The sequence below is a fragment of the Cytobacillus praedii genome, from assembly GCF_001439605.1.
Taxonomy (GTDB): Bacteria; Bacillota; Bacilli; order Bacillales; family Cytobacillaceae; genus Cytobacillus; species Cytobacillus praedii.
This window is the reverse complement of the sequence record NZ_LMBX01000002.1, coordinates 284,509-326,014: the sequence shown is the minus strand read 5'-3', so window position 1 is coordinate 326,014 and position 41,506 is coordinate 284,509. Positions and strand designations below refer to the sequence as shown.

Here is a 41,506-nt window from a genome sequence, read left to right as displayed (position 1 = left end):
AAAGAGAAGCAATGATGCCCGTAAACGAGGAAAAAGGTGTTTAGCGGTCCACAAAGGGGAGCAATGATGCCCGTAAAAGAGAAAAAAAGTGTTTCGCGGTCATCAAAGAGAAGCAATGATGCCCGTAAACGGGGAAAAAAGTGTTTCACGGTAACGAAAGAGAAGCAATGATGCCCATAAAAGAGGAAAAAGTGTTTCACGGTCATCAAAGAAGAAGCAATGATGCCCCTAAAAGGGAAAAACAGAATTTCGCGGTTACCAAAGGGCAAAAAAGATTCCTTTCAACAAGGATTTTTGCTTTTACGGTCATCTATGACTCTGTAAACATTGCCTGCTTTCAAAAATGAGATTCACTGCTTTTTTTATATTCCATCAGCCAGCAATCCCTATATTCTCCTTCATGCAGCTCATGTTTTGGCAACATTTTAATCTTGGAAAATCCGCACTTTTCATAGCAGTGGATAGCTCTTTCATTTTTTATTTGCGGGTCCATTACAACCATATCGGCTTGTTTTTGTTCAATTAAAAAATTTACCATCGATTGAACAAGCAGTGACCCTATTCCTTTATTCCAATAGTTAGGTTCACCAATAAATTGATCGATCCCATAGATAGTTTCTCTGTTTCCTTCATAACCATATTCATGTCTTGTTTCCTGGCCTAACCGATAATATTGGATGTATCCAATTTTCAATTTCGTTGTATTCAATGATGCAGCCGTTACTTCGTTTTTTCGGTTGAAAAATTTTTGATTGACCTTTTCTAGATCAAACGGGTTATCTCTGCCCTCGTAATATTCCAGAACAGTTGGATCAGAAAGCCATTTGGCGGTGGCTATCTTTTAATTCAAGGTTCCTTACGAGTAGGTGATTATTCGTAAATAACATATTTTAACACTCCTATAAAATGATTACATAGATTTATTATGGCTTAAAGGCTTTTTTAGCAGCGGGAATTATTTTACTTGTTCGCTTTATGCACGTTTATTTCTACTACATACAAGCTATTGGGTAAATATAATATTTCCAGGGGCTTATTTTTAAAATATGTATCATAGTCTTTCCTAGTAATTTGAAGATGATGGACATACAGGGTTTTATCTTTAAAGACTAATTCAAATAACCATTCTGGTCCAGAATCAGGGTTATCATATTCAACCTTTAATGGTACACCAACCTTTGTTTCATATTGTTTATTTTCATAAGCGATCCGGTCTTTGTAAAGGAGATGCGATGATTGATAAAAATCAGATCCTACACTTATAAATATAATGATTGCAAAAGCCGATGCAATTTTTCCGAAAATGTTCTTTGTTCCAATTAGAATCGAGCAGAATGTAAAGGCAAAGCAGAGCATGAAGGTAAGCCCGCAGTAATTACCCAACATTTCTGACAGAATAAAATGCTTCTTTACTATTGCTGAAATTGCCCATAGTAAAAATGAAAGAATCAAAAAAAGAAGACTTAAGCCAGTACTTAGAATAAATGGATACGCTTTATATTTGGGCATGTCCAATTGCTTCATAATCTCAAATTTTCTCTTCGCCATTCATTTTCCTCCTATAAAAATGCTATTACTTTATAAGTACGTATAAAAACTAACTAAGTTTTCAAAATTTATAAGGAAAAATAGAATTGAAAACTAAAAAGCTGCCCTGTTGGACAGCTTTTTATATATTTAGGCCGAGTCTCTTAACAATTTCGGATGCCGGTGCATTGATGCTAATAGAATTACACCGCTAAGAATAAGGAGAACGCTTGTCGAAATGAATACAGCGGTAAAACCAAAGTAACCAGAAAGAAGTCCTCCCATGACTGGTCCAATGATATTACCAAAGAAACGCAAGCTTGTATTATAGCCAAGAACCTCTCCTTGCATTGCAATAGGAGCCTCCTGCCGAATATAGGCGATACGGACTGGAATAATTCCTCCGATCGTCACACCAAGGGCAAATCGAACAAGTACTAGCTGCCACAAGTTCGTTACGAATCCACCTGGGAAGTAGAAGATACCAGCCATGAATAATAAAATAACGAGGATCTTAACATAGCCATACCGGTCTGCAATTTTCCCCCATTGTCTAGCCATCAATAAATTACCAAGTCCTGCAGCAGAAAAAGCAATTCCTGCGAAAAATGCAAGATTTTCAGGCCCATGCAATTCACTGACGTATAAGGATAAAATCGGCTGTATACTAAAATGGGCCACCTGGATGAGTGATGAAATAAGCAGGACAGTAAGGAGAACGGGATTGCGGATAATGTGAAGGATGACTTCTTTACTTGTGTAACTTGTTTTTGTACCTTCCTTATTTGTTAACTTTTTCTCAACTGTAAAAAAGACAAGAAATGCAGAGATAAATATTGTAATAGAAGTCCATTTAAAAGTGTCTGCATAGCCAAATGTGTCGGCGAGAATCCCCCCGAGCAATGGTCCCATTAAAGATCCCGTTATACTCCCAGTTTGAAGGGTACCCATGACTCTTCCGGCAATTTCTTTTGGTGTTTGTGTAGAGATAAAGGCTTGGGACATCCCAACAAACCCAGTAAAAATCCCCATGAACAGTCTGAGAATAAAAAGCTGCCATACAGATGTAACAGATCCCATCAGAAAAATGGATATCCCCATCCCTATACCGGAGGCGATAAGAATTTTTTTTCGACCGAATAAATCACCGATTCTCCCCCATATCGGTGAAAAAATAAATGCGGTTACGAATGTAATCGCGAAGGTCCAGCCTGACCAATGCTGTACATATGATGGTGTGAAGTTTCCGAACGTTTCGATATAAAGCGAGATAAATGGCAAAACCATCGTCATGCTGCCGGCAATAAAGAAATTAGCGAACCACATGATGACTAAGTTACGACTTGAATTTTGTTTCATCAGTATTCCACACTTCTTTCTTATTGACTATTTCGTTTCCCTAAATAGTATAACGCACTTTTAGGGGAAATTGAAGTGACATGATCAAATGGTTAGAAAATGGGGAATAAAAATAATTTTTAAAAAATAATATTGTATTAATACAGTTATGCGTTTATAATATTTCAATATAACAGTTGAGCTGTATTTTAGAATTATACAAGCAGTTAAAAATAATGATTGTATTATTTTATTACCTGTTTTATAATTCTCAATAGGTAAAAGATTCAGAATATACAAAAAAGAGGAGGATTTTTTTGGAGGCTTTTGTTAATGGCTTAAATGGCATTCTATGGAGTACACCAGTTATTTACATCTGTCTAGCTGTAGGATTATTATTTTCCATCTTAACTCGTTTCTTACAGGTCAGGCATATTAAAGACATGATTATGCTTATGTTTCAAGGGAAAAGTTCTGAAGCGGGTGTTTCATCTTTCCAGGCCTTATCTATTGCTCTTTCCGGCCGCGTAGGAACTGGTAATATCGCTGGTACTGCAACTGCTATTGCAATGGGGGGACCTGGTGCTGTTTTCTGGATGTGGGCGATGGCCTTCATCGGTGCAGCAACGGCCTATGTAGAATCAACATTAGCTCAAATCTACAAAGTGAAAATTGATGGGCAATATCGCGGGGGTCCTGCATTTTACATTGAAAAAGGAATGGGAGTTAAATGGTTTGCTGTCCTTTTCGCAATTACGGCAGTACTTGCCTTAGCCATATTGATGCCCGGTATTCAATCGAACTCTATTGCTTTAGGAATGGAAAATGCATTTAATATTCCAACATGGGCAACAGGATTGGTTGTTGTCGCATTATTAGGCTTAATTATTTTCGGTGGGGTTAGACGTATTGCTAATGTAGCTCAATTAGTTGTTCCATTTATGGCTCTTGGTTATATTTTGGTTGCACTTATTATCATGGTTATGAATATTGGTGAAGTTGGAAGTGTTTTTGCCTTAATTTTCAAAAGTGCCTTTGGTGCTGAAGAGATGTTTGGTGGACTTGTTGGTAGTGCCATTGCTTGGGGAGTTAAACGTGGAATTTACTCGAATGAAGCTGGTCAGGGAACTGGTCCTCATGCCGCAGCTGCTGCAGAGGTATCGCATCCGGCTAAACAAGGTTTAGTTCAAGCGTTCTCTGTGTATGTTGATACATTATTAGTTTGTTCTGCAACAGCCTTTATGATTTTATTTACAGGAATGTTTAATACAGTTGGGCCTGATGGAGAAACGATGGTCGTAAACAATCTACCGGGTGTTGAAGCTGGCCCTGGCTATACGCAGGCTGCTGTTGAAACCGCTTTCCCGGGCTTTGGAGCTGGATTCGTTGCCATTTCACTATTCTTCTTCGCCTTTACAACGTTAATGGCATATTACTATATGTCTGAAACAAATGTTGCTTACTTATTTAAAAATAGTAAGTGGCCAATGTTTATTCTAAAATTCGTTATACTTATTTCTGCCTTCTATGGTGCTGTAAAGACAGCAGGTCTTGCATGGGCTCTTGGAGATGTCGGATTAGGTTTAATGGTATGGCTGAATGTCATCGCCATCCTCATACTGATGAAGCCTGCAATAGTTGCATTGAAGGACTATGAGAAACAAAAGAAACAAGGTCTTGACCCTGTATTTAATTCGACAAAACTAGGTATCAAAAATGCGGATTATTGGGCAGACGGTTATCAAGTGGAAAAAGAAAAAGTCTCCTAATTTAGGGGAAGGGATGCTCGGCTTGGCCGAGCATCTTTTTTTAATGATGAAATAATAAAGTGAATAAGATTGCCTCAGGAACTTTTCTATCAACTGTAAAAAAATATGTGCTATTTTCATCATCATATATTAAAATAAAAGGCTCATCTTCCTCAGGGTAAAAAATAACCAATTCATCCACTAATGTATTTACCCATTGATTTGCCACATGTATAGCTGGATCCAATGGGATTTTCACTAGCAATCCTTTTTCCGGAAGTGGGTTAAACTTCTTATATATACCACCAATTTCTTGAAGTACTTTATCCGAATCTTTTTGAATAAAGGGGTTTACCGTTATTGTTTTTATCACAGCCTCCTGTTCGATATTATATATTTCAATCATTTTGTTTATTTGAGCAGGCGCATGTTCAGGGTTAATAAGAAAAGTGATTAAAACGGCAAGAGTAAACTTTTTAATGAAAACACCACCTCATTCATAATATAGCCAAAATGACTTTCATTATGAGAGGGGGGAGAAGATTAAAGCTACTAGACATCCTTTCGTGCATAAGATAGTATCAATAACGAAACTCATTTTTGAGGATACTACTAATAATTACATAGATGCATTTCTCTATAACTTAGATGAAAAAAAGGAGATACTAATGACACATTCATTAATTTGCCAACTGCAGCCATTTATTCAAGTGGTTTGGGAAAAGTCTGAATTTACACAGCCAACTACTATTCAGACAAGAGCAATTCCAGCCGCAATAGAAGGAAAGGACCTTATTGCTGAGTCACCAACTGGTACAGGAAAGACACTTGCTTATTTGCTTCCCTTATTAGAAAAAATTGATGTGGAGAAAAGAGCTGTTCAAGCTGTTATCATCGCGCCTTCACAAGAGCTAGTGATGCAAATCCTGCAGGAGATCCAGAAATGGGGAGAGGGCAGCGGGATCAGGGCTGCTTCCTTTATTGGCGGAGCAAACGTAAAGAGACAGCTGGAGAAATTAAAAAAACATCCTCATATAGCATTAGGTACACCAGGCCGAATGTTTGAGCTAATCAAACAAAAAAAGCTAAAAATGCATGAGGTAAAAACAGTCATCCTTGATGAAGGAGATCAGCTGCTAGTTCCAGAACATATAGAAACAATTAGAAATATTGTTAAATCAACATTAAGTGAGCGGCAAGTTGTTCTCTTCTCAGCCACGCTGCCAAAGGAAACGGAAAAGATTGCGAGGGAATTGACAAATAATCCTGAAGTTATTCGGGTTGAAAAAGATGAGACAATTAATGCAGCAACAGTTGACCACATCTACTTTGCTGCTGACCAAAGAGACAAAATTAAGCTCCTTGAGAAGATTTCAAGACTTGCAGATATAAAAGCACTTGTGTTTGTTAAAGATATCGGAAATCTGACGGTTATTTCTGAAAAACTAGATTATAACAATATTGTATCTAGCTCTTTACATAGTGACTTGGATAAAATGGAACGTCAGAAATCCTTGAAGGACTTCCGTACAGGAAAAACGAATATGCTGCTTGCAACTGATGTAGCCGCACGTGGGCTAGATATTCAAGGTGTAACACATGTTGTACATATGGATTTCCCAAGAGATCTTAAGCAATATGTTCACCGCTCTGGAAGAACTGGCAGATTTGGTGCAAAAGGAACGGTTATTTCGATGGTTACTGAGAGGGAAGAAAGAGACCTGAAAAAATTTACGAATGAGATGGGGATTCAAGCCGCAAAAAAAGTCATGCGTGGCGGAAATATTGTTGATCCAGGACAAAGATAATAGCAAACCCGCATGAATAAGGAGTCTTTTTGTCGCTCATACTACCTTTGATAAAGAAAGGAGAGGTACAATGGGCAGACAAAAACAAGGCAATGCTAATGCCGAACGCAATAAAAATGTGAAAAAAGGCAATCGAACAAGCTCGGAATTAGTGGAGTTTACAACCGGCAGCGATGATAAACAAAAAAATCGACGTCAAGACTAATATTTATCAAGTAGAAAAATCCTCTGTTTTTAATAAGAGGATTTTTCTAGTTAATAATATGATCGTATCAGGATTTATAACCTTGGATTTAGAGGATTGTCTAGCTTCGGCGGTTAGGGGCTGGAGGTCATAAGCCAATCTGGCTAGAAGGTTAAAGACCAACCTTCCATCCAGCTCGTCTTATGCTTGTCGCCCCTAGGCAAGCCGCCTCTGCTTTTCGGATTGTCTAGCTTCGGCGGCTAGGGGCTGGAGGTCATAAGCCAATCTGGCTAGAAGGTTAAAGACCAACCTTCCATCCAGTTCGTCTTATGCTTTTCGCCCCTGGGCAAGCCGCCTCCGCTTTTCGGATTGTCTAGCTCCGGCGCGGCTATCGCCTATCAAACTTCAGGTTCCCTCCCTACGATAAGTCGACATCAATTCGCTATCAATTGTGTCTCCTTTAGCGAAAGAACCGGCCCTTCCAGTTTGTACGGCAATGACCAAGGCGCTTCCGCTTTTCGGATTGTCTAGCTCCAGCGCCTATCGCCTACCAAACTTCAGGTCCCCTCCCTACGATAAGTCGATATCAATTCGCTGTCGCTCATTGTGTCTCCTTTATCTCAGTCGCGGCCCCTCCAGTTTGTACGGCGATGACCAAGGCGCTTCCGCTTTTCTTATTCTAAATCAATCTTTTTTAATGGCTTTTTTGCTGGCCCGTTAAACACTTCGCCATCATATGAGAAACGTGAACCATGGCAAGGGCAGTCCCATGTCCTCTCTGCAGCATTCCATTCGGTTTCACAGCCCATATGTGTGCATGTTGTATCAATCAAATGAAGCTTGCCCTCCGTATCTTTATAAGCACCTGCACGTTTTCCATTTATCATAACAGCTGAGCCTTCATCGTTTTCTAACTCGCTTGGTTTTTTTGATACAGTTTCAAGCTTGCCTTTTATTAAATGCTTGGCAACATCAGTATTTATGGAAATAACCTTTTTTAAACTTGGGTCTGCTTGAAATCTTGCTGGGTCAAATAGCTCTTTGTACGGGTTTTCAGCTCCGATAATCACATCCCTCAATAGCAATGCAGCTGTCGTTCCATTCGTCATTCCCCATTTCTTGAATCCAGTCGCGACATAGATGCCAGACTTTTGCTTTGTAATGGGACCGATATAGGGGAGTTTGTCTAAGGTAATTAAATCCTGAGTTGACCACCGGTATGGAAAATCAGTGATGCCAAGTGTCTTTTCAGTAAAAGCTTCGAGTGCCTCATAGTGCTTCATCATGTTAATTCCTTGTCCGGTTTTATGGCTTTCTCCGCCAACAAGTATTAACTTCTCATCTTTGTATGGTGTATATCTAAGTGAACGTGTTGGGCTATCCGCACTTATATACATACCTCCTGGAAATTCCTTTTGGGCTCTAACACCAATAACATACGAACGTTCTTGATACATACGAGCAAAATAAAAGCCCATCATATCAACAAAAGGGAAATGAGAGGCAGCAATAATGTTTTTACATTTTACTCGTTGCCCATCTCGTGTAATGACAACGGGATGATCTCCTTCACCAATATCTGTGGCTGTTGTACCCTCGTATATTATCCCGCCTGCTTTTACGAAATCCTGTACTAAACGCTCTAAATATTTAAGCGGATGAAATTGAGCCTGATCCCTCATGCTTAATGTGGCTTTTGTATTAATATTAAAAGGAATCCCGTCTACTAAGCCTCCGTTAATGCCAATGGTTTCATATGCTTCTAATTCTGCTTCTATTTTTTGTGCATACTCTTCAGATGTAGCATAAATAAATGCATCCTCCTGGCTGAAATCACAGTCAATTTGTTTTTCTTGCACCGTATTTCGGATAAATTCTAAAGCTTCATTAGCGGAGCTATAGTATAAAGAAGCCTTTTCCTGCCCAAAATGATTGATTAATTCGTCATAAATCAAGCCATGCTGTGCGGTGATTTTTGCTGTTGTATGACCTGTTGTCCCGCTAAGAATACTTCCTGCTTCTAAAATAGCAACCTTGAAACCCTCATTAATCAGTAAATAGCCTGCAGTTATTCCGGTAATCCCCCCGCCGATAATGGCGATGTCAACAGATGTATGTTCTGATAGCTTTTCAAATGAAGGCAGATTAATTTCTCTCCAATAAGACTCTGGATATTGAGGCATTTCGTGAGTAGACGTCATATTTTTCCTCCTGTACTAAAAGCTTTTTATACTTAATTTTCCCTATCAAAAGGGTTTGTATACAAATACAAGGGGGATAAGGAAATCTAATTGAACGTTTCCTTTTCACTTTGTATTTCTTCATAAGGGATTCTTTTGGTACTAGGAACTGGACGTGGCTCATAATCAATCTCATCTGAGGAAAAGATTTGAATGATCATTTGTCCTCCTAAGACTTTTGAGCGGATAAGAATAGGCAAGCTATATTTATTAATAAAACTAAAATCGGGACCGTACCAGCTGACAGTGGCATCTCTTCCCGGCGGTACATAAGGGACAACTTTCGAATGTGAGTAACGTTCAACCATTTTCAATCCTGCTCGATCAGCCGCATTGAAAAGAGTAGAGGACACTTGGCAAATCCCCCCTCCAATGTCTTCTGATAATTCCCCTCTAACAATTACAGGTGCCCGCATATACCCTCGTTCCTTCGTTCTTTTTCCAACTACTTGATTGAAAGAAAATTTTTCACCCGGAAAGATCACATAATTATTAATGGCTTCAGATGCAAGGGTGATATTATGGCTGCGTGCTGCATTTTTGCGGTTGAAATAGGTCACATATTGACCGATTTGTTTTACATTTATCCGCAATAATAGATCTCGGTCTATCTTTGGGTAAATGGGAAGCATGGGAACTTCAACTCTTGAAGCGTTCGTTTTATAAAAATAAGTATAGAATAAATCATTAAAAGCCTTTCGATATAATCTTCTTCCCGGTTCACCCTCAATTACTTTTCCAAAATCATTAATATAAGCATTTACTGGCGGCTTGTACGTTTGTTCATCTAACTCCTTGATAAACACACTGTATTTTTCTAAATCAATTAATGGTATACCCGGAAAAGACATGGTGTAGTCAAGCCGGTTTATGCTTGTAATCATTTCACCCTGATTCTCAATCATTAAATTTTCAGAAGGATTGATAGGCTGAATGATTAAAAGTAACCCGAAAAACCAAGCTGGATTCATATTTTCTTACACCTCCAAAGTTAGTATGGATTGAGTCAACTGTTTTCATGTGGTAGAAAATGAATCCTTTCCGTTCAATAAGAAAGTTAGTCTTACTTATGATACGTCTCAGGTCCTAGATGAAAATAAAGCTCTGGCTCGTTATAAGGAGATAGGAATCAAGGTAAGATGAAATCAAGAAAGGAGGAAACGAAAATGAAAAAATTCGGATTACTAATTGCAGGAGGAATTGCAGCAATCGTGCTGTTGTCAAATTTAGGCCCGATGATTGCGCTAGCGATCAGCATAGCAATCCTATATCTTGTGTTCAAACAGTTTATTAAAGAGAAGTCAACTTTAGGTAAATTTGGCTGGGGAATCATCGGACTTTGTGCACTGATGGCATCCGCTTCAAATATCCCAGCAATTCTTGGGATTGCAGCTGCATACGTACTTTACCTTGTATATAAAAAATGGAATACCTCTAAATCAGTCGTTGTTGAAGAGAAGGATCCATTTGTCAACTTTGAAAAGCAATGGGCAGATATGAACAAATACTAATAAACTCAGTAAGGGGAGAAAAAGAATGGCAAACTTATTTACACGCATTAAAAATACGGTATTAGCAGATATCAACGAAGTATTAGATCAAAAGGAGAAAAAGAATCCAATAACATTATTAAACCAATACTTACGTGAATGTGAAGCAGAAACAGAAAAGGTACGAAAGTTATTAGAACGCCAATATCAGCTTAAAGAGGAATTTACTCGTGAATACAATCATGCACAAGAGGTAGCAAGCAAACGAAAGCGTCAAGCTGAAATTGCGACAAAGGCAGGAGAGACTGAATTATATGTCTTCGCTGCTAATGAGCAAGCACAGTATGATGAGCGAGCTTCTCGTCTAAAAGCAACATTAGATCAAACTGTGCAACAGCTTGCTGAGCTTGAAAGAAAATATGAAGAAATGAAACATAAATTGAAGGATATGCATATCCGCAGGATGGAATTAATGGGCCGGGAAAATGTAACCCGTGCGAACAATAGAATGAATAAGGTACTTGATAATCATGCATATTCAAATGAATCGTACTCTCGCTTTCAGGAAATTGAGTCTTATCTTGACAGACTTGAGCATCAAGTAAACAGTTCCTATTATCGGAATACAATCGATGCACGTATCGCTCAATTAGAAAAAGAGATGAAAAAGGAAGAAACTCATTCTATTTCATAAGGAAAGCGAAAGCGACTTGATCATCGCCGTACAAACGCAGAAGGAACGGTTTTTTCGATAAAGGAAACACGGTGAGCGTGAGCGAACCGATGTTGACTTATCGCAGGGAGGGGACCTGAAGTTTGATAGGCGATAGGCGCTGGAGTTAGACAAATCTCTAACTCCATAGTAATACATTCTGACTTTATAAGGAAAACATGGTATTCTAAAAAGGCGTAGGACAGCTGCGCCTTTTTGGCATAAAGTAAAGGTTTTCACAGAAGGGAGGAAGTCCGATGTTAAACAAAGTAAAAAGTGAGTATGTTAGTTGGATTGTATTGTTAGGGATTATCGTTTTGCTTTTGGAATTTTTCTTTTTTAATCGGGGCTTGATTTTCTCCCTTCTCGTGTCTATCGGTATGATTTACATAGGGAGAAAATGGATGCCAAAAACATCTGGAAAGCTCCTGTTTTGGTTCGGACTTATCTTTTTAATTATTAATATTTTTAACATGATGACATTAAAGTTTTTCCTGTTGGCTATTTTATTGCATTTCTTCATTCAATTTGTGCAATCAAAACGGAGCCCCGCTCATTTGAAGCCTATAATCAAAGAGTCCAGCCCATCTATTGAAAAAGAAACAGTAATTAAAAAGGAATCACTTTTTTCCAATCAATTGTTCGGGCAGCGAAAAACTCCTGAGCATAGCTATGAATGGAGTGATATAAATATTCAAGCTGGTATTGGGGATACAATTATCGACTTTAGCTATACTGTGCTGCCAAAAGGTGAAACAGTCATATTTATTCGTAACTTTGTCGGAAATGTTCATATTCTTGTCCCATATGATGTGGAAGTCAGTGTCAACCATTCTGTTGTTGCAGGTGCAACAGAAATTTTTGAATATCAAGAAACAAAAATATTTAATCAATCTGTTCATATCCAAACCCCTGGTTTTAGTCAGGCTGAACAGCGAATCAAAATTTTCACCTCATTGCTTGTTGGTGATTTAGAGGTGAAGAGGGTATGAGTACAGTTCAGCGGCAAATGGTTTGGGGAGCGGGACTTGCTATCTTGATTTGTGTGTCGTTTACCATTTTCTTTTTTATTCGATTTCCACTCGCTGACTGGCGGTCATTATGGGAAACGGATGTTATGGATATTCCGTTTATCATATTTATTCCAAGTTTAAGCATCGTTATTGGCATTCTCTTTGGATTAACATCAGGTATTCGCTGGAAAAATCAAATTCAATCAATCGACAGCTGGCTTCATCAGATCGAAGAAGGAAGGCAGCTTGAGGTTAGTGAAATAAATGCAGGATCAGAAATTCAAACGATTGCGACAAGAGTAGAAAAAATTCAAAAACAAATAGCCGAGCAAGCAAAGCTTTCTCAGAAGTTAGCAACGGAAAAAGCTGAGGACATAGAGAGTCGAATGCAGGAGATCATTTCTCAAGAAAGAAATCGCCTAGCACGTGAGCTTCATGATTCTGTCAGCCAGCAGCTTTTTGCCGCATCAATGATGATGTCAGCGATCAACGAAGCAAAGACGAAAACTGATGACAGAGAAACGAAGCAGCTAAAAATGGTGGAGGAAATGATCCATCAATCGCAGCTGGAAATGCGGGCACTTCTGCTTCATTTAAGACCAGTAGCTTTAAAGGGAAAGACCATACAAGAAGGCATTGAAGAGTTATTAATTGAATTATCTCAAAAAGTTACGATGGAAATAAAATGGAAGATTGAAGATTTCCCATTAGATAAAGGAATTGAGGATCATCTCTTTCGAATCCTTCAAGAATCAGTATCGAATACACTTCGACATGCTAAATCAACTACCCTTGAAGTTCTGCTCATAAAGAGAGATGAGTTTGTCATTTTACGAGTGGTGGATGATGGCATAGGCTTCGATGTAGATGAAGCAAAAGCAGGTTCATATGGAATGCAGAATATGTATGAACGAGCTGTTGAAGTTGGCGGTACGCTGAAGATTATCAGTTTGAAAAATAACGGAACACGTCTTGAAGTGAAGGTACCGATTATTTAGGAATGAGTGTCTAAGCAAGACATAATTGTAGAGGGTGAGGCAAAGTGATTAAAGTATTATTTGTTGATGATCATGAAATGGTGAGGATTGGTGTTTCTTCTTATTTATCTGCGCAGCCGGACATTGAAGTTATCGGGGAAGCAGATAATGGGAGAACGGCTATAGAAATGGCCCTTGAATTACGTCCGGATATTATACTGATGGATTTAGTCATGAAAGAAATGGATGGGATCGAGTCAACAAGAAATATTATTGAGCAGTGGCCAGAGGCGAAAATCATTATTGTCACAAGCTTTTTAGATGACGAAAAGGTCTATCCTGCTCTTGAGGCTGGAGCAACAAGCTATATGCTAAAGACATCGAAAGCAAGTGAGATAGCGGATGCAGTCCGCTCTACTTATCATGGTCAATCTGTTCTTGAGCCCGAGGTAACGGGAAAAATGATGGTGAAAATGAGACAGAAAACACAGCAGCTTCCTCATGAAGAACTGACAGGCAGGGAGATGGAAATCCTCTTATTAATGACAGAAGGAAAAACAAATCAAGAAATAGCGGATGAGCTTTTTATTGCGTTAAAAACTGTGAAAACGCATGTTAGTAACATTCTTAGCAAGCTGCAGGTACAAGATCGTACGCAGGCTGTTATTTATGCATTTAAGCATTCACTGGCTGAATAAGGAAAAGTAAATAAATGAAGGTGAAAAGGGCTAAATTATATAATAGCTCTTTTTTTATTTAGGGAATACTTAATGAGTGCTTTTTTTTATTCATACATATAAAGGGCATAATCTAGATAAATAGTATAAGGCAGGTGACGATATGTCATTTATTAGCTTATTAAAAAAGGGCAATAAATCTTCAGGAATTGCCGCATTAGGGAATACGGTTCTTGCTATAGTTAAAGGGATTGCAGCAGGAATCAGCGGAAGCGGCGCGATGCTTGCCACGACTCTTCACTCGTTGGCAGATGCATTGAATCAGGGGTTTGTCTTTTTTGGCAGTGCTCTCGCAGAAAAAGCTCCGACAAAAAAATTCCCTACAGGCTTTGGAAGGGTTATTAATCTGTTTGTGTTGATTGCTGTCATTGTTATTTCGATTATGGCCTATGAGACGATTCATAAAGGCTGGGAATTGATCAAGCATCCGAAGGAGTCAACTGATATTTGGCTTAATGTAGCTGTTATGTTATTTGCTGTACTTATTGATGGCTTCATTTTATTTAAAGCGATGAAAGAAATTGCCCATGAATCAAGGAGTTCTGCAAAAGGGTTTGGCGTTGTTGCTGTAGCGGTGAAGAATGTCCGACTTGCTTCTCCGCCAACCCGATTGGTGTTTTATGAAGATATCATTGCCACATTTGGTGCCTTGTTAGCCTTAATATCAATTGTTATCGCATATTTTACGGGATTGTATATACTTGATGGAATTGGGACGCTATTAATTGGTTTGCTCTTAGTAGGAATAGCGATAAAAATTGGTTATGAAAACACATTAGGTTTAATCGGAGTTGCCGCTCCAAAAGAAGTGGAAGATCGGGTGGCAGCCATTATTTTATCTGATGAAAATGTGGTTGATATTCAAAACTTAAGAATTCTTCAAGAAGGCAGAAAGTATCATGTTGAAAGCTATATTGAATTAACTGAAGGTTTAGCGCTTGCCGATGCAGATGATATTAAATTTAGAGTAAGAGATAAATTGCTGGAAGATATTGATATAGGCGATGTCACCTTAGGAATATTAGAAACAGATCAAATACAGACTTGGAAATAAAAACATCCACGGACAGTGCCTGACACGGTCCGTGGATGTTTTTGTAAGTCAGGTTGTGTGAAAAAGATTTTTATAAATATGAAAGATTCCATTCCTTTCTAGCCATCTTTCAAGATTTTGAATATCTTTATTTATCAAATTTAACCTACCTGTAGAAAATATGAACAGTTAGCATTAAAAATTTTAATTCAGTGATAAATGGAAATTTGTTGATTTTGAATTGCAGAAATATTAAAATATACATAACTAATTTGAAATGGAGGTGGAGAAAGGATGAATCAAGCTGTTTTTGCACGTGGAGAAATGAAACATTTATATCTTTGCCGTGCAATTTTTCATGATGCTGCTTTTAACGGGATACGTATGCCCTTTTTTAGCAATTGCATATTGAAAACAAAACGGTGAGAACATCTCTTTACCCACTTATGTTGTACAAGAGGAAGGAATACCTTCCTTTATGACAATTTTAATACAAGGAAGGTAAAAGGAGGGCTTCTTTATGCTCTCCTTTTCTTTTCCTTTGGGGCCATAGGATGATGCATTCCTATGGTCTTTTTTTGATTAAATAATATGAGAATAAATGGAGGAATTAAAAATGATTGCATGCAGTGGACAGCAGCTTGGAAAAATGTACGGCGGTAATTCTGTGTTTGAGAATCTTTCTTTTGAAATACATGAAAAGGATATCGTTGGTTTAGTTGGCAGAAATGGCAGCGGGAAAACAACGCTGTTTAAGTTGTTAGCAGGGATTGAATCACCCGATACGGGTCAGGTTCATTGGCGAAGAGGGTGTGAAATTGGATTTCTAGAACAAATTCCAAGTTATCCGCATGGGATGATGACGATAGAAGTATTAAAAATGTCCTTCGTCCATTTATTGGAGATGGAAGAAGCCATGAAAAAGATAGAGAAAGAGATGGGAGAAGAAACCAGCCCTGAAAAATTGAACAGACTGGTCAATAAATATGGAGAACTTCAAGAGCAGTTTACTTTACAAAATGGATATGAAATAGATGCTTCTATTGATCGAATCAGCAATGGGTTAAATATTGCTGATTTATTAGATAAGGATTTTTACTCATTAAGCGGCGGAGAGAAAACAAAGATTTGTCTGGGGCAAATGCTGCTCAAAAGTCCGAATTTTCTCTTGTTAGATGAGCCGACCAATCATTTAGATATAAAGGCTGTTGAATGGTTAGCAAGGTTTTTGAAAGATTATGATGGTACGGTAGTGATTATCTCACACGACCGGTATTTTTTAGACGAGACAGCAAACAAAATCCTTGATCTTGAGGATGGTGAATTGACGATCTACCATACCAATTACTCAGGATTTGTTAAAGAAAAGGAGGAAAGGCTGTTAAGAGAATTTCAGCAGTACGAAGAACAGCAGAAAAAGATTAAAAAGATGAAAGAAACGATTAAGCGGTTAAAGGAGTGGGCCAATCAGGCAAATCCGCCGAATGCAGGGCTTCATCGGCGGGCAAGGAGTATGGAGAAAGCGCTTGAACGGATGGAGAAATTAAACCGCCCGGTCGTTACCCGTAGGATGAACATGGATTTAGATTCAACTGACCGAAGCGGGAAAGATGTTGTCTATATGAAGGCGGTTTCTAAGTCCTTTGGAAATCAGAATTTATTTGATGAAGTAGATATACATGTTCAATTTCAAGACAGAATCGCTATTGTTGGCGATAATGGGACTGGAAAATCAACATTGATAAAAATGATTCTGGGTGAGATTGTGGCTGATAAAGGTGAAGTGCGAAGAGGAAGCAATGTGAAGGTAGGCTATCTTTCCCAGCATGTTTTTGCTGAAGCAAAGGATCAATCCATTATCGAAACGTTTCGTGATGAAATATCGGTAACTGAAGGGGAAGCTCGTCATATTCTTGCACGTTTCTTATTCTATGGACATGCGGTTTTTAGAAAGGTTTCACAATTAAGCGGCGGGGAAAAAATGAGGCTCCGCTTGGCACAGTTAATGTATCAGGATATTAACTTTCTTATTTTGGATGAGCCAACGAATCATTTAGATATTGAATCAAGAGAGGTGTTGGAGGAAGCGCTTGAGGATTATCAAGGAACGATCCTAGCTGTTTCTCATGATAGATACTTTATCAACAAAATTTTTCAGAAGATTTATTGGATCGATGATAAAAAAGTTCACTTCTTCGCCGGAGATTATAATTGGGCTAAGAAAAAATTAGATGAACAACGAAAAGAAATCGTGCCAGAAAGGTCTCTTAAAAAAGAGCGTATCCAAAAAGAACCGGTAGTAAAACAAAGAAGTAATATGGAGAAAATGACGGAATTAGAGCATTTAATAGAAGAAGTAGAGGCGGATCTCATGCTTATTGAAGCAGAAATGGCATGTGAGGAAGCATTAGTAGATCTGCAGAATTTGTTTGTGAGAAAAGAAGATCTGGAAAAAAGACGAGAAGCACTGTATCAACAATTGGAAAAATGGCTGTAATTATATTTTTTTGAATAATCCCACATTGTTTATGTTAAAATTTTAGATAATTCAACTTTAAAGAGAAGCAGGTGGGTCAAATGGAAAAGAATAAAATATTGTCTATTTTAGAAAAAGAGTTAGTCGTTGCACTAGGCTGTACGGAGCCAGTTGCAATAGCCCTTGCGGCTGCAACTGCGAAAGGACAGATAGATGGGACCATAGATAAAATCTGTGTAAAGGCTAGCGGGAATATTATAAAGAATGCTAAATCTGTTGGCATCCCGGGAATGACAGGAAAAGGTTTAGATTTTGCGGCTGCACTTGGGGCAGTTGCAGGTGACCCATCGAAAAATCTTGAAGTGTTAGATGGACTTACGAATGAAGATGAGCAGCGTGCCATCCAGCTAATTGAAGAGGGAAAGGTAACTGCCGGGCAAGCGGAAACGCCAAAAAGGCTTTATATAGAAGTTATTGTCGAGACTGACAAGCATATTAGTAAGGTGGTTATTTCTGATAACCATAGCAATATTACTTTAATTGAAGTAGATGGAAAAGCGGTCTTCCTTGGTGGATGTGAAAATATTGGGATCCAAACGGATGAAGAAGAACTTGACGAGCTTGCGATTGATGAAATTTATGAGTGGGTTCTTGATACAGATATAAATGATTTAGCACTTGTGAAAAAGAGCATTGAATTAAATCAAGCGATTGGGATGGAAGGTCTCTCCGGCAATTATGGTTTAAATGTCGGGAAAACGATTCAGGATAATGTGAAAAAAGGCATCTTGTCTGATGATTTGGCAACAGCAGCCATGTCTCTAGCTGCAGCAGGTTCTGATGCAAGAATGGCGGGCTCTACCCTTCCAGTAATGGCAAATACGGGAAGTGGAAATCAAGGAATCGCTGTAACATTGCCGGTTGTTGCAGCTGCAATAAAGCTCCAAGTATCAGAAGAAAAAATGATTCGTGCAGTTGCACTGAGCCATTTAATCACGATACACATTAAATCAAAATTTGGGCGTTTGTCTGCTTTATGCGGTGTAACTGCTGCTGGAATGGGAGCAAGTGCCGCGATTGTTTATTTACTTGATGGGGGAATTCAGCAAGTGAAGGCAGCTGTTCAAAATACAATTGGAAATGTGTCTGGCATGATTTGTGATGGGGCAAAGGCAGGCTGTGCCATGAAGGTTTCAACTTGTTCGAATGTAGCCGTTCAATCAGCATTGCTAGCATTGAATCACCAAGAAATCAGCTCAACAGATGGATTCATTCATGATGATGTTGAAAAAAGCATTGAAAGCTTTTGTAAGCTCGGAAATGAAGGAACAAGGCAAACAGATGAAATGATTTTGAAATTGATGTTAGAGAAATAAAAACAGGTTGGTGGCCGGCATACTTGTCGGCCATTTTCTTTTCAATATAAACTCTTTAAAAGTAAAACAATAAAATAATTAGACAACTTGTCTCATATCTTATATAGAATGCGTACCGGAAAGCGAAACCGGTCAAACGAGTCAGATGTATAAGGGGAGACAGGATGAATACATTTTTTAAAGGAACATTATTGCTGGCGGTCGCTGCTTTTGCTGGTGAATGCATTGAGTTTTTAGTAAATATGGTATTGGCTAGAGAGTTAGGGGAAAATGGGCTTGGTATGTATATGTCTATTCTGCCAACGATTTTTCTAGTCGTTCTTCTCGCAAGCTTTGAATTGCCCATTTCTATTTCTAAATTTATTGCCGAAAAGGATAAAAAGTACCATCAAAGTATGCTGAACCATGTGATTAAATTGACGGTGATTTTTACTGCTGTTCTACTGCCGATTGCGATACTTGTTATGCCATTTTTAACCGTTTTTGACCAGTACCATCCATATCTTAGATGGGTCGTCATTGCGTTTATTCCGATTGTATCTTTCTCTTCGATCACGAGAGGATTTTTCATGGGGAAGAATCAGATGGGGAAAATTGCTACGTATAATTTCTTGCGGAAGCTTGTTCAGCTTTTATTTCTTGTCTTTCTATACCAGTTTTTTCAGTTTGACACGAAGACTTCCGTGTTTATTGCCTTTTGTACGCTGATTGGCAGTGAGGTTGTTGTCTTTTTATATTTGCTTCATATGTTTATTATTCAGTTTCAGCAAGTTAAAAAGGAGCCTAGTAAAGAGATGAGCGGAAAGACGGTGCGACGCAGTTTAATGGCTGTATCGATTCCAACGACCGCGATGAGAGTATTTCATGCATTGACACATGCGATCGAACCTTTCTTAATCAAGGCAGCCCTTTTACAAGCAGGGGTGAGCGGTGTTGTCGCAACTGAGCACTTTGGCATGCTTGCGGGAATCGCGATGACGATTGGCTTTTTCCCGGCATTCATAGCGCATTCTTTTTTAATTATGTTAATTCCGACTGTTTCAAAAGCGTATGCAGATAAAGATAATCAAAAATTACAAAGCCTTCTTCAGCAAGTGTTTAAAGTGACAATTTTGTATGGGATTCCCGCTGTTACGCTTTTCTATTTTTTTGCAGAGCCGATTACGAAAACATTCTTTCATTCACCAGATGCAGCAGTATATTTACAAATGCTTTGGCCATTTTTCCTGCTGCATTATTTCATTATTCCGATGCAAGCCTTTTTAATCGGTATTGGTCTAATGAAAGAAGCTCTTTACCATTTTGTTTGGTCGACGGTCGTTTCATTTTCTGTCATTTATCTCCTCGGATCGATGCATACCTTTCAGATGGACGGGGTAATTATAGGGATGAATGCAGGAGCAGTCGTCTTATATTTGATGCATTACTTGACCATTTGTAAAAAAATTGGTGTAACGATTTTACTTGCTCCTTTAAAAAGATTTCATTAATAGATTAGAAGATTTATTTTTAAAAAGTGTAGGGATTCAGCCAGAAATATTCGTCTATTAAGTGAGTAATGAAATTTTAAGGAGAACTATAAAATGAAAACCTGTAAATATAAACAATCAATGGAGCAATATTTTGAAACTTGTATTATAGAGCATGGAAAATCCCTGTTTAATTATATTTATTCATTAGTAAGACATAAGGAGCTGGCTGAGGATTTATATCAGGAAGTGCTAATTTCGGCATACCTTGCATTGCCATCCTTTGAAGAAAGAGCGAAGGTGAAAAATTGGCTATTTAAGATAGCGGTGAACAAGTGCCGAGATTATTGGCGAAAGGAGAAATCAGCTAATCGTTTTTGGGAAGAAAAGGTTTACCTGTATGCAGATGATACGAATGTGATGGATCAGCCAGAGGAATCAATTCTCAACAAATGCAGTCAGGAGGAGATGATTGATACACTTCAAGATCTTCCGAAAATGTATAGGGAGCCTTTACTTTTATTCTATTATCATAACCAAACTTTAATGGAAATTAGCGATTTGACAAGTTTGCCAATATCTACAGTGAAAACTCGAATGAGACGTGCGAAGGATCGATTGCGGCCAAAAGTAAAGGAACTAGCGGCAAACGGATAGAGCAGCCCAATGGCTGCTCTTTAAGATTCCTATTCAGGTTGCTTGATCCCGTATTTTTTTGCCCTATATTCGCTGTCTTTTCTTCTGTTTTTCCGGATGTCTGCACGTTCTTTTGCGGAATCATACAAACTTTTTTCTTCTTCTGTTTCTGGGATGACGGAAGGTACGGGTGTGGGCTTTCCATTTTCATCAATGGCCACCATTGTCAGGAAGGACATGGCACAAATATTTCTTTCTCCAGATAGTAAATCCTCTGCAATGACTTTCACAAATATCTCCATAGATGATCGCCCTGTATAGGTCACAAATGCCTCTAAACAAACGGAGTTCCCTTGATGAATTGGGTGCAGGAAATCCACTGAATCAGTAGAAGCAGTAACCACATTTTTTCTTGCATGCCGCATAGCAGAAATTCCGGCTACATCATCGATATATGCCATCAGTTTACCGCCAAATAATGTACCGTAAGCATTTGTATCTGGAGGCAAAACAATACTTGTTTTTACCACAAAGGATTCTTTGCATTTTTTTGATTCGTTCATCGTAATCCTCCTAATTTAAAAGCGTAAGCGCTATGCTCAGCCCCGACAAGCATAAGACAAGCCTCGCAGAAAGGTGATCTTTACCTTTTTGGGAGGATTGGCTTATGACCTCGAGGGGCTAGGCGCTGAAGCTAGATATTGTATCGGAAAAATGATTTATTTCTCGTCAATATAACATATCAGAGATTTAGAGGGAAATTTACTTTGAAAAATTTACAAAAACAATAAAATACTCATACTTTTGCAATAGATGTAGTAGGAAGTTATTATCAAAAATAGTTTTTAAAGGATAATGAGACATAACCATTTTTTCTCTCTCATAAGGTAGATGAGAACAAGTCTACATAAGGAGGAATAAAATGAGTAGAAAGATAAGAGCGATTGCAGCAGTTTTATTTAGTATTCTACTGATCGCAGGAACCTTGCCTTTAAGCAGTCAAGCTAAGGGGAAAAATGTAATCGATAAGGAGTACAGTCAGGTTGATGTAGGAAAGGATGGGATGGTAGCTACAGCTCATTCATTAGCATCCGAGATTGGTGCAGAAGTATTAAGTAAGGGTGGAAATGCGATTGATGCAGCAATAGCCATTCAATTTGCCTTAAATGTCGTTGAGCCAATGATGTCAGGTATTGGCGGGGGCGGATTTATGATGGTTTATGATGGGAAGACAAAAGAAACAACCATCATCAACAGCCGTGAACGTGCCCCTGCAGGAGCGAGCCCTGACATGTTTTTGGATAAAAACGGTAAGCCTATTCCGTTTGCTGAACGTGCAACTGGAGGAAAGGCAGTAGGAGTACCCGGTACTTTAAAAGGCCTGGAAACAGCATTGGAAAAGTGGGGAACACGTCCGATGCAGCAGCTGATCGAACCGGCTATTAAGCTTGCAGATAAAGGGTTCCCAATTGATTCGGTATTAGCTGACGCAATAGCTGATAATAAGGAGGTCCTTTCACACACAGCTGCTAAGGATGTCTTCCTGCCAAACGGAAAACCTTTGCTTGAAGGGGAAACGCTAGTCCAAAAAGATCTGGCGAAAACATTTAAGCTCATTCGCTCGAAAGGTTCGGACGGTTTTTATAATGGTCCTGCAGCTAACGCAATTGCAAACACTGTGCAAGCCTTCGGTGGTTCGATGACGCCTGGAGATTTGAAAAAATATCATGTAACAATCGACAAGCCGATTTGGGGTGACTATCAAGGCTACAAGATTGCAAGTATGCCGCCCCCAAGCTCTGGCGGAGTGTTTCTCCTGCAAATGCTAAAAATTTTGGATGACTTTAATCTTCAACAATATGATGTTAAGTCATGGGAAAAATATCATCTGCTCTCTGAGGCGATGCATCTAGCATATGCGGACCGTGCAGCATATGCAGGTGATCCTGAGTTTGTTAATGTACCTTTAAAAGGACTTTTACACCCGGAATACATTAAAGAACGTCAAAAGCAGATTAGTTTAAATAAGGTGAATAACAATCCAGTAGCTGGTGACCCTTGGAAGTTTGAATCGAAAGTAGCAAATTACGATCAAACACAGCAGCCAAATGATCGTAAATATGGGGAGACAACTCATTTCTCCGTAACCGACAGATGGGGGAATGTCGTATCCTATACGACGACCATTGAGCAATTATTCGGAACAGGAATTATGGTTCCAGGCTATGGGTTTATGCTAAATAATGAGCTGACTGATTTCGATGCAATACCTGGCGGTGCTAATGAGGTACAGCCGAATAAACGACCATTAAGCAGTATGACGCCGACCATTGTCTTTAAAGATGAGAAGCCAGTCTTAACGGTCGGTTCACCTGGTGGAGCGACCATTATCACTTCCGTACTTCAAACCATTATTCATGCAATTGAATATGATATGGAGTTGAAAGCTGCAGTTGAGGAACCAAGAATCTATACGAATAACTTGGATTCTTACCGATATGAGGAAGGGATATCTAAAGAAGTCATTAATCGGCTGAATCAAATGGGACATAAATTTGGCAAGACCCCAGTCACGATCGGGAATGTTCAAAGTATATTAATTGATCATAAGAATGGTACGTTTAAAGGTGTCGCTGACTCGAGCAGGAACGGAGCAGCTATTGGGATCGATTTAAAGGGAGGTAAAAAATAAAATTTTTATCGCAGATTAACGGGCTGTAAGACTCCTACTGCAAGAAGTTGAGGCAACGAAAAATTCTAAGAAGGGGATCTAACAGCCCGTAAATGCCCGATTGGTTCAGCTAACAATCAGTGGGGGATGAAGGCCAACTAAGGGCACCACATTCTGTGGCAACGTCTGAGTATTTTGTACGTTGGAAAACCCCCACTGTTTATGTTTCACTTTATATACTGGCACCCTCCAAGAGAGAGTGCTTTATTATATGAAGAATAATGAGTGAATATTCATTCAAAAAGAGGAGTTGGTGCCTCTACCGTTGAATTTATTAAAAAAGAAAAGGATAAACGAAAGCTGAGGAGGAAATGAATATGTCAGTCATTACGGAACTTAAGGATTTAGCGAAAAAAATGAATGCTAATCCCGTACATATTGAGAATGAAAAGGATCGTGTTTTTCAGGTGAATTTAGATGATGCAGGCATACAGCAAATTATTCTGAAGGATGGACGAATCGAAATGGCAGAAGGGACGCCATATGAACCAGAAGTAACGCTAATCCTTTCTGATAAAAACTTTTCAAAGCTCTTAAAGGACGAGCTAAATACAACGATGGCATTTATGACCGGCGCCTTAAAGGTGGATGGGAAAATCGGCCTTGCTTTGAAGCTGCAAGAGATTGTAAAGAGGTATCAATAGGGGAGAAGAAGATTCTATGAGACAAAAACTGAAGATAAAGAAAGCAAACTGTCTCATAGAATGGCTCTGTGAGACAAAAGCTAAATTTAAAGAAAGCAAACTGTCTCATAGAATGGCTCTCTGAGACAAAAGCTGAAGATAAAGAAAGCGAACTGTCTCATAGAATGACTCTATAAAACAAAAAGCCGAAGATAAAGAAAGCAGATTGTCCCATAGAATGGCTCTCTGAGACAAAAGCTGAAGATAAAGAAAGCGAACTGTCCTATAGAATGGTTCTCTGAGACAAAAGCTGAAGATAAAGAAAGCAGATTGTCCCATAGAATGGTCTCTGAGACAAAAGCTAAATTTAAAGAAAGCAGAGTGTCCCATAGAATGACTCTCTGAGACAAAAGCTGAAGATAAAGAAAGCGGATTGTCCCATAGAATGGCTCTCTGAGACAAAAGCTGAAGATAAAGAAAGCGAACTGTCTCATAGAATGGCTCTGTGAGACAAAAGCCGAAGATAAAGAAAGCAAATTGTCCCATAGAATGACTCTCTGAGACAAAAAGCCGAAGATAAAGAAAACAGACTGTCCCATAGAATGGCTCTGTGAGACAAAAGCTGAAGATAAAGAAAACAGACTGTCCCATAGAATGGCTCTGTGAGACAAAAGCTGAAGATAAAGAAAGCGAACTGTCCTATAGATTGGTTATAAGAGACAAAAGCAAAAAAACCAGGTAAATTGCCTGGTTTCTTTGTTTTTTATAAATATAGAACCATATGGTCTTCATCAAAATACGTATCTTCAATTTTTATTGCTCGTTTATCTTTTCCAAACACCTCAAAGCCAAAAGATGTATAAAGCTTTTTAGCTGGTTCATTTGTTGATTCGACAGCTAAGTAGATTTGTTCAATCCCACCCATTCCATTTGCTTTCTCTAATGCAGCTACAATCAATGCCTTTCCTACCCCTCTTCTTCGGCATTCATCTGAAACATACATCGCCACAATCAAAGCACGATGCTTTAATTTACGTTTCGTTTCTTGTAATAAGGTAACAGAACCAACAAGTTTTTCTTCTTCGAATGCTCCAAAAGTAAAGGATTCCTCAGATTGAAATCTCATTTTATAAAAATCTGCGGAATTTCCTTTTTCCTCCTCATAGCTTGATGCAAAAGCTGAAGGATGCATCTGTAAAGCTATCAATCTTAATTTCCGATATTCTTCAGCATCACTAGGCTGTAAACATCTAATATTCATACTATTCACCTCATGTAACTTTTTTTACCAGTGTACATTAAAATAAGCAGAATGAATATTAACTTTTGTAAAAATGGGTAGGATAGGTTTACATAGATTGTCTTATGGGGGAGAGAAAAAAATGAAAAAACGCCGGTTTGAATTTTTAATTGCTTTCATTTTACTTATCTCACTCTTGACACTTGTATTCCGCGATCTCAGCCTTATAGCAAAGATATGGATTTCGCTCCTTTATCTGACAGCCCTTATGGTAAGTATATACTCATTAATGCTGGAAAACCGTTCTCCTCAGCACTCACTCCTATGGATATATGTTCTAGTATTTTTTCCTGTGCTTGGATACTTGTTCTATCTGTTTTCAGGTCAATTGTATTTAAAAGGTTATCTGTTTAGAAGCAAGAGAAAGAAGGATAGAGAAGAGTGGAAAAGGCTGCTTCAGCAGGATGAATCTCCAGATTTAGCATTTTTACAAGATGGGCAGCATTCCTTTGCTAAATTTGCAAACCATCGATCCCCTACCCCTATAAGCACTGCATCCCGATCTTATATATTAAAAAATGGAGAGGAAACCTTTTCAGAGATTAAAGAAAGGCTGAAAGAGGCTGAACAATACATTCATATTGAATATTATATTTTTCGCACGGATCGGTTAGGGAAGGAAATTATTAGCATCCTCATTGAAAAAGCAAAGCAAGGCGTCGAGGTATTATTCATTTTTGACGCAGCTGGAAGTCGAAAGATTGCAGTACAAGACATTCAATTAATGGAGCAAGCAGGGATAAAGGTACAAATATTCTCTCCGCTGAAATATGGATTCTTTAATCAAAAGTTAAACTTTCGCAATCACAGGAAAATTGTTATTGTCGATGGGAAGGTTGGCTTTGTTGGCGGTCTGAATGTTGGGGTTGAATATCTTGGTGAAGATGAAAAATTCGGATTTTGGCGGGACACTCATATGAAGTTAACAGGTGAGGCTGTGTATTCACTTCACACAGCTCTGTTGTTAGACTGGGAATATGTCAGTGGAGAAAGCGTCTTGAAAAAATACCCTAAAATGAAACCAGCAATAGATGATTTCGTCCTTGATGGAGCTGTACAAATTGTGGCAAGCGGGCCAGATACACAGCAAGGACTCATGTGTGATTTTTACTTTGCGATGATTGCTAATGCAGAAAAGTCTATTTGGATTGCCACTCCATATTTTATCCCCGATGAGGCTATCCGAACAGCTTTAAGAATAGCAGCTGCCAAAGGAGTAGAAGTAAGAATCATGGTGCCTGAAGTAAATGATGGCTTTTTGACTCAATATGCGAGCCGATCTTATTTTCCAGAACTGCTGCGAACAGGAGCAGAGATCTATTCCTATAAAAAGGGATTTCTCCATCAAAAAATTATCATCATAGACGGGAATTTAGCTTCACTTGGAACAGCAAATATGGACATGCGCAGCTTTCACTTGAATTTCGAAGTGAACGTCTTCTTATATGGAACAAGCTCTATTCGTGATCTTGTTGCACATTACGAACAAGATATGGAGGATTGTGAGAAGATTAGTCCAGTTCAATACTATAAAAGAGGTTTTGCTGAAAGATCCAAGGAATCCTTTGCCCGCCTTTTCTCGGGTGTACTTTAAACAGCTCCATTAAATGATGGAGCTGTTTTTTATTAGTAAAAAAAGGGATTAACCTGTATAATTTGAATAGTTGGAAAAAATATTTAATTTCAAGGAGGGCCATAATGCTTGCAAAATCAGTGATTGAAGACGTTCTCACAGCTGCGTTAGCTACTGGGGGAGACTTTTCCGAAGTGTTTCTAGAGGACCGTTATACTAATAATCTGACCCTGCAAGGAGGGAAGATTGAAAATAGCTTATCAGGCAGAGATTTCGGGATTGGCATTCGTGTTTTTAAGGGGCTTCAGAGTGTATATACATACACAACTGATGGTTCAAAGGAGGGCTTACTAAAGGCAGCAAGAAATGCAGCTCATGCAATTTCTGGAGAGACTATCATTCACCCAGCGCCATTAAAAAAAGAAATAGTAACTTGTGCCCATCCGATTACAATAAATCCAAGAGAAACAGAGAAAACTCGAAAAGTGAATGTAATGAAGAAGGCATACGAGATAGCTAAAAACTATCATTCTAGCATTCATCAAGTGCTTGTACGTTATTTAGACGAAGAGCAAAATGTTCTAATTGCAAATAGTGAGGGCAAATTTATTGAAGATAAAAGGGTTAGAAGCAGGCTGGCGATTCAATCAATTGCTTCTGATGGCAAACAAATGCAGCCTGGTTTTTATGGTCCGGGTGCCCATAAGGGGTTTGAGTTTTTTGAGAACTTAAATCTTGAACATTATGCTAATGAAGCCTCAAGGATAGCGGTAACGATGCTTGGAGCCGATCCTTGCCCGAGCGGGAAATTCCCAGTTATTATCGATAATGAGTTTGGGGGAGTTATTTTCCATGAAGCATGCGGTCATGGGCTTGAAGCAACATCTGTTGCAAAGAACAATTCTGTGTTTGCCAATCGAATTGGTGAAAAAGTGGCCTCGGATGTTGTTACATACATTGATGATGGCACAATTGCAAATGAGTGGGGTTCAATCACAATTGATGATGAAGGGGAAAAGGCACGTAAAAATGTATTAATTGAAAATGGCATTTTGAAGGGGTATTTAATCGATAAATTTAACGGCCGTAGAATGGGAATGGAGTCGACCGGATCAGGAAGACGACAGTCCTACCGATTTGCCCCAACTTCGAGAATGACGAATACGTACATTGCGGAAGGAAAATCTTCACCTGAAGAAATTATCTCCAATACCGAGCATGGCATCTATACAAAATATATGGGTGGCGGTTCTGTGAATCCGGCAACAGGAGATTATAACTTTGCAGTAATGGAAGCTTATCTTGTAAAGGATGGGAAGATCGGAAAGCCGCTTAAAGGAGCGACGCTTGTTGGGAATGGCGCCGAAACATTACAACTCGTTGATATGGTTGGGAATAATTTAGGACACGGTGCGGGTATGTGTGGCTCGTTAAGTGGAAGCATTCCTGTAAATGTAGGTCAGCCGATGATTCGAGTCAGTGAAATGACCGTAGGCGGAAGTAAGGAGGGGGAGTAGAATGAATATCCAAGAATTTCAACAGAAGCTTTTTGGTTTGGGTGAGAAGCATGGCTTTACGGATATGGAGCTTTATTTTGAACGCGAGGAAAAGTTTAAATGTGGATTGTTTAAGGGTGAAGTTGACTCCTATGAAACTTCTGAAATTGCCGGGGGTTCATTTCGTGGACTTTACAATGGGAAAATGGGCTATGCTTTTACAGAGAAATTAGATGAGGATTCCGTTTCATATCTTGTTGAAAATGCGAAGGAAAATGCGCAATTGATTGAGGAAGAAATTCAAGAGGAGATTTTTGGAGGCAGTGAGAAATATCAAGAAGGGAGCTTCTACTCTGCTGAACTTGCAAAAGTGACTGTTCCGGAAAAAATTGAACTCCTAAAAGAAATAGAAAAGCATATATACGCTTTTGATGAAAGAGTTACAGGAACTAACTACTTTATTCTAGAAAGTGCAGAATCAGAGCGTTTCATTATTAATAATAAAGGGCTTTCTCTTGATGAGAGACAGAATTATATTGGAATGTATATTTCTGTTGTAGTTAAGCAGGGGGATGAGACGAAAACAGGAGCTTACGTGAAAGCAACTAAGGATTTTTCTGCCTTTGTTCCAAGGGAGATTGCCAAGTATGCTGTAGAAGAAGCTCTCTCAAAATTAAATGCACAAACGGCAGATAGCAAACACTATCCTGTATTATTACGCAACGATGCTGCGGGAGACCTATTCCGAACATTCTCAGAAATTTTTTCAGCTGAGAACGCGCAAAAAGGAAGATCAAAGTTAAAAGGGATGGAAGGAGAATTAATTGCTGCTCCAGCACTGCAATTGGTAGATGATCCATTTCTAAAAGACGGCCTATTAAGCAGAAGCTTCGATAGCGAGGGTGTTGCCACAATGAAAAAAGCAATTGTAAAGGATGGCAAGCTCGTCACTTTGCTTCATAATCGGAAAACAGCTGGTACTGCGGGAGTAGAGTCTACAGGAAATGCGTATAAAGGATCCTACAAGGGCAGCTTAACTGTGTCTCCAACGAATTTATATGTGAAACCGTCAAATAAGAGTATTGAGGAGCTAACTGCATCGGTTGATGAGGGGATTCTCATTACAGATTTAGCAGGCTTGCACTCTGGTGCAGATACAGTGTCAGGTGACTTTTCTCTAGCAGCTAATGGATATTTTGTGAAGGATGGGAAAGTTCAAAACACCGTGAAGCAAATGACGATTGCTGGGAATTTCTTTGATTTATTAAAAAATATTGAAGCGATCGGTTCTGATCTAGAGTTCTTGATGTCTAATGTCGGTTCCCCCTCTTTACTGATTAAAGAATTAGCTGTAACCGTGGAATAGGCTGGAGATAGGGTATATCACGATAATGTGATGTGCCCTCTTTTGTTTGTTCACAGAAATGATTTGTGTTTCAATAGATTGAGAAAAGATATTTGGGGGTTCATTGTGAAAATTATCGCCGCCCTTCCCTATATGGTTGTGTCCCGTTCAATCGATTGGAATAAACAGCACTTTATAGAAAGAGAAGAAAAATTGATTCTGGCAGAAGATAAAATTACTTCCCATATAAATGAATTTACTCTTGAAGAGATATGGGATATTTCCTTTAGGGCATCAAGTTCTGAATATGGATTTTTTTACCTTCATACAAATCAGGGTTTATTTTCCTATCGTGTTAAAACAGAACCGTCTGAATTTATGAATAAGTATCAAGAAATGAAAAAGCGGGTAAAAAAGTATGAATAACTTTTTTACCCGCTTTTTATTTTATTTGATTCATATGCACTAGCACTTCATCAATTTTTGTATGATTTTCTGGTGAATCATCAATATGTTTCCAGAGAATTTTTCCTTGTGGCGAAAACAGCCATGTACCGCCCTGTATATAAACATCTTGGGTTTTCATCGATTTCATTACAAACTCTTTTTGCTTTTGATCAGAAGGGATAAATCCTTTTACTTGCCCAGTTATAAATCCGAAGCCAGCTTTTGCTAGCAGCTTCCATTTCGGCATTGTTTTATGGCCCATACCTTTATATGCCTCCCTAGAAGGATCTCCAAGAATGGGGAAAGGATAGGGACCAAATTCATCAAGGAACAGCTTAATAAATGTTCCCTTGGAAGGTGCAATAACTACAACTTGAAACCCATACTGGGTTATTTCATTCATTCGCTCACGCAACTGCGCGAGATATTGCCGGCAAACGGGTCAACCAAGATGGCGGACAAAGACAATCATTGTGTATTGGTTATTGATAACAGTTTGCAGAGAAATGTTTTTATCAGACTCCTGTGTTTCTAAAAGGAAATTCAATGAGTATCCCGCCTTTTTTATTTTGAGGTTCCTATAGTATATCTGGAACCGCAAAAACATTAAAGCAATCAGACTTTTGAAGTGCCTTCAACAAAAAAAGCAGGAGTTAAACTCCTGCTTAGTCTCTGCTTCCAAGAATACCGAAAATACGTAAGATATTAATGAATAGGTTAATGAAATCCAGATATAGATTAAGAGCCATTAATGGCACCTCTTCAGCTGATACCCCGTAATGCTTCATTCTGTTAAAATCATACAATACATATCCGCTGAATACGAGTACACCAATGAATGAGAAAGCAAGCATTCCGGTAGAGCTTAATGGCCAGAATAGGCTAAAAATGGAAATGGCAATCAGTGCTAATAGCGCGGCCATTAGCATTCCGCCTAAGAAGGATAAATCTTTCTTTGTTGTAGATGCGTAAATAGCAAGGCCTGTAAATACAGTTGTTGTTGTTGCAAGAGCAAGTAAAACTGGGTTTGGTCCTATTGTTGCTAAGTAGTGAGAAACAATAGGGTATGTGGTGATGCCAGAAATAAATGTAAATGCAAACAGGAAAGAATAAGACATTGCTTTTTTACGGCGGATAATAAACGCAAAAATGAGCATGCCAATTTCAAGAATCATGAGCGGCAAGAACAAAGCGGGTGGAACAAAAACACCTGCCATCGTACCAGCAAAGGCAATTCCTAAAGAAATCGCAAATGTTCTCAAAACAGACGGCAAATATGGATTAGTAGTTTGTTGTGCATACATCGTTTCATTTCTCCTCAAATAAATTTAACTATAGTTTATATACGCTTATATTTAAATATAGTTTCAAAAAAGTTATTTTTCCTTTAACAAATCTCTTATTTCCGTTAAAAGCTCCTCTTTCTTGTCCACTTTCGGTGAAGCTTGTACCTCTTCTTCTTTCTTCTTAAATCTTCTATTAATAATTCTGACGAAGATAAAAATAGAGAAAGCAATAATAAGGAAGTCAACAATTGTCTGAACAAAGGCTCCGTATTTTACTTCCGCTTTTCCTACTGTAATAGCAAGCGACGAAAAGTCAATCCCGCCACCAATAAGCACTCCTACTAGCGGCATAATAATATCATCGACGAGCGAGGAAACAATTTTACCAAAGGCAGCCCCGATGATGACACCAACGGCAAGGTCCAGAACATTTCCTCTCAGTGCAAACTTTTTAAACTCATTCCACATGGATTAATAGCACCTTTCATTAAAAAATTATCGTAATTATACTACGTGTGGGTGCAGGAAGCCAGTTGAAAAGTGCTTAATTTTAAAAAAATGGAAATTTCAGCTGGATATGGATGAGTGTAAAATGACCTAGTATGAAAGATTTTGTTGCCATTGTTTGGCAATCATGTAATCATTGGTATGAATATTCAGTTATTTTGTTTTTGCATTTTTTGACTATGCAATATTTAGCGGTTTCTTTACAATACTAAAAGTAGAAAACTTTAGGAGGATAAAATGGATAGTAATAAACAGAGGAAAGATCCTCGATTTAAAATTGCTGTAAAGGAAGCGTGGATCGGGATTGGACTTGTACTTTTTAATTTTGCTTGGTGGTTTGGCTTTGCTTATGGACCGCTTGGATCAAGAAGTGTGGAAAACTACCAATTTATTTTAGGCTTGCCTGCTTGGTTTTTTTATAGCTGTGTAGCAGGATTTATTGTTATGGCCATTCTAGTCATTTTGGCGGTTAAACTATTTTTTAAAGATGTTTCTTTTGATGATGAAGAAGAAGGGGAGGCCGAAATTAAATGAATTGGCAAGTGGTTACCCCAATAATTATTTTCTTAGTACTCATTTTTATTATTGGCTTTTGGGCAAGCAAGAAAATGAATTCCTCTAATTCTTTTCTTCAGGAATACTTTCTTGGGGGAAGAGAGCTTGGGGGTTTTATACTAGCAATGACAATGATGGCGACATATGGCAGTGCAAGCAGCTTTATTGGCGGACCTGGTGTGGCTTATACACAAGGGCTTGGTTGGGTATTGCTAGCAATGTCACAAGTTGTAACAGGCTATTTTGTCCTGATGGTCTTAGGGAAGAAATTTGCAATCGTGGCAAGAAGATATCAGGCAGTTACCTTAATTGACTTTTTAAAGGAACGATATAAAAGCAAGTGGGTCGTATTGCTGTCAGCTTTTAGTATTATTATCTTTTTGTTTTCAGCTATGGCAGCCCAATGGGTCGGCGGGGCGAGACTAATCGAATCATTAACAGGCATTAGCTATATTTCAGCCTTATTTATATTTGCTATTTCTGTTATGGTTTATGTTGTTATTGGCGGATTTCGTGCAGTTGCCTTAACAGATGCTGTTCAAGGGGCAATCATGTTTATTGGTACGCTTATTCTGCTTATAGCTGTTATTATTGCAGGTGGCGGGATACCAAAGATTATAAGTGATCTAGCGGCTGAAAATCCGAATTTAATTACTCCTTATGGATTTGATGGGAAACTGACACCTCTTTATGTTTCCTCATTTTGGATTCTAGTGGGTGTTGGTGTTGTTGGGCTTCCCCAAGTAACGGTTCGTGCCATGTCTTATAAAAACTCAAACGCGATGCACCGGGCGATTATCATCGGAACAATTGTTGTAGGAACTATTATGCTTGGTATGCACTTAATAGGTGTCTTCGCCCGACCAATTTTGCCGGGGATTGAGGTTGGAGATACGGTCATGCCGTTAATCGCCCTAAAGGTATTGCCTCCATGGCTTGCTGGAATTGTCTTGGCTGCTCCGATGGCTGCGATCATGTCGACTGTGGATTCATTACTGCTACTTGTAAGCTCTGCGGTTGTAAAGGATGTATATATTAACTACATAAGACCAAATGCAAGTGAAGGAACCATTAAAAAAATGAGTTTTGGAGTAACAACTGTGTTAGGAATCCTTGTTTTTTTAATGGCCATTAGTCCGCCGGATTTGCTTATATGGTTGAATTTATTCTCCTTTGGCGGATTAGAGGCTGCCTTTATTTGGCCAGTTGTCCTTGGACTTTATTGGCAAAGAGGCAATAAATTTGGGGCAATTACCTCGATGCTGGCTGGTACGGGTTCATATATCTTTATCCATCTTTATTTTCCGAATCCTTTCGGTATGCACACGGTTACCCTTCCGATCGTTTTATCATTCATTGTATTTATTGCAGTTAGTTTATTGACTGGAAAAAAGGTTGAAAATCAAATAAGTCTTTTATCCTAATAATGAAGAGTGTGAAATCTAAAAATGATTTTGCACTCTTTTTTTAGTTCATTTTTGAATATTGGGAGATTTGTAGAATCCTTTTTCTTTTGTTACACTCTTAACATAGTGATTGACATACTAGGGAGAATTAAATGAAAAATTTTATATATATATTATCTTTATTGATGCTAGCCGGGTTGGCAGCATGTTCACAAAAACTAGATACAACCATTAAAATAGAAAATCTTGATATAAAAAAAGACATTCAACAAGCAAGTGATACAAAACGAGCAGTGATGACAGAAGGAAAAGAAAAGAAGGAGACCGTATGGCTGAAGGAAAAATCACTCTATCAATTTGAAGCAGTGGCTGACGAATTTGAATATACTGTGTTTCTTTATGCAGATGATGAACAAAGCCGATTGAAAGAGTCTCCGTCGAATCAGGCCAATAAAGGGGAACAATTATATACAGGTCATTATTCTATGTATTTGGCTGAGAAGGATTCTACTGTCGCATATAAACAGGATGTATTAGAGCAAAAGGGAGAATTATCCTTTAGCTCCTCTTCTGTTCAGGCTTATCCATTGAAATTAGGAAAAAATACGGTTATTGCAGTGATTGATTCTGAGAAACACCCTAATTTCTTTTTCATTCATGAAGGGGAAGTAAAAGAAATTAAACAAAATGAGAGCATGTTGCCAATGGTTGACACAAAAATGAAAGCAGTCAATCAGAAGTATATTCAAACAGCTCATTTAGTTGATGGGGAAGATTGGATATTTACGACATGGGGATTTGATAAAGAATCAATGATTTTATTTAAACATGATGAAACACATGTGGAAGATCAAGAAGGGGAGAAGTGGTACAAGCTTTGGAGTGAAAAAAGTGAAAACTTTTTTCCATTCTTAAATATAGAACTTACAAGTGAAGTACTAGAAAAAGCAAAGCAGGGAATTCCTTTAGGAAGTCCATATCCAATTGGAACAAGCATTTCAAATATAAAAAAGTCGGACCCGCATTATTTAGATGAGGGGTTAGATATAGATGGTGTTCCATACGTATTATACCCAGAAATTACTTATTACTTTGAAAAGGATACAGGCATCGTTAACGCTGTAGCCATTCCAGGGGAGCGGCTGAAAACCACATTAACGAATGTAAAAAAATTGTTTGGAACCCCCGACCAAGAGATGAATAAGAATGAAGGAAAACTTGCTGTTTATTTGGCGCATAACTACAGTATTGAAATTTTGACGGATAAAGCAGGGAATGTTGAATGGATGTATTTGCGGAAAAAATAAAAAATCATGCGGAGATATTCCGCATGATCTTTAGATGTGCCTATTAAAATGCCCAATCTCCATTACGGAAGACAGGTTCAGATGTTCCATCAGCAGTAATGCCGTCAATATCCATTTCAGCTGAGCCAATCATGAAGTCGACATGTGTTAAGCTCTCGTTTAATCCATGTTCCTTCAATTCATCGCTAGACATTTGCTTGCCGCCTTCTAAACAGAATGCATACGCACTGCCGATAGCAAGGTGGTTAGAAGCATTTTCGTCAAATAAAGTGTTGTAGAATAGAAGGTTGGATTGGGATATTGGCGAGTTAAAAGGGACTAGTGCCACTTCGCCAAGATAATGTGAGCCTTCGTCTGTTTCGACAAGTTGTTTAAGAATTTCTTCGCCTTCTTCTGCTTTCACATTGACAATGCGGCCATTCTCAAATGTGAGTGTAAAGCGATCAATAATATTGCCTCCATAGCTTAGAGGCTTTGTGCTTGATACCGTACCGTTTACACCTGTTCTTAAAGGCACAGTGAATACTTCCTCTGTCGGCATGTTTGCCATAAATTCATGTCCTTTTTCATTGATGCTTCCGGCACCACACCATAAATGCTTTTCAGGAAGCTCAATTGTTAAGTCTGTTCCAGGTGCTGTATAGTGAAGCTTCCTATAGCGTTTATTGTTTAAGTAATTTACCTTTTCATGAAGGGTTTCATCATGATTTTTCCATGCTTGAACTGGATTTTCAACATTTGTATGAGTTGCTTTAAAGATTGCATCCCACAGCATTTGAACTCTTTCCTCTGCGGGTGCATCAGGGAAAACCTTGTCAGCCCACCCAGGAGATGGAGCAGCGATAACTGTCCAGCTGACTTTGTCAGCCATCATCATTTTTCTGTATTTTGATAATGCTTTCCCTGCTGCTTTTTGGAAGTTCGCAATGCGTTCGGAGTTAATTCCTTTAAACAAGTCTGGGCTAGCAGAAACAACAGACATGAATGCTGCACCATTTTCAGCAAGTTCTTCAACTTCTTTTGCACGCCATTCTGGATATTCAGTGAAAGCATCATCAGGTGCAAGCTCGTATTTTGTGCGTGAAACAGCATCATCGCTCCAGTTTACAACTACATTATGTGCACCGGACTCATACGCTTTTTTTACGACAAGACGGACGAACTCAGCTGAATCAAGTGTCGTGTTAACGACAAGTGTTTGCCCTTTTTGAATATTTACACCAACTTTTACCGCAAGCTCAGCATATTTTTCTAAGTTTTTTTGATAGTCACTCATTATGTAATCTCCTTTTTCAGAATCTTCATTAACATTGTAGCGTTTTTATTATAAAAAAGAAACTTTGAATCATTCAATCGTTCATGTTTTATACCATTCCTGTTAATTATTTTTATCGGTCACAATATCATACTTGTATGAAAAAGGAATCTTTATACAGATTCCTTTTTTATCTTGAGATTATTAGGCTTTTCAGCAATTGCAAACATAACCCAATATAATATAGCACTTAAAACAGCAAGTGCAGCTAAGATAATGAATGTCCAGTCATAGCCGATCCACACGGTTAATGGGATAGAAATGGGGGCAATGGTTTTTCCAATCGTAAAACGAAGGCTTGCAGCTGCAAAATATTGTCCCCTCATATGATCTGGGGCAATCTTTGAAACAAAGCTTTGCTGAATGCCTGCTGCCATTAATTCACCAAGAGTAAAGAGTGCCATTGCAAAAGTTAATCCCCAAATCCAATTGGTTTGGCCCATCATGAAGATGGCTACTGCGTAGGCTAATGAAGATAAAATAAATACATTTCTCTCTTTATATTTCATCATCATTTTTGTTACTGCTACTGTAAACAGTGCAACTAGAAAGCCATTTTCAGATAATAGGATACCAAATGCCTGCTCCCCGTGAACGGTAAATGACCAATCGCCAAATTGGAACAAGGTCTGATTTTGCACGAATTCTTTCATATATACTGGGAGCAGCAGGTCAAGCTGCATAAATGTTTGCGCTGCTAAAACACCAGCTATGATGAAAAGCAAAAACGTTTTATCACGAAAGATAATGCCATAATCCTTCATCTGATCAATTAAAACAGTGTGCCATTTCTTATTTTCCTGGGAAACTCCAGTGTGTTCCGGTACGGTTTCCCTTGTCATTTTGGCAAGGAGGCCGGAAAGCACCATACAGATAATCCCCGCTGCAAGAAGCAGCTGATAGCGATAATCTCTATAAAAAATTGCTCCCAAAATCGGACCAACGACGACAGCTATATTTATAGACGTATAGAATATAGCGAATACATGGCTGCGATCCTTTTCCTCTACAACATCAGCTACCATTGCTTGGCTGGCTGGCCAATAGAACGAGCTGAAGACACCGACAAGTGCAAAGCAGATAAACCCAATCCATGGGGAGTCTAGCCATGGAGAACTGGCCAGGGCAAAAACCAGATAGCATATTCCTTGCCCGAAGGAGGATAGAACCATCATCGTTTTACGCCCAAAGCGATCAGCAAAATAACCGCCCATTAAGTTAGCTAATACTGAAAATACTTGTGAAAAAATAAGCATCAAGCCAGCTTTGTCCTTCCCGAATTCACCTGCAAAGTAAATGGTGAGGAAAGGGAAAAACATCCAAAAAGCGATGTTTAAAGCGGCTTCCCCAAATAATCGAACCTTTAAATTTGAATCCCAATCTCTAATTCTCATGCTGCTTCCTCATTTTCCCTTTTAGAATAACGCTATCATACTACCAAAATTGTGGATAAAACAAGGAATATTTCCAAAAAAGTGAGGAGTCGAAACATTCAATTTGAGATTAATCAATATACAAAATACATTAGTACAGTAGTTAGGACCCCAACCCAAATACTTAATAAAATACAATAACCCATTATATGACGAATATGAAGACCGACTACTGCTAATATCGGCAATGCCCAGAAAGGCTGAATTAAGTTTGTCCAGGCATCCCCCCATCCAACGGCCATGGCGGTAATCGCGGGATTGACACCGAGCTGGATGCCTGCTGGAACCTGAAGCGGACCTTGCAGCGCCCATTGCCCCCCGCCAGAAGGAGCTAAAATGTTAACTAGACCTGCTGTCCAATAAGTAAAGATATCAAATGTATCTTTACTTGCAATAGATGCCATGCCATTAATAATGGACTCTGCCAGTCCAGAACTGCCTAGTACGGCAATAATTCCTGCATAAAAAGGAAACTGAAGAATAATTGGGGATATCGCTGTTCCTGCTTCTTTAAATGCCTTGGCATATTGCCCCAATGATTTATGGAGGATAAGTCCAAGTGATAAAAAGAGAATATTGATGATATTTAAATCCAGATCTCTTCCATTAATAAATTCATAGATAGCATAAACCATCCCAATTAATCCGGTAATAATGCCAAGAAAGGATGTCTTTTCTAATCGTTCCGCAGGCGTTGATGCTGGTTCATTATGATACTCAGGTTCTGCTTTTTTTGATGGAGGTGAATAAGAGATGATGTCTTTTTTAGGAGCCATAAGAACAATAAAGATAGGGAGTGTGATTAATAGTGCAAGGAATATTATGATTGTTCCAGGATGAAAGATAGTTTCTGAAGTCGGGATGACTCCCATAATATTCTCTAGGAAGTGGCCTTTTGTTGCAACTGTCAGCCCAATGGAACTAGATAAGCCTGCTGTATAAAGGGCTGTTGGGGTATAGGCAGCTGCAACTAAAAGGGGGAAGTGAGCTTTATTATTCCTTTTGCCTAATTCGCGCGCAATGATGGCTCCCACAACAACAGCAAGTCCCCAGTTAATATAATAGGCTGCAGAAGATACAAGAAAAGTCATGACATAAGCTTGATTAGCCGTTTTTGCTTTAGAGGCAAGAAATGCCAGCATTTTTTCAACGATAGGTACGGAAGCTAGAGCCATTCCAGTCATTAACAATAAAACCATTTGCATAGTAAACGATAGATACACCCAGAACCCATCACCAAAAGATTTGAAAAGCTCAACTGGTTCAGAGGGCTTCATTATGAAACCGAGTATAAAAACAAGAAGGGTCATTAAAACAGCAATGACAAACGCATCAGGTAGATATCTTTCTGCAAGCTTTGAAAAGCGGTCTGCAATTCTGTTTAACATACAATCACTCTCCCTTATTAAGTTAGTACATGCTATGAAAGGGGACGAGCTTTTTATGACAAAAAAAGAAAAGAGCAGATACTGATCATTTGGAAACGAAAGCTTACCTACGATAGGAATTCCTCACTATCTCCTCCAATAAAAACGGATAAATTCAGAATTACTGATTCCATTAAGGACGTATGCTATATTTAACTTACGGAAATTCGAAAGGATGTTTTAAAGATGGCAAAAAGTATTGTAATTGCAGAAAAGCCTTCAGTTGCACGTGATATTGCCCGTGTGCTGAATTGTAATAAGAAAGGTAATGGATATCTTGAAGGTGATAAATATATCGTTACTTGGGCACTGGGCCATCTGGTCACACTTGCCGATCCAGAGAGCTACGATGTGAAATATAAAACATGGAATTTAGAAGATCTTCCTATGCTTCCGGAGCGTTTAAAATTAACGGTGATTAAGCAGACTGGAAAACAGTTTCAAGCGGTTAAAAGTCAGCTGTCCAGAAAAGATGTCAATGAAATCATCGTGGCTACAGATGCTGGGAGGGAAGGAGAATTGGTTGCACGCTGGATTATAGATAAAGTAAAAGTGAGCAAACCGATGAAGCGTTTGTGGATCTCCTCTGTTACGGATAAGGCAATTAAAGCTGGCTTTGCTAACCTAAAGCCTGGCAAAGCGTATGACAATTTATATGCATCAGCTGTTGCACGTTCTGAGGCTGACTGGTATATCGGTTTAAATGCAACACGCGCCTTAACTACTAGATTCAACGCCCAGCTAAATTGCGGCCGTGTACAAACACCAACTGTAGCGATTATTGCTGCACGCGAGGATGAAATTAGAAACTTTAAGGCAAAAACCTATTATGGCATTGAAGCTCAAACAACTAATAACTTAAAGTTAACCTGGCAAGATGCAAAGGGAAACAGCCGCAGCTTTGATAAAGAGAAAATCGATGGGATTGTGAAGAATTTAGGCAGCAAAAATGCCATTGTGACAAAAATGGAAAAAAAGCCAAAGAAGTCTTATGCTCCAGGTCTTTATGATTTAACAGAGCTCCAGCGTGATGCGAATAAAATCTTTGGCTATTCTGCAAAGGAAACGTTAAATATTATGCAAAAGCTGTATGAACAGCATAAAGTTTTAACCTATCCTCGAACGGATTCACGTTATATTTCTTCAGATATCGTCGGAACGCTTCCTGAACGCTTAAAAGCATGTGGAATCGGAGAATTTCGCTCATTAGCTAATAAGATTTTAACCAAACCGATAAAAGCGTCGAAATCATTTGTTGATGATAGCAAAGTATCCGATCACCATGCCATCATTCCAACAGAAAGCTATGTAAATTTCTCTGCATTTACAGATAAAGAGCGCAAAATTTATGAGCTAGTTGTTAAACGATTTTTAGCCGTATTATTCCCTGCCTTTGAATATGAGCAATTAACCCTTCGTGCGAAAATCGGTGAGGAGTACTTTGCTGCAAGAGGGAAAACAATTTTATCGCTCGGCTGGAAGGAAGTATATGAAAATCGATTTGAAGATGATGAGGCAGCAGATGATTTAAAGGAACAGCTCTTGCCTCGCATCGAAAAAGGCGATGCATTAAATGTAAAATTAATTGCTCAAACATCAGGTCAAACGAAGCCGCCTGCACGTTTTAATGAGGCAACATTACTTTCGGCGATGGAAAATCCAGCAAAATATATGGAAACAGAAGATAAAAAGTTAGCAGAAACATTAAAATCGACCGGTGGATTAGGGACAGTTGCAACACGGGCCGATATTATTGATAAGCTTTTCAATTCATTCCTTATTGAAAAGCGCGGCAAAGATATCCATATTACCTCTAAAGGTAAGCAGTTATTGGATTTAGTGCCTGAAGAGCTAAAATCGCCTAGCTTAACAGCAGAGTGGGAGCAAAAGCTCGAAGCTATCGCTGCAGGCAAGCTGAAAAAGGAAGTCTTTATTGGTGAGATGAAACGATATACGAAAGAGATTGTAGCAGACATTAAAGCGAGCAATAA

39 protein-coding genes (1 of these 39 cut by a window edge) are annotated in these 41,506 nt (G+C 38.7%); 24 read left to right on the top strand and 15 right to left on the bottom strand.

Features of this window, described 5'->3' with window-relative positions; translation table 11 throughout:
• The 4 genes from ASU02_RS26815 to ASU02_RS03415 form a co-directional block, all read right to left on the bottom strand.
• Positions 1-269, bottom strand: a 269-nt coding sequence (locus ASU02_RS26815) for a hypothetical protein (protein WP_232426143.1), incomplete at its 3' end; no start/stop codon positions are given.
• 68 nt (positions 270-337) lie between these two features.
• Positions 338-802 (bottom strand): GNAT family N-acetyltransferase, encoded by a 465-nt coding sequence (locus ASU02_RS03425; protein WP_332307620.1) that lies wholly within the window; start codon positions 800-802, stop codon positions 338-340.
• Positions 803-960: 158 nt separating this feature from the next.
• A complete protein-coding gene (locus tag ASU02_RS03420) occupies positions 961-1,548 on the bottom strand; it encodes a hypothetical protein (RefSeq protein ID WP_057761013.1) in 588 nt (195 codons plus the stop codon).
• 129 nt (positions 1,549-1,677) lie between these two features.
• Positions 1,678-2,886 carry an MFS transporter gene (locus tag ASU02_RS03415; RefSeq protein ID WP_057761011.1) on the bottom strand — a complete coding sequence of 403 codons (1,209 nt, stop codon included), beginning with the start codon at positions 2,884-2,886 and terminating at the stop codon, positions 1,678-1,680.
• A 296-nt stretch (positions 2,887-3,182) separates the two neighbouring features.
• Here ASU02_RS03415 and ASU02_RS03410 point away from each other — a divergent pair, with 296 nt between their 5' ends.
• Positions 3,183-4,634: an alanine/glycine:cation symporter family protein gene (locus ASU02_RS03410; RefSeq protein WP_057761009.1), complete on the top strand. Its 1,452-nt coding sequence runs from the start codon at positions 3,183-3,185 to the stop codon at positions 4,632-4,634.
• 40 nt (positions 4,635-4,674) lie between these two features.
• On the opposite strand, the gene ASU02_RS03405 is transcribed toward ASU02_RS03410, so the two are convergent.
• A complete protein-coding gene (locus ASU02_RS03405; protein ID WP_057761007.1) occupies positions 4,675-4,986 on the bottom strand; it encodes a hypothetical protein in 312 nt (103 codons plus the stop codon).
• Between the two features lie 295 nt (positions 4,987-5,281).
• Here ASU02_RS03405 and ASU02_RS03400 point away from each other — a divergent pair, with 295 nt between their 5' ends.
• A complete protein-coding gene (locus tag ASU02_RS03400; RefSeq protein WP_057761005.1) occupies positions 5,282-6,421 on the top strand; it encodes a DEAD/DEAH box helicase in 1,140 nt (379 codons plus the stop codon).
• Positions 6,422-6,491: 70 nt separating this feature from the next.
• On the top strand, positions 6,492-6,626 hold the full coding sequence (locus ASU02_RS27170) for a hypothetical protein (protein WP_256376284.1): 135 nt from the start codon (positions 6,492-6,494) through the stop codon (positions 6,624-6,626).
• 653 nt (positions 6,627-7,279) lie between these two features.
• On the opposite strand, the gene ASU02_RS03395 is transcribed toward ASU02_RS27170, so the two are convergent.
• Positions 7,280-8,806, bottom strand: a complete 1,527-nt coding sequence (locus ASU02_RS03395) for an FAD-dependent oxidoreductase (protein WP_057761003.1) — start codon at positions 8,804-8,806, stop codon at positions 7,280-7,282.
• Between the two features lie 86 nt (positions 8,807-8,892).
• Entirely contained in the window at positions 8,893-9,816 is a 924-nt protein-coding gene (locus ASU02_RS03390; RefSeq protein ID WP_057761001.1) for a VanW family protein, read from the bottom strand.
• 195 nt (positions 9,817-10,011) lie between these two features.
• On the opposite strand from ASU02_RS03390, the gene ASU02_RS03385 reads away from it, so the two are divergent.
• The 11 genes from ASU02_RS03385 (at position 10,012) to ASU02_RS03340 (ending at position 20,785) form a co-directional block, all read left to right on the top strand.
• Entirely contained in the window at positions 10,012-10,356 is a 345-nt protein-coding gene (locus tag ASU02_RS03385) for a lmo0954 family membrane protein (protein ID WP_057760999.1), read from the top strand.
• 25 nt (positions 10,357-10,381) lie between these two features.
• Complete coding sequence (locus ASU02_RS03380; protein WP_057760996.1) at positions 10,382-11,029, top strand: PspA/IM30 family protein; 648 nt, start codon at positions 10,382-10,384, stop codon at positions 11,027-11,029.
• Between the two features lie 275 nt (positions 11,030-11,304).
• On the top strand, positions 11,305-12,039 hold the full coding sequence (gene liaF / locus ASU02_RS03375) for a cell wall-active antibiotics response protein LiaF (RefSeq protein WP_057760994.1): 735 nt from the start codon (positions 11,305-11,307) through the stop codon (positions 12,037-12,039).
• Complete coding sequence (locus ASU02_RS03370; RefSeq protein WP_057760992.1) at positions 12,036-13,058, top strand: sensor histidine kinase; 1,023 nt, start codon at positions 12,036-12,038, stop codon at positions 13,056-13,058. Before liaF ends, ASU02_RS03370 begins: the two co-directional genes overlap by 4 nt.
• A 44-nt stretch (positions 13,059-13,102) precedes the next feature.
• Positions 13,103-13,735, top strand: coding sequence for a response regulator transcription factor (locus tag ASU02_RS03365; protein ID WP_053479100.1), 633 nt, complete (start codon positions 13,103-13,105; stop codon positions 13,733-13,735).
• 142 nt (positions 13,736-13,877) lie between these two features.
• Positions 13,878-14,828 (top strand): cation diffusion facilitator family transporter, encoded by a 951-nt coding sequence (locus tag ASU02_RS03360; RefSeq protein WP_057760990.1) that lies wholly within the window; start codon positions 13,878-13,880, stop codon positions 14,826-14,828.
• A gap of 273 nt (positions 14,829-15,101) precedes the next feature.
• A complete protein-coding gene (locus tag ASU02_RS27165) occupies positions 15,102-15,233 on the top strand; it encodes an RAxF-45 family protein (protein WP_095396678.1) in 132 nt (43 codons plus the stop codon).
• Between the two features lie 190 nt (positions 15,234-15,423).
• The gene (abc-f, locus tag ASU02_RS03355) at positions 15,424-17,304 is read left to right on the top strand and encodes a ribosomal protection-like ABC-F family protein (protein WP_057760988.1); all 1,881 of its coding nucleotides are present in this window, start codon (positions 15,424-15,426) and stop codon (positions 17,302-17,304) included.
• 80 nt (positions 17,305-17,384) lie between these two features.
• Positions 17,385-18,659 (top strand): L-cysteine desulfidase family protein, encoded by a 1,275-nt coding sequence (locus tag ASU02_RS03350; protein WP_057760986.1) that lies wholly within the window; start codon positions 17,385-17,387, stop codon positions 18,657-18,659.
• Positions 18,660-18,823: 164 nt separating this feature from the next.
• On the top strand, positions 18,824-20,149 hold the full coding sequence (locus ASU02_RS03345; RefSeq protein WP_057760983.1) for a polysaccharide biosynthesis protein: 1,326 nt from the start codon (positions 18,824-18,826) through the stop codon (positions 20,147-20,149).
• Between the two features lie 93 nt (positions 20,150-20,242).
• Positions 20,243-20,785 (top strand): RNA polymerase sigma factor, encoded by a 543-nt coding sequence (locus tag ASU02_RS03340; protein WP_057760982.1) that lies wholly within the window; start codon positions 20,243-20,245, stop codon positions 20,783-20,785.
• A gap of 29 nt (positions 20,786-20,814) precedes the next feature.
• Here ASU02_RS03340 and ASU02_RS03335 read toward each other — a convergent pair whose 3' ends face one another.
• The gene (locus tag ASU02_RS03335; RefSeq protein WP_057760977.1) at positions 20,815-21,327 is read right to left on the bottom strand and encodes an acyl-CoA thioesterase; all 513 of its coding nucleotides are present in this window, start codon (positions 21,325-21,327) and stop codon (positions 20,815-20,817) included.
• A gap of 359 nt (positions 21,328-21,686) precedes the next feature.
• Between ASU02_RS03335 and ggt the strand changes: the two genes are divergently transcribed.
• Complete coding sequence (ggt, locus tag ASU02_RS03330) at positions 21,687-23,456, top strand: gamma-glutamyltransferase (RefSeq protein WP_057760974.1); 1,770 nt, start codon at positions 21,687-21,689, stop codon at positions 23,454-23,456.
• Between the two features lie 356 nt (positions 23,457-23,812).
• Positions 23,813-24,139, top strand: a complete 327-nt coding sequence (locus ASU02_RS03325; protein ID WP_057760972.1) for an SCP2 sterol-binding domain-containing protein — start codon at positions 23,813-23,815, stop codon at positions 24,137-24,139.
• A gap of 742 nt (positions 24,140-24,881) precedes the next feature.
• Here ASU02_RS03325 and ASU02_RS03320 read toward each other — a convergent pair.
• Positions 24,882-25,379 carry a GNAT family N-acetyltransferase gene (locus ASU02_RS03320; RefSeq protein WP_057760970.1) on the bottom strand — a complete coding sequence of 166 codons (498 nt, stop codon included), beginning with the start codon at positions 25,377-25,379 and terminating at the stop codon, positions 24,882-24,884.
• Positions 25,380-25,500: 121 nt separating this feature from the next.
• Between ASU02_RS03320 and cls the strand changes: the two genes are divergently transcribed.
• The 4 genes from cls to ASU02_RS03300 all read left to right on the top strand — a co-directional run bounded on the left by cls (position 25,501) and on the right by ASU02_RS03300 (position 30,258).
• Positions 25,501-27,012, top strand: coding sequence for a cardiolipin synthase (gene cls / locus ASU02_RS03315; RefSeq protein WP_057760968.1), 1,512 nt, complete (start codon positions 25,501-25,503; stop codon positions 27,010-27,012).
• 104 nt (positions 27,013-27,116) lie between these two features.
• Positions 27,117-28,508, top strand: a complete 1,392-nt coding sequence (locus ASU02_RS03310; RefSeq protein WP_057760966.1) for a TldD/PmbA family protein — start codon at positions 27,117-27,119, stop codon at positions 28,506-28,508.
• A 1-nt stretch (position 28,509) separates the two neighbouring features.
• Positions 28,510-29,853 carry a TldD/PmbA family protein gene (locus ASU02_RS03305; RefSeq protein ID WP_057760964.1) on the top strand — a complete coding sequence of 448 codons (1,344 nt, stop codon included), beginning with the start codon at positions 28,510-28,512 and terminating at the stop codon, positions 29,851-29,853.
• Positions 29,854-29,958: 105 nt separating this feature from the next.
• Positions 29,959-30,258 carry a hypothetical protein gene (locus ASU02_RS03300; protein ID WP_057760962.1) on the top strand — a complete coding sequence of 100 codons (300 nt, stop codon included), beginning with the start codon at positions 29,959-29,961 and terminating at the stop codon, positions 30,256-30,258.
• Between the two features lie 16 nt (positions 30,259-30,274).
• Here ASU02_RS03300 and ASU02_RS03295 read toward each other — a convergent pair whose 3' ends face one another.
• The 3 genes from ASU02_RS03295 to mscL all read right to left on the bottom strand — a co-directional run bounded on the left by ASU02_RS03295 (position 30,275) and on the right by mscL (position 32,033).
• Positions 30,275-30,694, bottom strand: coding sequence for a peroxiredoxin-like family protein (locus ASU02_RS03295; protein ID WP_057760960.1), 420 nt, complete (start codon positions 30,692-30,694; stop codon positions 30,275-30,277).
• Positions 30,695-30,944: 250 nt separating this feature from the next.
• A complete protein-coding gene (locus tag ASU02_RS03290) occupies positions 30,945-31,583 on the bottom strand; it encodes a Bax inhibitor-1/YccA family protein (RefSeq protein WP_057760958.1) in 639 nt (212 codons plus the stop codon).
• Positions 31,584-31,655: 72 nt separating this feature from the next.
• Positions 31,656-32,033: a large conductance mechanosensitive channel protein MscL gene (gene mscL / locus ASU02_RS03285; protein ID WP_057760956.1), complete on the bottom strand. Its 378-nt coding sequence runs from the start codon at positions 32,031-32,033 to the stop codon at positions 31,656-31,658.
• A gap of 276 nt (positions 32,034-32,309) precedes the next feature.
• Here mscL and ASU02_RS03280 point away from each other — a divergent pair, with 276 nt between their 5' ends.
• The 3 genes from ASU02_RS03280 (at position 32,310) to ASU02_RS03270 (ending at position 35,340) form a co-directional block, all read left to right on the top strand.
• Positions 32,310-32,606, top strand: coding sequence for a YhdT family protein (locus ASU02_RS03280; RefSeq protein WP_057760954.1), 297 nt, complete (start codon positions 32,310-32,312; stop codon positions 32,604-32,606).
• A complete protein-coding gene (gene panF, locus ASU02_RS03275; protein ID WP_057760952.1) occupies positions 32,603-34,051 on the top strand; it encodes a sodium/pantothenate symporter in 1,449 nt (482 codons plus the stop codon). The genes ASU02_RS03280 and panF overlap by 4 nt, the downstream gene beginning before the upstream one ends.
• 134 nt (positions 34,052-34,185) lie before the next feature.
• Entirely contained in the window at positions 34,186-35,340 is a 1,155-nt protein-coding gene (locus ASU02_RS03270) for a hypothetical protein (RefSeq protein WP_057760950.1), read from the top strand.
• Between the two features lie 43 nt (positions 35,341-35,383).
• Here ASU02_RS03270 and ASU02_RS03265 read toward each other — a convergent pair whose 3' ends face one another.
• The 3 genes from ASU02_RS03265 to ASU02_RS03255 all read right to left on the bottom strand — a co-directional run bounded on the left by ASU02_RS03265 (position 35,384) and on the right by ASU02_RS03255 (position 39,476).
• Positions 35,384-36,616, bottom strand: coding sequence for an aminopeptidase (locus ASU02_RS03265; protein WP_057760948.1), 1,233 nt, complete (start codon positions 36,614-36,616; stop codon positions 35,384-35,386).
• 152 nt (positions 36,617-36,768) lie between these two features.
• The gene (locus ASU02_RS03260; RefSeq protein ID WP_057760946.1) at positions 36,769-38,049 is read right to left on the bottom strand and encodes an MDR family MFS transporter; all 1,281 of its coding nucleotides are present in this window, start codon (positions 38,047-38,049) and stop codon (positions 36,769-36,771) included.
• Positions 38,050-38,162: 113 nt separating this feature from the next.
• Entirely contained in the window at positions 38,163-39,476 is a 1,314-nt protein-coding gene (locus ASU02_RS03255; RefSeq protein ID WP_057760944.1) for a short-chain fatty acid transporter, read from the bottom strand.
• A gap of 225 nt (positions 39,477-39,701) precedes the next feature.
• Here ASU02_RS03255 and ASU02_RS03250 point away from each other — a divergent pair, with 225 nt between their 5' ends.
• Positions 39,702-41,506 carry the 5' portion of a DNA topoisomerase III gene (locus tag ASU02_RS03250; protein ID WP_057760942.1) on the top strand. The gene runs 385 nt beyond the window's last position, so the window shows 1,805 of its 2,190 coding nt (coding positions 1-1,805); the start codon lies at positions 39,702-39,704; its stop codon lies beyond the right edge, outside the window.

Excerpts from the sequence above, each read along its gene's own strand:
- ASU02_RS03420 (WP_057761013.1), bottom strand. The coding sequence starts at position 1,548 with ATGGCGAAGAGAAAATTTGAGATTATGAAGCAATTGGACATGCCCAAA.
- ASU02_RS03415 (WP_057761011.1), bottom strand. The coding sequence starts at position 2,886 with ATGAAACAAAATTCAAGTCGTAACTTAGTCATCATGTGGTTCGCTAAT.
- ASU02_RS03400 (WP_057761005.1), top strand. The coding sequence starts at position 5,282 with ATGACACATTCATTAATTTGCCAACTGCAGCCATTTATTCAAGTGGTT.
- ASU02_RS27170 (WP_256376284.1), top strand. The coding sequence starts at position 6,492 with ATGGGCAGACAAAAACAAGGCAATGCTAATGCCGAACGCAATAAAAAT.
- ASU02_RS03395 (WP_057761003.1), bottom strand. The coding sequence starts at position 8,806 with ATGACGTCTACTCACGAAATGCCTCAATATCCAGAGTCTTATTGGAGA.
- ASU02_RS03390 (WP_057761001.1), bottom strand. The coding sequence starts at position 9,816 with ATGAATCCAGCTTGGTTTTTCGGGTTACTTTTAATCATTCAGCCTATC.
- ASU02_RS03385 (WP_057760999.1), top strand. The coding sequence starts at position 10,012 with ATGAAAAAATTCGGATTACTAATTGCAGGAGGAATTGCAGCAATCGTG.
- ASU02_RS03380 (WP_057760996.1), top strand. The coding sequence starts at position 10,382 with ATGGCAAACTTATTTACACGCATTAAAAATACGGTATTAGCAGATATC.
- liaF (WP_057760994.1), top strand. The coding sequence starts at position 11,305 with ATGTTAAACAAAGTAAAAAGTGAGTATGTTAGTTGGATTGTATTGTTA.
- ASU02_RS03370 (WP_057760992.1), top strand. The coding sequence starts at position 12,036 with ATGAGTACAGTTCAGCGGCAAATGGTTTGGGGAGCGGGACTTGCTATC.
- ASU02_RS03360 (WP_057760990.1), top strand. The coding sequence starts at position 13,878 with ATGTCATTTATTAGCTTATTAAAAAAGGGCAATAAATCTTCAGGAATT.
- ASU02_RS27165 (WP_095396678.1), top strand. The coding sequence starts at position 15,102 with ATGAATCAAGCTGTTTTTGCACGTGGAGAAATGAAACATTTATATCTT.
- abc-f (WP_057760988.1), top strand. The coding sequence starts at position 15,424 with ATGATTGCATGCAGTGGACAGCAGCTTGGAAAAATGTACGGCGGTAAT.
- ASU02_RS03350 (WP_057760986.1), top strand. The coding sequence starts at position 17,385 with ATGGAAAAGAATAAAATATTGTCTATTTTAGAAAAAGAGTTAGTCGTT.
- ASU02_RS03345 (WP_057760983.1), top strand. The coding sequence starts at position 18,824 with ATGAATACATTTTTTAAAGGAACATTATTGCTGGCGGTCGCTGCTTTT.
- ASU02_RS03340 (WP_057760982.1), top strand. The coding sequence starts at position 20,243 with ATGAAAACCTGTAAATATAAACAATCAATGGAGCAATATTTTGAAACT.
- ASU02_RS03335 (WP_057760977.1), bottom strand. The coding sequence starts at position 21,327 with ATGAACGAATCAAAAAAATGCAAAGAATCCTTTGTGGTAAAAACAAGT.
- ggt (WP_057760974.1), top strand. The coding sequence starts at position 21,687 with ATGAGTAGAAAGATAAGAGCGATTGCAGCAGTTTTATTTAGTATTCTA.
- ASU02_RS03325 (WP_057760972.1), top strand. The coding sequence starts at position 23,813 with ATGTCAGTCATTACGGAACTTAAGGATTTAGCGAAAAAAATGAATGCT.
- ASU02_RS03320 (WP_057760970.1), bottom strand. The coding sequence starts at position 25,379 with ATGAATATTAGATGTTTACAGCCTAGTGATGCTGAAGAATATCGGAAA.
- cls (WP_057760968.1), top strand. The coding sequence starts at position 25,501 with ATGAAAAAACGCCGGTTTGAATTTTTAATTGCTTTCATTTTACTTATC.
- ASU02_RS03310 (WP_057760966.1), top strand. The coding sequence starts at position 27,117 with ATGCTTGCAAAATCAGTGATTGAAGACGTTCTCACAGCTGCGTTAGCT.
- ASU02_RS03305 (WP_057760964.1), top strand. The coding sequence starts at position 28,510 with ATGAATATCCAAGAATTTCAACAGAAGCTTTTTGGTTTGGGTGAGAAG.
- ASU02_RS03290 (WP_057760958.1), bottom strand. The coding sequence starts at position 31,583 with ATGTATGCACAACAAACTACTAATCCATATTTGCCGTCTGTTTTGAGA.
- mscL (WP_057760956.1), bottom strand. The coding sequence starts at position 32,033 with ATGTGGAATGAGTTTAAAAAGTTTGCACTGAGAGGAAATGTTCTGGAC.
- ASU02_RS03280 (WP_057760954.1), top strand. The coding sequence starts at position 32,310 with ATGGATAGTAATAAACAGAGGAAAGATCCTCGATTTAAAATTGCTGTA.
- panF (WP_057760952.1), top strand. The coding sequence starts at position 32,603 with ATGAATTGGCAAGTGGTTACCCCAATAATTATTTTCTTAGTACTCATT.
- ASU02_RS03270 (WP_057760950.1), top strand. The coding sequence starts at position 34,186 with ATGAAAAATTTTATATATATATTATCTTTATTGATGCTAGCCGGGTTG.
- ASU02_RS03265 (WP_057760948.1), bottom strand. The coding sequence starts at position 36,616 with ATGAGTGACTATCAAAAAAACTTAGAAAAATATGCTGAGCTTGCGGTA.
- ASU02_RS03260 (WP_057760946.1), bottom strand. The coding sequence starts at position 38,049 with ATGAGAATTAGAGATTGGGATTCAAATTTAAAGGTTCGATTATTTGGG.
- ASU02_RS03255 (WP_057760944.1), bottom strand. The coding sequence starts at position 39,476 with ATGTTAAACAGAATTGCAGACCGCTTTTCAAAGCTTGCAGAAAGATAT.